Source organism: Granulicella sp. L60 (assembly GCF_009765825.1).
GTDB lineage: Bacteria > Acidobacteriota > Terriglobia > Terriglobales > Acidobacteriaceae > Edaphobacter.
The window spans coordinates 1,019,375-1,077,045 of record NZ_LMUR01000018.1 but is presented as its reverse complement, the minus strand read 5'-3'; the positions used below and the strand labels follow the sequence as shown (position 1 = coordinate 1,077,045).

44 protein-coding genes and 1 tRNA gene (2 of these 45 running past the window's edge) are annotated in these 57,671 nt (G+C 59.9%); 21 read left to right on the top strand and 24 right to left on the bottom strand.

Annotated features, from left to right (window positions below; translation table 11 throughout):
• A protein-coding gene (locus GSQ82_RS14770; protein ID WP_158792991.1) for a LysM peptidoglycan-binding domain-containing protein crosses the window boundary here: on the bottom strand, positions 1 to 277 show its 5' portion. Its footprint begins 116 nt before the window's first position; only the first 277 of its 393 coding nucleotides appear in the window; its start codon is at positions 275 to 277; its stop codon lies beyond the left edge, outside the window.
• A gap of 116 nt (positions 278 to 393) precedes the next feature.
• A complete protein-coding gene (locus GSQ82_RS14765; RefSeq protein WP_158792990.1) occupies positions 394 to 801 on the bottom strand; it encodes a YidB family protein in 408 nt (135 codons plus the stop codon).
• Positions 802 to 1,008: 207 nt separating this feature from the next.
• On the opposite strand from GSQ82_RS14765, the gene nhaA reads away from it, so the two are divergent.
• On the top strand, positions 1,009 to 2,397 hold the full coding sequence (gene nhaA, locus GSQ82_RS14760; RefSeq protein ID WP_158792989.1) for a Na+/H+ antiporter NhaA: 1,389 nt from the start codon (positions 1,009 to 1,011) through the stop codon (positions 2,395 to 2,397).
• On the opposite strand, the gene GSQ82_RS14755 is transcribed toward nhaA, so the two are convergent.
• The gene (locus tag GSQ82_RS14755) at positions 2,394 to 2,906 is read right to left on the bottom strand and encodes a hypothetical protein (RefSeq protein ID WP_158792988.1); all 513 of its coding nucleotides are present in this window, start codon (positions 2,904 to 2,906) and stop codon (positions 2,394 to 2,396) included. The genes nhaA and GSQ82_RS14755 overlap by 4 nt on opposite strands.
• Before the next feature lie 126 nt (positions 2,907 to 3,032).
• Between GSQ82_RS14755 and GSQ82_RS14750 the strand changes: the two genes are divergently transcribed.
• Positions 3,033 to 3,443 carry a RidA family protein gene (locus GSQ82_RS14750; RefSeq protein WP_158792987.1) on the top strand — a complete coding sequence of 137 codons (411 nt, stop codon included), beginning with the start codon at positions 3,033 to 3,035 and terminating at the stop codon, positions 3,441 to 3,443.
• A gap of 65 nt (positions 3,444 to 3,508) precedes the next feature.
• Positions 3,509 to 3,919: a peptide-methionine (R)-S-oxide reductase MsrB gene (gene msrB, locus GSQ82_RS14745; protein ID WP_158792986.1), complete on the top strand. Its 411-nt coding sequence runs from the start codon at positions 3,509 to 3,511 to the stop codon at positions 3,917 to 3,919.
• Positions 3,920 to 4,140: 221 nt separating this feature from the next.
• Here the strand turns inward: msrB and rpmB are convergent, their stop codons facing one another.
• Positions 4,141 to 4,329 (bottom strand): 50S ribosomal protein L28, encoded by a 189-nt coding sequence (rpmB, locus tag GSQ82_RS14740; protein WP_158792985.1) that lies wholly within the window; start codon positions 4,327 to 4,329, stop codon positions 4,141 to 4,143.
• Positions 4,330 to 4,710: 381 nt separating this feature from the next.
• Here rpmB and GSQ82_RS14735 point away from each other — a divergent pair, with 381 nt between their 5' ends.
• Genes GSQ82_RS14735 through GSQ82_RS14720 form a run of 4 tightly spaced genes read left to right on the top strand, consistent with a single transcriptional unit; the run spans position 4,711 to position 13,932 of the window.
• Positions 4,711 to 5,955, top strand: a complete 1,245-nt coding sequence (locus tag GSQ82_RS14735) for an efflux RND transporter periplasmic adaptor subunit (protein ID WP_158792984.1) — start codon at positions 4,711 to 4,713, stop codon at positions 5,953 to 5,955.
• Positions 5,952 to 9,275, top strand: coding sequence for an efflux RND transporter permease subunit (locus GSQ82_RS14730; RefSeq protein ID WP_158792983.1), 3,324 nt, complete (start codon positions 5,952 to 5,954; stop codon positions 9,273 to 9,275). Before GSQ82_RS14735 ends, GSQ82_RS14730 begins: the two co-directional genes overlap by 4 nt.
• The gene (locus GSQ82_RS14725) at positions 9,272 to 12,403 is read left to right on the top strand and encodes an efflux RND transporter permease subunit (protein ID WP_158792982.1); all 3,132 of its coding nucleotides are present in this window, start codon (positions 9,272 to 9,274) and stop codon (positions 12,401 to 12,403) included. Before GSQ82_RS14730 ends, GSQ82_RS14725 begins: the two co-directional genes overlap by 4 nt.
• Before the next feature lie 5 nt (positions 12,404 to 12,408).
• A complete protein-coding gene (locus tag GSQ82_RS14720; protein ID WP_254061658.1) occupies positions 12,409 to 13,932 on the top strand; it encodes an efflux transporter outer membrane subunit in 1,524 nt (507 codons plus the stop codon).
• A 43-nt stretch (positions 13,933 to 13,975) separates the two neighbouring features.
• Here the strand turns inward: GSQ82_RS14720 and GSQ82_RS14715 are convergent, their stop codons facing one another.
• From GSQ82_RS14715 to GSQ82_RS14695, 5 genes are all read right to left on the bottom strand, one after another.
• On the bottom strand, positions 13,976 to 14,698 hold the full coding sequence (locus GSQ82_RS14715) for a CbtA family protein (RefSeq protein WP_158792981.1): 723 nt from the start codon (positions 14,696 to 14,698) through the stop codon (positions 13,976 to 13,978).
• A gap of 75 nt (positions 14,699 to 14,773) precedes the next feature.
• On the bottom strand, positions 14,774 to 14,992 hold the full coding sequence (locus GSQ82_RS14710; protein ID WP_158792980.1) for a CbtB-domain containing protein: 219 nt from the start codon (positions 14,990 to 14,992) through the stop codon (positions 14,774 to 14,776).
• Between the two features lie 186 nt (positions 14,993 to 15,178).
• Positions 15,179 to 17,734: a TIM-barrel domain-containing protein gene (locus tag GSQ82_RS14705; protein WP_158792979.1), complete on the bottom strand. Its 2,556-nt coding sequence runs from the start codon at positions 17,732 to 17,734 to the stop codon at positions 15,179 to 15,181.
• Between the two features lie 125 nt (positions 17,735 to 17,859).
• Positions 17,860 to 19,773: a tetratricopeptide repeat protein gene (locus GSQ82_RS14700; RefSeq protein ID WP_158792978.1), complete on the bottom strand. Its 1,914-nt coding sequence runs from the start codon at positions 19,771 to 19,773 to the stop codon at positions 17,860 to 17,862.
• 7 nt (positions 19,774 to 19,780) lie between these two features.
• Positions 19,781 to 23,413, bottom strand: a complete 3,633-nt coding sequence (locus GSQ82_RS14695) for a carboxypeptidase-like regulatory domain-containing protein (protein WP_158792977.1) — start codon at positions 23,411 to 23,413, stop codon at positions 19,781 to 19,783.
• Between the two features lie 271 nt (positions 23,414 to 23,684).
• On the opposite strand from GSQ82_RS14695, the gene GSQ82_RS14690 reads away from it, so the two are divergent.
• Entirely contained in the window at positions 23,685 to 24,950 is a 1,266-nt protein-coding gene (locus GSQ82_RS14690; protein ID WP_158792976.1) for a hypothetical protein, read from the top strand.
• Between the two features lie 133 nt (positions 24,951 to 25,083).
• Here the strand turns inward: GSQ82_RS14690 and GSQ82_RS14685 are convergent, their stop codons facing one another.
• The 5 genes from GSQ82_RS14685 to GSQ82_RS14665 form a co-directional block, all read right to left on the bottom strand.
• Entirely contained in the window at positions 25,084 to 25,509 is a 426-nt protein-coding gene (locus tag GSQ82_RS14685) for a cytochrome c (RefSeq protein ID WP_158792975.1), read from the bottom strand.
• A gap of 107 nt (positions 25,510 to 25,616) precedes the next feature.
• On the bottom strand, positions 25,617 to 27,899 hold the full coding sequence (locus GSQ82_RS14680) for a tetratricopeptide repeat protein (protein WP_254061657.1): 2,283 nt from the start codon (positions 27,897 to 27,899) through the stop codon (positions 25,617 to 25,619).
• Between the two features lie 582 nt (positions 27,900 to 28,481).
• Positions 28,482 to 30,359: a CRTAC1 family protein gene (locus GSQ82_RS14675; RefSeq protein ID WP_158792974.1), complete on the bottom strand. Its 1,878-nt coding sequence runs from the start codon at positions 30,357 to 30,359 to the stop codon at positions 28,482 to 28,484.
• Positions 30,360 to 30,523: 164 nt separating this feature from the next.
• Entirely contained in the window at positions 30,524 to 32,596 is a 2,073-nt protein-coding gene (locus tag GSQ82_RS14670; protein WP_216847091.1) for a hypothetical protein, read from the bottom strand.
• Between the two features lie 353 nt (positions 32,597 to 32,949).
• A tRNA-Val gene (locus GSQ82_RS14665) sits at positions 32,950 to 33,026 on the bottom strand.
• Positions 33,027 to 33,107: 81 nt separating this feature from the next.
• Between GSQ82_RS14665 and GSQ82_RS14660 the strand changes: the two genes are divergently transcribed.
• From GSQ82_RS14660 to GSQ82_RS14610, 11 genes are all read left to right on the top strand, one after another.
• A complete protein-coding gene (locus tag GSQ82_RS14660; RefSeq protein WP_158792972.1) occupies positions 33,108 to 33,683 on the top strand; it encodes a CDP-alcohol phosphatidyltransferase family protein in 576 nt (191 codons plus the stop codon).
• Between the two features lie 375 nt (positions 33,684 to 34,058).
• The gene (locus tag GSQ82_RS14655) at positions 34,059 to 34,526 is read left to right on the top strand and encodes an Rrf2 family transcriptional regulator (protein WP_158792971.1); all 468 of its coding nucleotides are present in this window, start codon (positions 34,059 to 34,061) and stop codon (positions 34,524 to 34,526) included.
• Between the two features lie 84 nt (positions 34,527 to 34,610).
• Positions 34,611 to 35,879: an IscS subfamily cysteine desulfurase gene (locus tag GSQ82_RS14650; RefSeq protein ID WP_158793705.1), complete on the top strand. Its 1,269-nt coding sequence runs from the start codon at positions 34,611 to 34,613 to the stop codon at positions 35,877 to 35,879.
• 81 nt (positions 35,880 to 35,960) lie between these two features.
• A complete protein-coding gene (iscU, locus tag GSQ82_RS14645; protein WP_158792970.1) occupies positions 35,961 to 36,377 on the top strand; it encodes a Fe-S cluster assembly scaffold IscU in 417 nt (138 codons plus the stop codon).
• Positions 36,378 to 36,484: 107 nt separating this feature from the next.
• The gene (locus GSQ82_RS14640) at positions 36,485 to 36,985 is read left to right on the top strand and encodes an iron-sulfur cluster assembly accessory protein (protein ID WP_158792969.1); all 501 of its coding nucleotides are present in this window, start codon (positions 36,485 to 36,487) and stop codon (positions 36,983 to 36,985) included.
• Between the two features lie 36 nt (positions 36,986 to 37,021).
• The gene (locus tag GSQ82_RS14635) at positions 37,022 to 37,360 is read left to right on the top strand and encodes a lysozyme inhibitor LprI family protein (RefSeq protein WP_158792968.1); all 339 of its coding nucleotides are present in this window, start codon (positions 37,022 to 37,024) and stop codon (positions 37,358 to 37,360) included.
• Between the two features lie 26 nt (positions 37,361 to 37,386).
• The gene (gene hscB / locus GSQ82_RS14630; RefSeq protein WP_174243080.1) at positions 37,387 to 37,998 is read left to right on the top strand and encodes a Fe-S protein assembly co-chaperone HscB; all 612 of its coding nucleotides are present in this window, start codon (positions 37,387 to 37,389) and stop codon (positions 37,996 to 37,998) included.
• Between the two features lie 41 nt (positions 37,999 to 38,039).
• On the top strand, positions 38,040 to 38,666 hold the full coding sequence (gene nadD / locus GSQ82_RS14625; protein ID WP_158792967.1) for a nicotinate-nucleotide adenylyltransferase: 627 nt from the start codon (positions 38,040 to 38,042) through the stop codon (positions 38,664 to 38,666).
• Between the two features lie 132 nt (positions 38,667 to 38,798).
• On the top strand, positions 38,799 to 40,187 hold the full coding sequence (locus tag GSQ82_RS14620) for a class I SAM-dependent methyltransferase (protein WP_158792966.1): 1,389 nt from the start codon (positions 38,799 to 38,801) through the stop codon (positions 40,185 to 40,187).
• A 99-nt stretch (positions 40,188 to 40,286) separates the two neighbouring features.
• The gene (gene rsfS, locus GSQ82_RS14615; protein ID WP_158792965.1) at positions 40,287 to 40,910 is read left to right on the top strand and encodes a ribosome silencing factor; all 624 of its coding nucleotides are present in this window, start codon (positions 40,287 to 40,289) and stop codon (positions 40,908 to 40,910) included.
• Positions 40,911 to 41,221: 311 nt separating this feature from the next.
• The gene (locus tag GSQ82_RS14610) at positions 41,222 to 41,677 is read left to right on the top strand and encodes a 23S rRNA (pseudouridine(1915)-N(3))-methyltransferase RlmH (RefSeq protein WP_158792964.1); all 456 of its coding nucleotides are present in this window, start codon (positions 41,222 to 41,224) and stop codon (positions 41,675 to 41,677) included.
• Between the two features lie 170 nt (positions 41,678 to 41,847).
• Here the strand turns inward: GSQ82_RS14610 and GSQ82_RS14605 are convergent, their stop codons facing one another.
• Positions 41,848 to 45,345, bottom strand: a complete 3,498-nt coding sequence (locus tag GSQ82_RS14605; RefSeq protein WP_158792963.1) for a TonB-dependent receptor — start codon at positions 45,343 to 45,345, stop codon at positions 41,848 to 41,850.
• A gap of 551 nt (positions 45,346 to 45,896) precedes the next feature.
• Between GSQ82_RS14605 and fusA the strand changes: the two genes are divergently transcribed.
• A complete protein-coding gene (gene fusA / locus GSQ82_RS14600; RefSeq protein ID WP_254061656.1) occupies positions 45,897 to 48,038 on the top strand; it encodes an elongation factor G in 2,142 nt (713 codons plus the stop codon).
• A 169-nt stretch (positions 48,039 to 48,207) separates the two neighbouring features.
• Here the strand turns inward: fusA and GSQ82_RS14595 are convergent, their stop codons facing one another.
• The 8 genes from GSQ82_RS14595 to cobG form a co-directional block, all read right to left on the bottom strand.
• Complete coding sequence (locus GSQ82_RS14595; protein ID WP_158792962.1) at positions 48,208 to 48,948, bottom strand: cobalt-precorrin-6A reductase; 741 nt, start codon at positions 48,946 to 48,948, stop codon at positions 48,208 to 48,210.
• An 85-nt stretch (positions 48,949 to 49,033) separates the two neighbouring features.
• Positions 49,034 to 49,789, bottom strand: a complete 756-nt coding sequence (gene cobM, locus GSQ82_RS14590) for a precorrin-4 C(11)-methyltransferase (protein WP_254061655.1) — start codon at positions 49,787 to 49,789, stop codon at positions 49,034 to 49,036.
• Positions 49,786 to 50,187, bottom strand: coding sequence for a cobalamin biosynthesis protein (locus GSQ82_RS14585; RefSeq protein WP_158792961.1), 402 nt, complete (start codon positions 50,185 to 50,187; stop codon positions 49,786 to 49,788). The genes cobM and GSQ82_RS14585 overlap by 4 nt, the downstream gene beginning before the upstream one ends.
• Positions 50,184 to 51,434, bottom strand: a complete 1,251-nt coding sequence (cbiE, locus tag GSQ82_RS14580; protein WP_174243079.1) for a precorrin-6y C5,15-methyltransferase (decarboxylating) subunit CbiE — start codon at positions 51,432 to 51,434, stop codon at positions 50,184 to 50,186. Before cbiE ends, GSQ82_RS14585 begins: the two co-directional genes overlap by 4 nt.
• A gap of 86 nt (positions 51,435 to 51,520) precedes the next feature.
• Positions 51,521 to 52,609, bottom strand: coding sequence for a cobalt-precorrin-5B (C(1))-methyltransferase (locus GSQ82_RS14575; protein WP_158792960.1), 1,089 nt, complete (start codon positions 52,607 to 52,609; stop codon positions 51,521 to 51,523).
• On the bottom strand, positions 52,606 to 54,252 hold the full coding sequence (locus tag GSQ82_RS14570; protein WP_158792959.1) for a precorrin-2 C(20)-methyltransferase: 1,647 nt from the start codon (positions 54,250 to 54,252) through the stop codon (positions 52,606 to 52,608). Before GSQ82_RS14570 ends, GSQ82_RS14575 begins: the two co-directional genes overlap by 4 nt.
• On the bottom strand, positions 54,249 to 54,878 hold the full coding sequence (locus GSQ82_RS14565; protein WP_158792958.1) for a precorrin-8X methylmutase: 630 nt from the start codon (positions 54,876 to 54,878) through the stop codon (positions 54,249 to 54,251). The genes GSQ82_RS14570 and GSQ82_RS14565 overlap by 4 nt, the downstream gene beginning before the upstream one ends.
• Entirely contained in the window at positions 54,875 to 56,158 is a 1,284-nt protein-coding gene (gene cobG, locus GSQ82_RS14560; RefSeq protein ID WP_158792957.1) for a precorrin-3B synthase, read from the bottom strand. The genes GSQ82_RS14565 and cobG overlap by 4 nt, the downstream gene beginning before the upstream one ends.
• A gap of 275 nt (positions 56,159 to 56,433) precedes the next feature.
• Here cobG and GSQ82_RS14555 point away from each other — a divergent pair, with 275 nt between their 5' ends.
• On the top strand, positions 56,434 to 56,850 hold the full coding sequence (locus GSQ82_RS14555) for a hypothetical protein (protein WP_158792956.1): 417 nt from the start codon (positions 56,434 to 56,436) through the stop codon (positions 56,848 to 56,850).
• Between the two features lie 179 nt (positions 56,851 to 57,029).
• Here GSQ82_RS14555 and GSQ82_RS14550 read toward each other — a convergent pair whose 3' ends face one another.
• Positions 57,030 to 57,671, bottom strand: the final stretch of a protein-coding gene (locus GSQ82_RS14550; protein WP_158792955.1) for a glycoside hydrolase family 3 C-terminal domain-containing protein. Its footprint extends 1,944 nt past the window's final position; the window shows 642 of its 2,586 coding nt (coding positions 1,945-2,586); the start codon falls outside the window, past its right edge; its stop codon occupies positions 57,030 to 57,032.

Sequence of the window (57,671 nt, the reverse complement as noted above, 5' to 3'; positions counted from 1 at the left end):
TGATCGCCGAGAGCGTATCGCCCGACTTGATGGTATAGGGCTGGGTCTCGCCGCCGGTGGTGCCAATCTCATGATGAAGATCGGAGTAGGTGGGGTCGCACTTCTTGATGTAGCCCCAGATGCGGTTGGCAACGACGGTGGAGGGAACGGTGCCTCGAATGTGGAGCTGCTCACCGGTCAGGTCGACCGTCTCCAGGGTGGCTCCGTACGGAATAAACTTTTCGATGCCTTCAATGACCGGGGCGTACTTCTGTTTCAACTGATCAAGATCTGCCATCTCTAAACCTCTTTCGTCTCAGTGCGACCGATTTTGTAAGGTTCTTCGTGTCAATTTAGACGCATAAAACCGCACGCCCGTCCGGTATGGAGGGCCAGCGGAGCAAAATGCTTCGATTAGACGAACTTGCTGAGGAGTTGCTGCGCCATGCTGCCCATCGAGCTTGTAGGCGCTGCCTGTCCATTCGGCGCGAAGTGCTGGATCACCATCGGCAGAACCGTTGCAAGCGCCACCTGGACCACCTGTGGCGAGACGCCCGCCTTCTCCGCAGTCTTTTCAATCAGGCCCGTGCCACCAAGACCCTGCTGAACCTGGTCCGGAGTAGCCGTCGCCGTCTGGCCCGAGGCCCACGAGCCGACGTGCTCCGCCATACCGTTGTTCTTGAATGCATCGAGGACGCCCTGAATGCCCTCAGGATGCTGGGTGAGTGCTTCAATGAAGCCGCCGGCAACCTTCGCCTGGTCGGTCCCTGCCGCCGCGCCAGTCTGCCCGGCCAGCGATTGGATCATATCCATGATTCCCATAGTTTTGCACCTCGCGACCAATATATGTCCGATCCCCGCACAATGCCGCCGGTTTCCAGAAATATTTATCGACTTGTCATTGGATCAATGTTGAAGCCAGCCTGTGGCTCCGCAGATTTCGCTGTACTCTAGCGGCTAAGGTAAGAACGTCTGACCTGTAGTATCTCCCTGACGTGCCTAGCGTAACGTTCCGGAAGGAGTCTCTCCATGGAAGAGTTGCTGCCCACAGGACCGAGAGAGCCTCTTCCGAGGACGACCTCGACCCGTACTCCCATCGATGTTTTGACCAGCCCCTTCACGCGCTTTGCCCAGATAGAAGCATCTGGCGGAGTCGTGCTGCTGGCCGCAACCATCCTCGCCCTACTCTGGGCCAACTCACCGTGGGAGCACAGTTACCACGCCATCTGGGAGCAGGAGTTCACCGCAAGGGTAGGACAGACCGTGCTCACCTGGAGCCGCCATCTATGGGTCAACGACGGCCTGATGTCCATCTTCTTCTTCCTCGTCGGCCTGGAGATCAAACGTGAACTGTTGATCGGCGAGCTGTCATCCTTCAGGCAGGCAGCCTTTCCGTTTATAGCGGCAGTGGGAGGGTGCGTATTGCCTGCCGCACTCTATCTCACGCTGAATCACGGCGGGGCAGAAGCGCGTGCATGGGGCATTCCAATGGCGACAGACATCGCGTTTGCGCTTGGCATCCTCGCGCTGCTGGGCGACCGCGTACCCGTATCGCTGAAGCTCTTCGTCGCCGCACTGGCCATCGCAGACGACATCGTCGCCGTACTTGTGATTGCAGTCTTCTACACGGCTCACCTCAGCTTCGGCTATTTGGCATTCGGTGTCGTAGGACTTGGCATCTCCTATGCCGCAAACAAGATTGGCATACGAAACCCCTGGATCTACGCCATGATCGGCATCGTCGTGTGGTTTGCGGTGATGCAGTCGGGCGTACACGCAACCATCGCGGGTGTCCTTATGGCACTGACCATCCCCTGTCGTCAATCGAACGACGAGCCGCGTTTCCGGGCGAAGATGCAACGCCTGCTGGATCGCTTTTCAGCGGCGGCACCTGACTCCAGCGAAGCGCAGGCGGCGCTGCACTCCATGGAACAGCAGTGCATCCTCATGGAGTCGCCTCTGCACCGGATCGAACACGCGCTTCAGCCCTGGGTCAGCTTCGCCATCATGCCTCTCTTCGCATTTTCGAACGCGGGCGTTCACGTCCTCGGACACTTCATCGCCTCCGCAAAGCATTCAGTCACTCTGGGTGTCGCCTTCGGACTGCTTCTTGGAAAGCCCTTCGGAATCACCACCTTCGCATGGGCGGCCGAAAAGGTGAAGATAGCCACACGGCCTGCAGGCATCGACTGGATGCAGATCTTCGCGGCGAGCTGGATCTGCGGCATCGGCTTTACGATGTCCTTGTTTATTGCGGCACTGGCGCTGCCGGAGGGCGGCCCGCAAGACTTTGCGAAGATTGGAACCCTCGCCGGATCCATCGCGGCAGGCGCCATAGGCTGTTTTCTACTTCTAAGATCCAAAGATCGAACCCACCAAAACGACCTTCAGACATCCGAAGCTTCGGATGTTCTTTAGCGGCGCGAGTCCCACGTGACGCAGTTCTGTGTCGGATCGGTGGTGTTCAGCGCCTGGCAGCTTGCGACGCTGGTCACCTGCGGAACCTTGCCGCCAAAGGGCGTCAGCTTCGGAGGACCCAGCGGCCCGAGCGTGGTCCCATCCCAGGATGTCGCGGTGAGAGTACCGTGCTTGAACGTAAACACGAGTGCCTCAGGAAGCGGCTTGTCGCTGGAAGCAGTAGCAGGTCCTTCGCCATGGGCAGCATCGTAGGTAAGGGTAACGTTCTTGCCGTCACGCTTCCAGTGGCCGTGCCAGGTCTCTGCATCCTTGCCGTGCCATTTCTGCTGGAGAATAGCGGTGCCGTCGGTAGCGAACTCGATGACAACAACGCGATGAACCTCAGAGGAGATGCCGCCGCTGCCGGAGTAAAACGTCTTGAGCTTCTCCGCCGCGTGGGCCGAGGTGGAGAGAGTCACGAAGGCCAAGACAAGAGCAGCCAGTAAGCAGAGACGGATGGAGGCGCGCATGAGAGCCATCCTATCGAAAGTCAAAGCCAGTGTAAGAATTTTTCCAGAAACGTACACATCGGCGAAGATCCACGAGAGAATAGCCGTTGATTTTCAGCCGGCGAAGAACAAGATAGACTTAGCGGCATGAGCGATCAAAGCAAGACTCAAGGCAAGACTGCAATCTCCACTAAAGAAGCCCCAGCGGCGATTGGACCGTACTCCCAGGCAGTGCGTGTTGGCGACATGTTGTTTGCATCCGGGCAGGTCGGTCTGGACCCCGCCACCGGCCAGATGGTCACCGGCGGCGTCACCGAACAGACGGTGCGCGTGCTCGAAAATGTAAAAGCCGTTCTTGCCGCGGCTGGCCTTGGCTTTCAGAACGTTTTGAAGACCACCGTTTATCTGAAGTCGATGGGTGACTTCGCGGCCATGAATGAGGTCTACGCACGCTATCTTGCCCCCGAAGGCGTCGTTCCTCCAGCCCGATCGACCGTAGCCGTAGCAGGTCTACCGAAGGATGCGCTGGTCGAGATTGAGGTCATCGCAAAGGGCTAGACCAGCCGACCGGATGAAGCAAAACGTACAGCCAGGCATCTAATCTTCAGACGGCAGGAGGAAAAATGGCAGAGACAACAAAGATCGAGAAGGTACACAAGACCGACGCCGAGTGGCGCGAGATTCTAACTCCGGAGCAGTTCCACGTCATGCGCGAGGGCGGAACTGAGCGTCCCTTCACCGGCGCGCTCGTGAACAACCACGAGGATGGAATCTACCACTGCGGAGCCTGCAACGCACCGCTCTTCACCTCGGACAAGAAGTTCGAGTCGGGAAGCGGATGGCCAAGCTTCTGGAACCCGGTCTCTCCCGATGCGATCCAGAGCATCGAAGATAAGTCATTTGGCATGCGCCGGGTCGAGGTACAGTGCGCCACCTGCGGAGCGCATCTGGGACACGTATTTCCCGACGGCCCCAAGCCGACCGGACTACGCTACTGCATCAATAGCGCGTCGCTAGGCTTCAGCAAACAATAAACCAACCACCACCAGTCTGCCCGATTGGTGGTGGCAAAATGTCCCAAGCGACCAACGGGAGCCCCACCCGAAGGGGTATACAAATCACGAAGTGATCGCCGCCCGCGCAGGGCGACCGGTCGTCAGTGGGTATCCTTCACACAAAACTAGAAAAACAGGAAAAGCCCCAGCCGTCTATTAAACGGCTGGGGCGTCGTATCTCTGAAAGTCTTGGGTGTAGCTTAGCCTTTGATGATTTTGCCGGTCTTGATGCAGCTGGTGCACACACGCATGCGCTTGCTGGCGCCGTTGACCTGTGCCTTTACCGGCCGCAGATTTACATTCCAGCGGCGACGGGTGGTGTTGTGGGCGTGAGAGATGTTGTTGCCGAACTGCGGGCCTTTGCCGCAAAGATCACATTTTTGTGCCATGACGAAGTTGCTCCAATCCTGAATCGCAGAAGATCTCCGGGCGATGAAGCCTGAGTGAAAGAAAAACTCAAACAATGCCGGGGGAAGACCTCAGGTACAAGGAGAGCGAGCTCCAGACCTCTACCGAGTGAACGGTAGTCTGCCGATTGGGTAATCATACCATGAAGAGCAGGGCAAGCTCAATCGAACAGAGGCAGGAAACATCAGAGCGGTCAGCGGGTTGCGGATTTGAAGCCCTGAAAGCTGATTTCACAAATCTTTTGACAGCGGAAGTCGCGAAGCTGAGTCTTTTAATACATGTGCATCCGTCGATAGACTAGCTGTAGGTAGCAACAGACTGCGCGTTCAGTCCGAAACTTCAACTGTGGCAAGGGAGACGTATTGCCAGCCGATCCAAATAAATACCCCATCATTGGGGCCGACCATCAACTGCCGGCTCCTGCTCCTGCTCCGACCCATAAAGTTTCCCGGGTCATCGTGTGGATTGCTCTTCTTCTTGTCTTTGGTGCAGCATTTTTTCTGGTCCTGAGACATCACGAGGATACAAGTAAGCAAGCCTCGTCTCCGCGGCATGGAGCTGCCGGAGGCCCCGTCGCCGTCACCACCGCCACCGCGACCCAAGGCAACATCGGCGTCTACCTGGACTCGATCGGCACGGTCACACCCGTGTACACCTCCTCGATCACTAGCCAGGCCACCGGCCCGGTCATCGCCGTACACTTCACCGAAGGCCAGATCGTCCGCAAAGGCGATCCGCTGGTCGATATCGATCCGCGTCCCTACCAGGCGACGCTGCTGCAGGCGCAGGGATCGCTCGAGCGCGATGAAGCCGTTCTGGCTCAGGCCAAGATGGACGTCGAACGCTACCGCGATGCCTGGTCCAGAAACGCCATTCCAAAGCAGACCCTCGATGACCAGGAGAAGGTGGTGCTGCAGGATGAGGGCACCGTCAGGAATGATCAGGGCACCGTCCAGCTCGATCAGGTCCAGCTCAGCTACTGCCACATCACAGCGCCCATCTCGGGTCGCGTCGGCCTGCGTCTGGTCGATCCCGGCAACGTCGTCCAGTCCACCGGAACCACGACCCTCGCCGTCATCACTCAGCTTCAGCCCATTACCGTCATCTTCACCATTCCCGAAGATAACCTTAGCCAGGTGCAGCCGCGTCTGCGCCAACACGCGAAGCTTCCCGTCGACGCATACGACCGCGCCGCACTCAAGCAGATCGCGACCGGAACCCTGTTGACGTTGGATAATCAGATCGACACCACCACCGGCACCGTGAAGGCTCGAGCCCAGTTCGACAACAAGGACTCCATGCTCTTCCCGAACGAGTTTGTGAATGCGCGCCTGCTCGTCAACACCTTGCAGAACGCGACCCTGATTCCAACCTCCGCGGTCCAGCACAACGGCACAGCGTCATTCGTCTACGTTATTCAGGACAACGTCGCCCACATGCGGTCGGTGAAGACAAGCGTGACCGAAGGCGACAACTCGGCCGTCACCGGAGTCAATCCCGGCGATGTCCTTGCCGACAGCAGCTTCGACCGGCTGCAGGACAAATCCAAGATCACCGTCTCCAAGACCCCCATCCCAGCCAACCCAAGTGGGAGTAATGCTCCTTGAGTCCTTCGCGTCCGTTTATTCTTCGCCCCGTTGCGACGTCGTTGCTCATGGCTGCCATCCTGCTCGTCGGCATTGTCAGCTACACCCAGCTGCCTGTCTCCGCGCTTCCTGAGGTCGACTACCCGACCATCCAGGTCCTGACGTTCTACCCCGGCGCAAGCCCGCAGGTCATGGCGACTACGGTCACAGCCCCGCTCGAGCGTCAGTTCGGCGAGCTGCAGGGTCTGAATCAGATGACCTCGACCAGCTCCGGCGGCACCTCCGTCGTTGTGCTCCAGTTCAATCTCGCCCTCAACATCGACATCGCGGAAGAAGAAGTTCAGTCGGCGATCAACGCATCGCAGAGCTTCCTCCCCGCCAACCTCCCCGCGCCGCCGATCTACAGCAAGACCAACCCAGCCGACGCGCCCGTGCTCACCCTCGCCATCACCTCAACCACCGTCCCGTTGTCGCAGGTGGAAGACCTCGTAGACACGCGCCTCGCCCCCAAGATCTCGCAGCTAAGCGGCGTTGGACTGGTCAGCATCAGCGGAGGCCAGAAGCCCGCGGTGCGCATCCAGGCGAACCCAACCGCACTCTCCTCCTACGGCATCAATCTCGAAGACCTGCGCACGGCGGTCTCCGAAGCCAGCGTGAACCAGGCGAAGGGAAACTTCGACGGCCCGCGCCAGGACTATCAGATCGACGCGAACGACCAGCTGGTCACAAGTCAGGACTACCGAAGCGTCGTCGTCGCCTACCGCAACGGCGCACCCGTCATGCTCACTGACGTCGCTCACATCGTCGATGGCGTCGAAAACAGTACCCAGGCCGCGTGGATGAACATGACGCCGGCGGTGATCCTCAACGTCCAGCGCCAGCCCGGCGGAAATACCATCACCGTCGTCAAGAGCATCAAGCAACTGCTCCCGCAGCTTGAGGCCAACCTTCCCAAAGGCATCGAGATCACCACCCTCACCGACCTCACCACGCCAATTCAGGCCTCGGTCAGCGACGTCGAGTTCGAGCTCCTCCTCACCATCGGCCTCGTGGTCATGGTCATCTTCCTCTTCCTGCGAAACCTCTACGCGACTATCATCCCCAGCGTTGCGGTTCCACTGTCCTTGGTCGGCACCTTTGCGGCCATGTACGCGCTCGGCTACAGTCTGGACAATCTCTCGCTCATGGCGCTGACCATCTCGACCGGCTTCGTGGTCGATGACGCCATCGTGATGGTCGAGAACATCTCGCGTTACCTCGAAGAGGGCGAGCCCCCCATGCAGGCGGCCCTCAAAGGCGCAGAGCAGATCGGTTTCACCATCCTCTCGCTCACCGTCTCGCTCATCGCCGTGCTGATTCCCCTACTCTTCATGGGCGACGTCGTTGGCCGCCTCTTCCGCGAGTTTGCCGTAACCCTCGCCGTAACCATCGTGGTATCGGCGGTCGTCTCGCTCACTCTTACCCCGATGATGGCGTCGCGCATCCTGAAGCACAATCCCGAAGCCCAGCAGGGACGCTTCTACCAGGCGTCCGAACGCGTCTTCGAAGGAATGATCGCCTTCTACGGTCGCACGCTCAAGGTCGTGCTCCGCTACCAGACCATCACCCTCCTCGTCGCCCTTGCCACCCTGATGCTCACGGTCTACCTCTACGTCATCATCCCCAAGGGATTCTTCCCCGTGCAGGATACGGGCGTCATTCAAGGTATCTCGCAAGCCTCGCAGACCATCGGCTCCAAGGCCATGGCAGAGAAGCAGCAGGAGCTCGCAAAGGTCATCCTTCAGGACCCCGCAGTGGAAAGTCTCTCGTCGTTCATCGGCGCAGACGGAACCAATGTCACCACCAACAGCGGAAGAATGTCGATCAACCTGAAGCCTCTCGATCAGCGCGACCTCAGCGCCTCCGACGTGGTGCGCAGGCTTCAATCCAAATTGAAAGACATCAAAGACATCCAGCTCTTCATGCAGCCGGTGCAGAACATCACCGTCGACGACCGCGTGAGCCGGACGCAATACCAGTACACCCTCGAAGATCCTGACCAGAACGAACTCAACGAATGGACCGGCCGCTTCGTCACCCGCCTGAAGCAGCTGCCTGGCCTCGAAGACGTAGCCACCGATCAACAGGTCGGCGGTCTCGCAGTCTCTCTCGTCATCGACCGCGCCACCGCATCCCGCCTCGGCATCACGCCCACCACCATCGACAACACCCTCTACGATGCCTTCGGCCAGCGCCAGATCAACACGATGTACACGCAGCTCAACCAGTACCACGTCATCCTCGAAGCCCAGCCGCAGTTTCAGATCGATCCCGACAAGCTGAACCACCTCTACGTGCAGTCGAACTCCTCCGCCGGCACGACCGGTGCCGGTGCGGCAACCTCTTCTGCCTCTCAGGGATCGAGCTCGGCCGGATCGAACGCCCTCACCACCTCACCGCTCTTCAATCCATCGGCGAACACCCTCTCTCCTCCAGTCAACGCGCTGACCTCCAGCACCTCGAACGCGACCTCGAGCAAAGGCGCGACGTCGGCAGGAACCACCAGTTCGGCCTACAGCAGCGCCGTTCCACTCAGCGCCTTCTCACACTTCGAGACGACCACTGAAGCACTCTCCATCACCCACCAGGGACAGTTTCCCGCCATCACCGTCTCCTTCAACCTGGGCCCGAACGCCGCTCTCGGTGGTGCCATCACCGATATCACCAAGGTTCAGAAAGACATGAACATGCCTGCGAGTCTGCAGGCTGACTTCCAGGGAACAGCGGCATCGTTCCGTAACTCGCTCTCCAACATGCCGCTTCTCATTCTCGCCGCGCTCGTCACCGTCTACATCGTGCTCGGCGTCCTCTACGAGAGCTTCATCCACCCCATCACCATTCTCTCCACCCTCCCATCCGCCGGAGTAGGCGCGTTCCTCTCGCTCATCCTCTTCCACCAAGATCTAAGCGTGGTCGCCATCATCGGACTCGTCCTATTGATCGGTATCGTGAAGAAGAACGGCATCATGATGGTGGACTTCGCCCTGGAGGCGGAGCGCCATCACGGCAAGACCGCCGCCGAAGCCATCTACGAGGCCTGTCTGCTCCGCTTCCGTCCCATCATGATGACCACGATGGCCGCGCTCCTCGGCGGTCTTCCACTCGCCTTCGGACACGGCATCGGCTCCGAGCTGCGCAGGCCGCTCGGCATCGCCATGGTCGGCGGTCTTCTCCTCAGCCAGATCCTTACCCTCTACACCACCCCCGTCATCTATATCTTCTTCGACAACCTCGGACACCGGTTTTCAAAAAAGAAGGACGCACACGAGGAAGCTGAAGGGGAACCGGCAGGGCAGTCATGAATATCTCCGCACCATTTATTCATCGCCCCGTAGCGACGACGCTGCTCACCATCGCCATCGCCATCGCCGGCGGCATCGCGTTTACGGTTCTGCCCGTCTCTCCGCTTCCGCAGGTTGATTTTCCCACCATCTCCGTTGGCGCCAGTCTCCCCGGAGGCAGCGCCGAGATCATGGCCTCCTCCGTTGCCACGCCACTCGAACGCCAGTTCGGCCACATCGCCGGCGTCACCGAGATGACGTCGACAAGCAGTCTCGGCACCACCTCTGTCACCATCCAGTTCGACCTCAGCCGCAACATCGATGCCGCAGCGCGCGACGTCGAAGCCGCCATCAACGCCGCCCGCACCTATCTCCCGGCCAATCTTCCCGGAAACCCGACCTACAGAAAGGTGAACCCCGCCGACGCGCCCGTCATGATCATCGGCCTCACCTCCGACAAGTACGGCCCCGACAAGCTGTACGACGAAGCGTCCACCATCGTCCAGCAGAAGCTCTCTCAGATTCAGGGCGTAGGCCAGGTGAACCCCGGCGGCGGCGCTCTGCCTTCCGTCCGTGTCGAGGTCAACCCAACCAAGCTCGCAGGCTACGGCCTCGCCATGTCGAACGTGCAGTCCGTCCTGAGCCTGCAGAACTCCAACCTCGCCAAGGGCCAGATCACCAACGGCGATATCTCCGCAGACATCATCGATAACGCGCAGATATCCCACGCCGAAGAGTACAAGCCGATCATCATCGGCTATAACAACGGTTCGGCCGTTCGTCTCTCAGACGTCGCAGACGTCGTCGACTCCACGCAAAACGTTCGCACCTCCGGATATCTCAACGGCAAGCGCGCCGTCATGTTGATCGTCTTTCGACAACCCGGCGCCAACATCATCGACACCAACAATCGCATCCGTGCGCAGCTGCCCTCCATCAAGGCATCCATCCCGCAGGGAATCGACATGACCGTCGTCCTCGATCGCACCACGACCATCAAGGCGTCAGTGAGCGATGTAGAGCGAACCCTCATCATCTCCATCATCCTCGTCATCATCGTCGTCTTCGTCTTCCTCGGGAGCGGCCGTGCCACGCTGATTCCCGCCGTCGCAGTCCCCGTCTCGCTCATCGGCACCTTCGCCGTCATGTACCTCATGGGCTACAGCCTCGACAACCTGTCGCTCATGGCCCTCACCATCTCCACCGGCTTCGTCGTCGACGACGCCATCGTCGTCATGGAGAACATCACCCGCCATCTGGAAGACGGGATGAAGCCCTTTCCCGCCGCCCTCCGAGGCGCAAAGGAGATCGGCTTTACCGTCATCTCCATCAGCATCTCGCTCATCGCCGTCTTCATCCCGCTTCTTCTCATGGGTGGAATCGTCGGCCGCCTCTTCCGCGAGTTTGCCATCACCCTTTCCACCGCCATTCTCGTCTCCATGGTCATCTCGCTCACCACGACGCCGATGATGTGCGCCTACCTTCTTCGCAGCGAGCACGGCAAGAAGCAAGGCCCCTTCCGCCGTATCACCGATGGCTTCTTCGAGTGGATCCTCTCCGTTTATCGACGCAGTCTGCACTGGGTCCTGCAGCACCCCGGCCTCACCCTCACGGTCCTCTTCCTCACTATCCTGCTCAACGTCGCCATCGTCATCAAGATTCCTAAAGGCTTCTTTCCGCAGCAGGACACCGGTTCGCTCGCTGGCGCTGTCCGCGGACCGCAGGACGCCTCGTACTACAAGATGAACAGCGACCTCCAGGTCATCGCCAACATCGTCAAGAAGGATCCAGCGGTAGAAAATGTAATTGACTTCACCGGCGGTCAGGGTGCCACCAATACCGGCAATATGTATGTGACCTTGAAGCCGCTGGACGTGCGCAAGATCGGAGCGGCCGACGTGATCAACCGCCTTCGGCCACAGTTCAACCGCCTCCCGCTCGCATCCACCTTCCTCCAGGCCTCGCAGGACCTCCGCATCGGCGGCCGCTCCAGCAACGCGCTCTATCAGTACACGATTCAGGCCGACAACGTCACCGACCTCTCCCTGTGGGGACCGCGCCTGCTCGCCGAGATGATGCGTCTTCCCGGTTTCCAGGACGTCAGCTCCGACCAGCAGAACGGCGGCCTCGACGAGCGCCTCACCTACGACCGCGTCACAGCGGCAAAGCTGGGCCAGACCTCACAGTCGCTCGACTCCGCACTCTACAGCGCCTTCGGCCAGTCTTTAGTCTCGATCATCTACACCCAACTTAATCAGTACTACGTCGTACTCGAGGTCGCTCCCCCCTACTGGCAAACTCCCGAGGGCCTCAAGGACATCTACTTCCACTCCACCAGCGCCAGCAGCACCACGGCAAGCGGAAACACGCCGCTCTTCACCATGGCGAAGGCCCAGACCAGCACCACCCCTCTCGCGCTCAACCACACCGGCCTCTTTCCCTCGGTCACCGTCTCCTTCAACCTCGCGCCCGGCGTCTCGCTCAGCGATGCAACGCTTGAGATCGCCGAGATGCAGCAGCGCCTTGGCACCCCCAAGTCCGTCCACGGCTTCTTTGCCGGAACGCTCCTCGCCTACCAGCAGTCCTTAGGCACCGAGCCCGTCCTCATCCTCACCGCACTGCTCGCGGTCTACATCGTCCTCGGCGTCCTGTATGAGAGCCTCATTCACCCGCTTACAATCCTCTCCACGCTTCCCTCCGCCAGCGTAGGCGCCATGCTCGCGCTCATGCTCTTCAAAGAAGACCTCAACATCATCTCCATCATCGGTATCGTGCTCCTCATCGGTATCGTGAAGAAGAACGCCATCATGATGATCGACTTCGCCCTCCAGGCAGAGCGCGAAGGAGGCCTCAGCACAGAGGACGCCATCTTCCAGGCCTGCCTCCTGCGCTTCCGTCCCATCCTGATGACCACCATGGCAGCCCTCTTCGGCGCGCTTCCGCTGGCGTTCGGCACCGGCACCGGCTCTGAGCTTCGCCGTCCGCTCGGCATCACCATCGTCGGAGGACTCATCGTCAGCCAGCTCCTCACCCTCTACACCACCCCCGTCGTCTATCTCACGCTCGACCGCCTGCGCCTGCGCGCGATGGGACAGACCCGCGACACCTTTCATCCCACGGACGGCACCGTAGCCGCCGGAGCGGAGTAAATAAAATGTCTAAAACTATGACTCATCTTCGTCACACCGTTGCACTCACCTCCATCGCCACCGTCTTCCTGACGGGCTGCATGGTCGGGCCGAAATACCACCAGCCCGCAGCCACCCTCACCGCGCCGCCGGCTACCTACAAAGAGTCGCCGACGCAGTTCAAAGACACCGAGGGCTGGAAGGTCGCGCAGCCGCAGGACGCCATGCTTCGCGGCAAGTGGTGGGAGATCTACAACGACCCCGAACTCAACGCGCTCGAAGAACAGCTCAACATCAATAACCAGAACATCAAGCAGTTCTTCGAGAACTTCATGGAGGCCCGCACCCTCATCGCGCAGGCCCGTTCGCAGCTCTACCCAACCCTCGGAACAGCGCCCGCCTACCAGCGCTCCAAGAGCTCCTCCAACCTCGGAAACTCCAGCATCGCGAACGTCGGCCAGCAAAGCTCCGTCGGCACGCTTCCCCTCACGGCATCGTGGGAGCCTGATCTCTGGGGCAAGATCCGCAACACCATCCGTGAAGCCCAGTACAACGCGCAGCTCAGCCAGGCCGACCTCGAAAACGAGCGCCTCACCGAACAGGCCACCCTCGCGGTCACCTTCTACGAGATCCACGGCCAGGACGCCCTGCAAAAGATCCTCGACACCACCGTCGAAGCAGACAAAAAAGCTCTCGCCCTCACCCAGTCTCTCTACGACACCGGCGTAGGCGATCAGATCTCCGTCGTCGAAGCCAGAACCACCCTGCAGACCGCACAGTCTCAGGCCATCAACCTCGGTGTCGCCCGCGCGCAGTTCGAACACGCTATCGCCGTCCTCGTCGGAGCCAACGCCTCCAGCTTCTCCATCCCCGTAAGGCCGCTCAGCATAAATCCGCCACCCATTCCAGTCGGTCTGCCCACGCAGCTCCTGGAGCGCCGCCCCGACATCGCCGCCGCAGAACGCAACATGGCCGCCGCCAACGCCGAGATCGGTATCGCCTACGCAGCCTTCTATCCCGACCTCACCCTCAGCGCCGAGGGCGGCTTCGAAAGCTCCACCTTCAAGCATCTCGTCGACTGGCCCAGCCGCTTCTGGTCCATCGGCCCCACCGTCAACGAGACCATCTTCGACGCCGGCCTCCGCCGCGCCACCGTCAACCAGTTCGTCGCCACCTACAACGCCGACCTCGCCAGCTATCGCCAGACCGTCCTCACCGCCTTCCAGCAGGTAGAAGACAACCTCGCCTCAGTCCGCATCCTGTCACAGCAGATCCTGCGCCAGCAGGAGGCCGTCGCCTCCTCGCAGGAGTTCGTCACACTCGAGACAGCCCGCTACGAGACCGGCATCGATCCCTACGTCGACGTCGTCACCGCCCAGACAACGCTCCTCTCCAACCAGCAGTCGCTTGCATCGCTCTACACCACGCAGATGACAGCCTCGGTTCAGTTGATCGAAGCACTCGGCGGAGGCTGGGACAGGACGCAGCTATCCACCCCATCCCAGGTCTCGCAGAAGCTAACAAAGGCCGACACGACCATTCAGAAGTAGAGACTCTCCCGCACCACCCGGCAGCCTGATCACCGCATGAAGATCAGGCTGCTGTGCGTGACGAATTCAGATCACGCTCCGTCAACCACCCAAAGAGAAGTCCAAGCGCCGCCCACAACACCACCTGAATCTCCAACGACGCCACGCGAAACTTCCACATCAGCGTCACCGGAAATCCCGCCGGAACCTCATCGATCTCCGGCATCCAGCGAGACACCGCGCTCACAATCACCACATATAAAGCCGCCGCCAGCAGATATCCGTTCCAGGCCCCATAGCGCCTGCTCAGATAACGCCCCGCCTTCATCGACAGCACCATAGCCGCAAGCGAAGAAGCAATCAGTAAAAAATAAGCACCCGTACGAACGCCAATCGTCTCTGCATTGCCGACCGCGGGCGGATTCGCGGGATACTTCAACGTAGGCACAAGCACGATCGTGACGAATCCAATCGCCGCCAGCAGAGCTGCTAGCGCCCGTGGATCTGTAACCGGAGAGCGTCCATACGCATACGCGAAGACAAGTCCGAAGAGACCGCCAATCGCCGCGCCATACACCAGTGTGCCAGTCAGCAACCCAAAGCCTCGCTGCAGCTTGCGGCTGACCATCTCAGGCTCCGGCGCCTCACCCCTCGCCTGATCCATACCAGCTTCAAACGCAATCGCTCTCTCGACCTGCGGCTCGCCAACCACCCGAGCAAACGCAAAGACAATGAGGCCCGCGACGATGCCCACAAGCATCCCGCGAAGGAGAAAAGTTCGAGTCATAAAGTTGCCTTGCGCGCGAAAGAGCCCTGCCGAGCAGCCGGAAGGCCTACTAGCAGGGAGTGACCAGCAAAGACCTTAATGGCAGGGAAAGCCGAGCAGATGGCGTCCATCATGCACAAACTCGTGAACCATCCGTCCATGAATCAGCGACGTGGCGCCCTGCTCCGCGCCGACGAAGTAGATCGCCAGCAGCATCAGGAGACCGCCAAACAGCGCGTAAGGCATCAGTTCACGAACCGGAATAACAGGAATCGCAACCGGGTGCGAGATAGAAGTAGAAGCGAATTGAGCCATATTGAAACCTCCAGGGATCATGCGTCCCGATGTAAAGCTCACTTGATGTGCGAGAGAAGGTCTGGCTCTCAACAATGCTCTGTCGATTCACAGTGGCGCGACCGCTCCGGGGTCTCACCGGCTTCTTCGTCCGACTTCAAGAACTACTCTAACCCTATGTTCCGCCGGGTGCGATGTCAAGGCAGCCTAGCGAAGCTGCACATCCTCACCCTTTCCATCGTCGGCAAACGTCACGCTGAACCCCTCCGGCAACGCAGTAGCCGCGCCGCCAGCCGCCTCTCTTCCGTTCACCAGCACACGCCCCTGCGGCGCACCCCATCCATACGCCTCCACGCGAATCTCACTCCACCAAGCCGGAAAGGATCCCTCATGCGCCGACACATGCAGCCAAAGACCATCCCCCTCCGTGCTGCAGCTAAACTGCATACGCAAAAAATCGCCCTTCCGAAACGCATACGTCTTGCCATCATCCAGATACAGACTGCCCGCGCAATCGTCACCCTCACCGCCGCGATACACCCGAAGCGTAAGCGGCCCCTGCGGCCTCTCATTCGTACTTTGCACCAGCGGTTCGACCGGCAGAATCGCCCCTCCACGAACAAACACCGGAAGCGTCGCCAGCTCAGGGTGCAGCTTCACCGCCACCGTCCGCTTCATCAACAGGCTCTCAGGCTGCGCAAGATTCACCGGCCCCGACGAAGCTTCAACCCTCTTGCCCGTCCAGTAGTCATACCACTCCCTCGAAGGCAGCTCCGCAAAGTAATCATCCAGCTGCTCCGGCCACGGCGAAGGCGCGATCAACAAATTACGCCCAAGCAAAAACTCCGCCGACGAAGCCATATCCACATCCAGCGGATGGCGATCCGGCGCAGCATCGGGAAACTCCAGAAACAAAGGCCGCACCATCGGCATCCCCGTCCTGCTCGTCTCCTCCGCCAGCGTATACAAATAGGGCATCAGCCGATAGCGCTCTTCGATAAACCGCCGCCGAATCCCCTCCTGCTCCGCACCGCCAACCCACGGCTCCTGATCGCCCGTTCCTAACTCGCTATGATCGCGATCGATCGGCTGAAATGCCGCAACCTCCAGCCACTTCGTCAGCAGCTCGGGCGTTGGCGTCCCCGCATATCCCCCCACATCCGCGCCCGCATACGAGAAGCCGCTGAGCCCAAGATTCTCCAGCATAGGCGTCGTCATCCGCAGATGATTCCACGTACTGCTGTTGTCCCCCGTCCACGTAGCGGCGTACCGCTGTCCGCCCGCATACGTCGCACGCGTCAGCACAAACGGCCGCGTATCCGGCTCCAACGCCAGCAACCCATCAAACGTAGCCCTCGAGTTCTCCATCCCATACACATCATGAATCTCCGCATGCGTCGCCGTGCGCTTCGCAAACCCAGGCTCATCGATCCTGTGGACCACATCCAGCGGCATCGTCTTGGTCGGCGAGCTGAACACCGACGGCTCATTCATATCGTTCCAGAACCCATCAATACCAATATGCTGAAAGTCGCGATACAACGTCCCCCACCACACCCGTGTCTGCTGCTGCGTAAAGTCCGGAAACACACTCGGCCCCGGCCACACCCGCCCGCTGTACACACTTCCATCAGCACTCTTCACAAAGTGATCGCCCGCCATCCCACTGTCATACGGCTGATATCCCTCACCCTGCGCCTTCGCAATATGCAGATCCGTAATCGCAACCACATGAAAGTTCTCTTCCTTCAAATGCGCGACCATCCCCGCAAAGTCCGGAAACAACTTCCGGTCCACACTGAACGGCCGATTCCTATCCTGAAATCCAATATCGAGATAGATCGCATCCGCCGGAATACGATCCGTCCTGAACCGTTGCGCCACCTCCAGCACCCGCGACTCCGGCGTGTAGGTATATCGCGACTGCTGAAAGCCCAGCGTCCACATCGGCGGCATCGGAGGCTTCCCCGTCAGCCACGCATAGTCCTCAACCACCTGCTTCGGCGCCGGCCCATACATCACGTAGTAGTTCAGCGGCCCATCCACCGCGCCAAACGAATAGACATCCGGCAACTCTCTTCCAAAGTCGAAGCTCGTCCGCCACGTATTATCCAGCAGCACACCCAGCGCAACCCCAGCTTTGTACGTCATAAAAAAAGGAATGGCCTTATAGATCGGATCCGTAGACTCTTGAAACCGATAAGAGTCCGTATTCCAAAGAGAGAAAGCCTGGTCGCGCCGATCCAGCGGCCCCGTCTTATCGCCCAGCCCGAAGTAGTGCTCATCCAGCGGCATCGCCTTCGACACACGAAACGCCGCCCCATCGAAGTGCACAGGCAGCGCATCCTGTTGCAGAACATTCCCGGCAATATCGCGAATGGTCAGACGCAGCGTCTTCTTCTCAATCTCCACCCGCAGCATCTTCGTGCGAAAGCCAAAGTGTTCCGACGTCACATCCTGCGTCACCGCAACCGAACTACGCCGAGCCTCCGCCAGCACCGCCCACGACGCGTCCTCCGGCATCGCCTTCCCGCGCGCCACCCGAACACGAAGCACATCGTCCCGCAGCGCAGTAATCTCCTCACTCGCATCCCCATCCCTCACCACCACGCCATTCGGCAGCGCCGAAGACCCAGTCGCACGATCGAACGCAAACAGAGCCGGCGCAGAAGCCCCCTGTCCATACAGAACGGAAGACGGTTGAACCGCAAAGAAAACAGCCGCCGTAAGCCCGGCAAAAAAAGAAGGAAAGCGTCGCATCATTCGTCCTGAGTAAAACCTAATAGCCGAAAAGTTAGGAATCGTAGAAAGTTAAAAATCACAGCTTGTGAGGAAGAAGGACCCCGCAGATAGGCAGCACTGCGAAGCGGCACGCCATCAACGCAGAGCTAAGGTCCGTCCTCCAGTGTAGATGAGTGCGCATCCCGCGTCGCCGTCACCGCTCTCTCCCTGCGCTGCTGCTCAATCCTCTTCATCTGTTCAATCGCCGCAGCCGCAGCCTTGTTGTCTCCGCTCTTCCGATAGAGCCGCGCCAGCTGATAGTGCAGACTCCCATCCCGATCCGTCTCGATGCCAAGCAAAAGTTCATCGATCGCCGGCTGCGTCTTACCCGCATCCGCATAGACCTGTCCCAGCAGTGCATGAACATGCGGCAGCATCTGCGGTTTTGCATGCAGCGCAATCTGTAGGTACGGCTCCGCAGCAGCAAACTGACGACCCGACACCAGCACCTCAGCCATCAGCAGATTCAACTCCGGATCACTCGGCGTCTGGTCCAGCGCCCTCTGCGCCGTCTTCTTCGCCATCTCCATATTCCCATTGCCGAAGTACGCCGACGCCAATCCCATCAGCGCCGCCGGATCGTTCGGCGTCATCGCCAGCGCCTTCTCATACTCACCCAGCGCATCCTCAAACCTCGTCCGTTGCCTATAGATATCGCCCAGCAACAGATGACTCTGCGAAGAGTTCGGCTCCAACTGTTGATACCGCTCCAACGCACGAAACGCCAGCCGCTCATTCGCCTTGATCGACCAGTACAGCGCCACCACCGACCGCGGCGCAACAGCACCCAGCACCTCCGCCGCAGTCGAAGCAAGATCATAGTCGCCGGTAAAGTACGCACACGTCGCCAGCAACTGCAAACTCGCCACACTCTTCGTCTTCAAACCCTCTCTCGCCCGAATAGCACACTGCCCATATCGCCCAGACCAATAATCCACCTGTGCAGTTCGCGCCACAGCATCCGCCCTCACCTCAGCAACACCCGGCGACACCACCAACTCACCCCGCAACACACCCGAAAGAAAACTCGAAAGCTCCGACGCAATCTCGCCACTCTTCTGCGCAATCTCCCCCTGAAAACCCGCAGTCCGCGCAGCATCTAACCCATCCACCAGCGCCGACGCATTCGCCATCAGAAACCCGCGATCCCTCTTCCACAACTCATCCAGAATCTTCAGCGCATCCTCACCAGCCCCCGCATCCAACCGCATCCGCGCCTCTCCCAGCATCGCCAGCGAGCATCCCGCATCCGCCCTCCGCTCCGCATCGAACGCCGCCTCCGCACCCGCCGCATCCTTCTGCTTCAACAATAAAAATCCCAGCTCCGCCTGCACACACGGTGGCCGAGGCTCCATCGCAAGCACCCCCTTATACACATCTACCGCCTCGTTATACCGCGCCTGCTTCACCAGCGACTCCGCATACAGCGCCTTCACATAAGCCGAACTCTGATCCCCCTCTGAAGCCTTGCGCGCATCCTCTTCCACCTCGTCCAACCGCGCAATCCCCAACCCAAACCACGCCGAACTCTTCCCCGAGTCCAGATGAATCGCCCGCTCATACGCCTTCGCCGCGAGCACATATCTCCCCTCCGCAGCATACGCACGTCCCAGCGTCAGCGGAGGCAAACCATCCGTGCCGTTCATCATCTCAGCCCTTAGCAGATACGGAATCGCCGCCTTCGCATCACCCATCCGCATAAAGTCGACTCCAAGAAAAAGTTGAGGCACATACAACGAAGGCTTCAGCCGCACTGCCTGCTGAAAACTCTGCACCGCTCCCGAATAGTCCTGCGACTCATGCTGCATCAATCCAAGATTCGCCCATAGCTCCGGAATATCCCTCCGAAGCTCCACTGCCCGTTTGTAACTCGCCACCGCCCCCGCATAGTCGTTGCTGCCCTGCGCCCTCTGCGCCGCAGCCACCACCGATGCGAACGCCGCATCCTGATCCTGCTGACCCAGCCCAGGTTTTGGCGTGGTCAGCAGAACCAGAAGTAAGAGTACGTAGCAAACATTCAAGAGCGCATCACCAATAGAACTTCCCTGCGAACTGCACCGTTCTCGCGGGGAATGCATTGGTAATCTGTCCCAATCCTGACTGGCATGTAGACTCTGCATTCGGGTCGCAGCCAGTATAGGACGCGCCTCCTCCCTGCGGAGCGTAGAACTGCGGATGGTTGAACGTGTTGTACATCTCCGCGCGGAACTGCAGACGCATCGACTCCGTGAAGCGCCAGTTCTTCATAATCGACGTATCCCAGTTCTGATACCCCGGACCACGTAGTGTCGAGAAGAAACGCGGAGCCGTCCCGAACGTTCCATACGGCGCGTACGCAAACGCCCCCGTATTGAACCACTCCTCCACACTCGGATGCGCGACATGAAGATCCCCAACCACATCCGGCCTCGGATTACCGCCATACGAGTTATAGTTCGAGCCGCTGATACTCAACGGAATGCCCGTCTTGAACGTAGCAATCTGCGAGACCTCCCATCCGCCGACCACCGCGTTCGCAGCACGATTCATGTTTCCGCCAACAGCCCGCCCACGTCCAATCGGCAGCTCGTAGATGTAGTTCGCCACCAGGCTGTGCGGCGTATCCGATCCATCCACGCTCTTCTCCGCCGCCAGATTGTAGTTGTTCGCCGGCCCCGGATTACCCGAGTAAGACCACGAGTTATTTCCCTCCACGTTGTCGAGAAACTTCGAGTAGGTATACGACACCAGCGCCGTCAACCCCTTGCTGAAGCGATGATTGTAAGAAACCTGCAGCGCGTTGTAGTTCGAGAATCCCGCCGGCGGATCGTTCTCCGTCACATTGCAATACTGCGGATACGGCGACAGCAGATGCGACCGAACGATCGTCGGCTGATCCAGCGCGCAACTGCTCGTACCCGCAGGAATCGCGCCGAAAAAAGGATTCGGCACCTGCGCATTCAAAGCATCCGGCCCCAGTCCAAGAAACTGCGGATTCAGCTGAGCCCTGTTCAGATTCGAGTTGATGATATGCAGTCCATGATTGCCGACGTAGTCCGCCTCAAGAGAATCGTTCGGCGAAATCCCCCACTGCCAGCCAAACATATACTGCTGCACATAGCTGGACTTGCGATTGATGAAGGCGCTCGTCACCGCATTGCCCACCTGTTGCAACCCTCCAAGTGAACTCCCCGTAATCGGAATAAAACCATTCGGGAACGGATTCGCTATGGTCACCGCAGGATTCGGACTAATCGAATCAAGCGTCACCGGAGAGATCGTCGAACTCGCAAACCCCGCGCTCTCACCAGGGAAGCAACACGTAATCGATGGCGGATAAAAAATTCCATACCCACCATGAATAATCAGATTCCCCGGAGCCTGGTAACTAAAGCCGATACGCGGAGCGAAGTTTTCGAAGTTCGTGTTGTACACGCTGCGCTGGCTGTCCGAGAGAAACTGCAACTCGCCCGGCACCGTCGTTCCCAGCGCCTGCCCAATCGGATTCGGCGCAGTCGGGTTGAACGTCGACGCAACGTTATGCCGATACGTCGGCGCCGTCTGAACCTCATACCGGAAGCCAAGATTCAACGTCAGCCTCGGCCTTATATTCCAGTCATCCTGCACATACCCGCCGAAGTAATGCGTCGCAACCGCAGGATTATAAGTAGTCCCCGTCGACGTCGCAGTGTTCGTCGGACTACCCGAGTTATCAAGCACTCCAAGCAACAACTGCGCCAGCCCATTTCCAGTAGTAAAAGGAACTGCATTATTCGGATCCGGTCCAGACGTAAACGTCCCACCCGAGTCCAGCGTCGATTGAAAGAAGTTAGCCTGATCGTCTTCAAGCTCGGCAAACATAAACCCGAAGTTGATCGTGTGATGTCCACGCGTCTTGATCAGATCCAGCGCAACGCTTCCCACCGGCCCATGGTTCGTCACCGTCTCATTCGTCAGCGGACCCAGAGGCGACTGCCCACCGACGTTCACAATCGGAAACTCAGGACTATTCGCATCCAGATAACTCGGAAGCCCAAGCGTCGAAGGCAGAAAACCCCTCGACTGATTCGTCGAAGTCTCATGCCACAACGACACACCCGCCGTCAGGTTCATCGTAAAGGTCGGACTAAATATCTGGCTGTAACCAGCCGTAAGGTTGTACCGATTGTTCGGCCTCGCATTTCCAGGCCCTGCCTCGTTACTCGTTCCCCAGTAGTCCGGCGTACCCGTCTTGAACTCCTGCTTATACGAGTAGCGAAAGTAAACTCTCGCCGAGTCGTTGATGTTGTGGTCCACGCGAATCAAATACTCGTTCGACCGCGCAGGTGCCGTCCCCGTAGCTGCAAAGTTATTCGTAAGCGCGGACGTTGCAGCCGTCGGATAGTAGCTCACCAGCTTCGCGCCAATCGGGTCAATGCTCCCCACCGACGTAATCACGTTGTTCGGTATCGGATCGCGAATAAATCCCGTGCGCGTCGCAACCAGTCCCGTCGTAGGATCCACCTGTCCAGCCGTAATAGCGCGTGTACTCCGCGGGTTATAGATCTGCCCCACCAGCACCGGACGTCCAAGCGCATCCACCACAGGATTCCCTGCGCTGTCCTTACCCTGTCCGCCCAGCAGCGCACTGAAGTTGCCAGCGCGAAAGTCTCCGTTCGGCACTGTGAACGTGCTATTCGTCGGAGTCGCCAGCGTCAACCGCTCATACAGCCCGAAGATAAACGTCTTCTCCTTCTGCGGGTAGAACTTCGGAATATACAACGGCCCGCCCGCCGACACGCCATACTGATTCCGGTTGAAGCTCTCGCGCGGCAACCCGTTATGGTTGCTGAACCAGAGATTCGCATCCAGCGCATCGTTGCGATAAAACTCGTACGCGCTTCCATGAAAACGGTTCGTGCCCGACTTCGACACCACGTTCACCACGTTTCCCGTGCTCCATCCATACTGCGCCGTAAACGAGTTGTTCTGTACCTTGAACTCCGACACCGCATCCACCGACGGAACGTAGATCACCGCGCCCCACTCCGGGTCCGTGTCCCAAACCCCATCCAGCAGAAACGCCGAGGTCCCAAAGAACCCTCCCGCAAAGTTCAGGAACGAAATATCCTGGTCCGCGTTATCCGTGCTCGGCCCACCGCCGCCCAGAAGCATCTGCCCCTCAGACGTATTGTTCACCGACGAGTTCAGCGTCGCCAGCCCATACACGTTGCGCAGATTCAGCGGCAGCTCCACCACCTGCTTCGCATCGATCGACGCTGCGATATTCGCATTCTCCGTATTCAGCAGCGACGCCTGCGACGTCACCACCACCTCCTGCGTCTCCGACCCCACCGTCAGCGCCACATTCTGGCTCGCGCTCACCGACGCATCCAGCACAATCCCGTTCTGCCTGTACTCCTTGAAGCCCTTCCCCTGAACCGTCAGGCTGTACGTCGAAGGCGGAAGCTGCGTAAACGAGTAGCGCCCGCTCGCGTCCGTCACCACCCCCCGCTTGATCCCGTTCTCCCCGCTCACCAGTTGCACCGACGCCTGCGGCACCAACGCCCCCGAAGGATCTGTCACCGTACCGCTCAACGTCGCCGTCGTCACCGCCAGTTGCCCCAGCGCCCATGGAACGCCGCACACCAGCACCGCGAGCAGAATCAAAATTCCGCGCCTATAAAATCCATCTCGTCTCAAAGTAGCCTCCAAAAAGCCGAACCCCAGCCACTCCGCCAAGCCTCGCGCAACATCACGACACCAACAGAGCAACCAGAAAGTTCAGGAATGTCGAACGGCCGATTTATAGGTATCCCTCACCGCCCTCCGTAAGGTCCTTGCGGCAAGCACTCCTTCTCTTTACATGTAAATTCTCCCGCAACCCCTTTATCATCTGCACTTACACAAGACATCCTTCCATACCAGTAACACTGTATTTACGCTATAATCCCTCATCTGCGGATGGCCACCCATGCTGGTTGACTCGATAACAAACACTCCCGGAGGCTTCACCGAAGAACAAAAGAGCGCCATCCATCTCCAGATGGAGCGCCTCCTCGCCAACCCCCACTTCAGCCACAGCCGCCGCTTCCCCTCCTTCCTCCGCTTCGTCATCGACCACACCCTCTCCGGCCAAACCGACGACCTCAAAGAGCGAACCCTCGGCATCGAGATCTTCGGCAAGCCCGCCGACTACGACACCTCCTCCGACCCCATCGTCCGCGTCACCGCCGCCGAGATCCGCAAGCGCATCGCCCAGTACTATCAAGACCCCGGCCACGAGCAAGAACTCCGCATCTCCCTCCTACCCGGCTCCTACATCCCGCAGTTCCACTGGCCCTCAACCACCCCACGCACAGCGCAGACCACAAACCCCGCAGACCGCCCCACAGACCTAACCCAAGCCCCAGACCCACCCGCAATCCCCCACCACCACGAACCCGTCCCCACACCCCCCACCAATCCCTGGCGCACCGCCTTCCTCTCCCTCTGCGTCCTCTTAGTCATCGCCGCCGCCACCGGAGCCCTTCTCTGGAACGCCCACCACCGCACCCCATTCGATTTCTTCTGGGGCCCCATCCTCAGCAGTAACGACCCCGTCCTCTTCTGCATCGCCGACCAAAGCAAGTACGCCGCCATCACCCTCCGCGACGCCGCCGACCCCACCCACCAGCTCACCCTCACCGACAACCTCACCGCCGTCGTCATCGACGACCTCAGCCCCATCGTCCACATGGCCGGAATCCTCCACGCCGACGGCAAGGCCTTCACCCTCCGCGGCGAAGACGTCACCACCCTCACCGACCTCCGCGCCGGCCCCACCATCTTCATCGGCGCATTCGACAACGCATGGACCCTCCGCCTCACCAAGGGCCTCCGCTATCACTTCGCCAACAACCCCGACATGAGCCAGTTCCGCATCGTCGACAGCGCCAGCCAAACCCGTTGGACCGTCGACCGCACCCAGCAGATGGCCACCAATATCTATAGTGACTACGCCATCCTCGCCCGCTTCACCGACACCGTCACCGGTCGCATCGCCATCGTCACCGCGGGCATCGGACGCGGAGGCACCATCGCCGCCGGCGAGTTCCTCACCAACCCCAACGACCTCGCCCAGCTCGAGCGCCTCACCCGCGCCGCCGGCAACAAGAAGAATATGGAGATCGTCCTCAGTACCCAGATCATCAACGGCGAACCCGGCACACCAAAGATCGAAGCCTCCTACTTCTGGTAGCCAGCCCTCGAGCAGTCGCCTGTCTCACATAACCACCCCAGAATGGCGCCGAAGGCGCGTCAGCCTCGATGGCAGATCGCGCCGTGCGCGCAGCACGCCGTGCCTGTCTTAAAAGAAAAGAAGCAGAACAAACCTACGGAGTACCACCCTTCACCATCCCACCACGCGGAGCCTTCCGCTTCGCATGCAGAAAATCCACCAGATCCGTAATCTCATCCTGCTGCAGCACATCCCCGAACGCAGGCATCGACGCGCCGCCATCATGAATCTGGTGCGCAATCTGCTCCTTCTTCAACCGCTTTCCCACCGTACTCAGATCCGGTGCTTGATCGGTCCCCCTTGCATCCGCGCCATGGCAGTGCTCACACCCCTTCTCATGAAACAGCACCGCTCCCGCCCGCTCACTATCCTTCGAAGCATGAACCACACCAACACTCCCATGCGGCAGCCCACCCAAAAATCCAGCGCCACCCAGCGTCAACCCGCACGACCCCACAACCACCGCAGCCGCTCTCAAAGCCCCAGCCAGAGAGCAAAAGTTTTTTCGACCATCACGCATGAGCAACAAGATCCAGACTCTTCCCAACTACGCGAACATCTACCGCGCGAATAAATTTAAAAAATGGAAAACAAAATAGCAGAGAAATAAAAGTACCGTCCGTCTTCCTAAAAACTCCCGCCACTCATCGAAGACGACATCGGCGCAACGATCTGCGGAGCCGTACCATCCGGCCTCGCTGGCAAATCCATCTCATGCGTGTGCCACACCACGCTCTCGTTCGCAATCTCCTTATGCGCACGCAGATACTCCAGCGCATACGTGCTCGCCGTTGGATCATCCTTCTGGTCCGCGAAGTAAGCCGCCTGCACCTTCGCCTTATCGTTCAACCCAAGCCGCCGATACAGAATCGCAAGGTTGTAGTGCGCCGCCAGGTCATCCGGATCGATCGTCTGCACCGTCTCATACTCCGCTCGCGCCAGATCGTACTTGTGCTGCTGATAGTAAGAGAAGCCAAGCTCACGATGCGCATCGCGAGAGCGCGGAAAGCTCGCCGCAACCTTCTGCAGATCCGCAATCGCCTCATCCATCTTCCCCATATTGCGCTCCACCAACGCACGATAGTACAGCGCCCGAGCCCTGGTCGGCGCATTATTCGGTGCATTGTCCGGCGCAAGGCTCAACGCCTTCTCCAGATTAGGCCGCGCATCGTCGTACCGCTCCCACTGAATCTCCACGATGGCCATGTTCGTATACACATCCGCATAGTCCGGCCGCAGCGCCGCCACCCGCTCAAACGCATGCGTAGAAGCCGCGTACTGCTGCGCATCCAGCAGCGCCACGCCATAGTTGTTCCACCGCATCCACTCTTTATTCTCCGCAGGCCCCGCAGCCACAGGCTTGTTCTCTCCCACCTGGATCGTCCGCGTCTGCGACACCATATCCACAATCGGCTGCTCGTACTGCCGCTTGTTCATGCCGAAGTCCACAAAGTGCTGATCGAACCGGCGATACTTCACCGTAGCCGTCAACGTAATCGGTCCCACCGTCGCCTCCGGCATCACAAACGAGTAACGCACAATCTGCGACCGCCCCGACTGAATCGTGTTGTTGTACGCCACCACCCGGTTCGTCCACACCTGGTGCAGATCGTTCAACTCGCCCTTCACGTTGATCAGCCGATTCGTAAAGCTGTGCGCCGTCTCATCCAGGTCGCCGTTCGGTTTGATGAAGCCGCTCTGGTGCAGCACCTTCCCCGTCGCATCCTTCACTGTAAACGCCACCCACGACTCGAACATGTCCCGCTGCTCCGGAACATGGCTATGCGCAATCCCCTTGTTCTGGATCACCACATCCGCCGTCAGCACCTCGCCCGCCGCCACGTTGAACTTCGTCAACCCCAGCGGAGCGTCCAGGTTCTTCCACGTAGCCCCGTTCAACATCTCGCCATGCTCTATGCCGAAGATATCCACGTTGAAGACGCTGTTCTCAAGAAACTGCGTCACCCGCGCACCCTGCTCGTCGTACCCGTAGATCTTCGGGATCAGCGTATTCGCCCCCAGCCATCGGTGCGACGCCAGCTCCCCCTTCTTCGCACCGGAGTCGGTCGACACGAGCTTCTCCCGCTGCATATGGCACGTCTGGCACGTCGAAACCGAGTCCTTCACATAGAACGGCAGCGGCGACTGCTTCGCAAACGAGGAGTTCTGCCACTCGTCATACAGCGAGATCGCACGCTGCCACTTGTAGTCGTTCAGCGTACGCGGCAGCGCAGCCTTGTGGCAGCCCGAGCAGAACTCCGGCGTCCGATACAAATCCCGCATCACCGCCTTGCTGTGACGATCCAGGTGCGCCAGAATCTCCCCATCCGAAACCTTGCGCGTAATCGGCTTGCCATCGTCATCCACCAGCACCGCCGGAGTCCCCATCACGTAACTTCCCGTGCCCCGCGTATCCACACTCTGTATCGAGTGGCACACCGTACACGTCACTCCATCCTGGTCGTAAGGCCGCTTCTTCGGAGCACCCTCGGTCAACGCACCCGACACCAGCGCAATCGGATCGTGGCACCCCTCGCAGTGACGCGAAAACTCAATCCCCTTCGAGTCGTTCAGCAGCGCAACGTTCCTCAGGTAGTAAGGAACCCTATTCGCATTCGAGTGCGCCGACTCCCTCCACTGCGTATGGCTCTCCTTGTGGCAGTGCCCGCAATAATCCGCCGTCAGAAACTGCTTCGGATCGATGAACTGCCCCGTGTCCGTGTTCGCATTCGAAGGCAGAAACGGGAACTCCTTGCCGTAGCGAAAGTTGTACTTCTCCGCAATCTTCTGGTTGTAAGCCAGCCGCGCAGCCGCAGCATCGTCCGTCTCGCTCCCCGCCTTCACCCCCGGCAGCCCCACCACAAGACCAGCCACTGCCGTCGCGAGCACAAGACCAAGAAGGCACACCACCCTCAAGCTCCTGCGATCTAGCCGACCTGACAAACTCGTCTTCACCGGGAAACTCGCCTTCACTGGCACGACAACCTGACCTCACTGCATCTCCGCCGCATCAGCCTGTCTTCCTCAGCCTCAACCGGACGTACTTCCAAACTTCTCTCAACTCTGTATCCAATTCCAACATTCCCCCCAACCACTGCAACCAACCTGAAGCCAAACCGCGAACCAGCAGAAGGAGTAGGGGAAAGAAGCCGACGCCACAGGATCATAGTCTCCACAAACCAAGGGTGAACAGATCCCCAGGGTGGACGAAAAACTCAATCAAAAGGTGGAGACCAAACAGCGATCCCGCAAACCAGTCCAACCCCGAAAAATAAACTGCAAAAACCTGTCGTACTTTCCACCTTCCAAAAACCAGCAGCTAACCAACCATCTTCACCACGCTAATTACCAAAACTCACCAGCAAACTACCACACCAAAACACACCAATTTGCAAAACCCCCTCCAAAAAGCCCAACAAACTCCACACTTCTCCGCTCCACCACCACGCAGAAAAAAGTGCACAAAGAAATCAAAAACCGAAGCCGAAAAAGTTAAGGCTTCTTCCCCGCCGGAGCACTCTGAATCCCCTTACCCTCCACCACCGTAAAGATCCGATCCACCCCCGAAGGCACAACCTCCTCCTTCGCCCCGCTGGGCCAATGAATCTCAACCTTCTCAACCGAAGTCGCACTTCCAATCCCAAAGTGCGGCCTAGGATCCGACGAAGAAGCAAAGCTGCCGCCGCTATACACATCCTCGCGCTGCCGCATCCCATTCGCCGTCAGGTAAACCGTGGCCCCAATCGCATCCCGCGGACTCTTCGCCCCGCCCACCAGCTTGAAACCGATCCAGTGATTCTGCTCCTCCGTCACATTCCGCAACAGCGCCGGCGCCGAATCCATATTGTTTACAACAGCATCCACCTTCCCATCGTTGAACAGATCCCCATACGCCATGCCCCGCGAAGGCATCACCTCCGCCAAACCCGTCCCCTCCACCGCAGGAACCACCTCGAACTTCGTCCCCTTGATGTTGTGAAACATCAACGGCCGCTGCGCCCACGTCGTACCCCACGCCGTGCGATCCACCGCTGGATACACATGCCCATTCACGGTAAAAAGATCCTTCCATCCATCGTTGTCATAGTCGAAAAATGCAGTCCCCCAACCCAGAAAAGGGATCGTAATCTCCGCTATATTCGCCTCATAACTGATGTCCGTAAAGTTTGTATCGCCATCGTTCCGATACAGCGGTTTGTAGTCGTCCGAGAACGTCGTGTGATACAGATCCAGCAGACCGTTATTGCGATAATCCCCAATCGCAATGCCCATCGACGCGGTCTCGCGCCCATCCTTGTTCAGCGCATATCCCGAGATATAACTGACATCCTCAAAGGTCCCATCCCCTTTATTCAGGTAGAGATAGTTCGGCGTAGAGTCGTCCGCAACCAGAAGATCAGGCCGTCCATCGTTGTTGATATCCACAAAAGCCGCGGCCAGACCGTAGTATCCCGCCGTATCGGCGACCCCGGCCTTAACGCTCACATCCGTAAACGTGCCGTCCCCATTGTTATGAAACAGATGGTCGCTCTCACCCTTCAGCCCGCGCGGCCCGCACATCACCCGCTCCCCACGAAACTCGCAGAAGTTGAACGCCTTACCGCCCGACTCCGGTTGCGCGCTCAGATCGTAGTGCACATACCCCGCAACAAACAGATCCAGCCGCCCATCACCGTCATAGTCCCCCCACGTCACCCCAGTCGACCAGTTGCCAAGCGTAACCCCCGCCTTCTCCGCAACATCGGTAAAGGTGCCGTCGTGGTTGTTGTGATAAAGCCTGTTCTTGCCGAAGTTCGAGACATAGATATCCGGCCAGCCATCATTGTCATAGTCCCCAATGGCTACGCCGAATCCCCACCGGTCGTTCTGCACCCCCGCCTTCGCCGCAACATCCGTGAACGTACCGTCATGGTTGTTGTGAAAGAGCGCAGCATGCGGCGCAGGCTTCTTCCCACTCATCGCATCGTCAGTCGATCCGTTCACCATGTATATATCGAGCCAGCCGTCGTTGTCGTAATCAATCAACCCAACCCCAGAACCGATCGTATCCAGGATGTAGTTCTTCTCCGGCGTCCCCATCTCATGCTTCCATCCCGCAAGCCCGGCCTTCGCCGCGATGTCCTGAAAGATAATCGGCCCAGTCTTCACGAAGCCTCCCGCCGTAATCGGACGCTTCTCCGCATCCAACACCGCGGCGTGCGCCCCCCCCGTACTCGAGCCGCCAGCGGCAGGGGATTGGGCTCCTTCCTGCTGTTTACGGTCCTGCGTCTCCAACGGCAGCTGCGCCACCGCCGCAGCCGTAAACACACAAATCGCAGCAAGCGAGATCGCTCCAACAACAAACTGCCTGACATCCTTACCTCTAAACATGAGCTCTCCTGGACGTTCACTTGAAAGTTCCCGAAACACCTGCGATGGATTCAGCAGAGTGTATCTTGCGAATTTTGCAGCGAGCAACATCATAGCTCCTGCCACGCAACTTCCCATCCAACTCGACAAATCAGTTTTGTGTTGTCACCACGGGCGGCGAGTATTCATGAAGGTTTTGTCGGTAACGTGGACGGGGGTGGAGTGGCTGAAGTGTTGCCGGATGTGGGCATGGGGTAGAGGAAGATTCTTCCGTCGGTGAGAACGGCGAGGCGGTCACCAGATGGTGAGAGCGCATAGGACTGGTCGGCGAGGGAGGCGTTGACGGAGATGCCGAAGAGACGCTTGCCATCAAGGACGCGGAAGACGGAGATCTGCTGGCTGACCAGATCTTCCTTGTGGAAGTAGTCTCCGTTGGCCTTGGTGTGGTCGGTGTGCACGACACGGACTGCGAGCTGGCTGTTGTCGTCGCTGGATGCGGCCTGTTCGATCTCGCGCGAAGACCCTGGGTCGAGCAGGATGGGGTGGCCGTCAGAGCGAAGGACGCGATACCAGTTTCTGAGGGGCGAGGTGTTGCAGCCAACGAGGAAGAGCGACTGCGGAAGCGGGGTGGAGATCTCGGGGCGGCAGGCGGAGAGGAGATCGGCGATGACGCGAGTGTTGCGGTCCCAGGTGTATTCGAGGATGCGCCAGTGATTGGGCTTGGTGGAGATGACACGGATCTGTCCGACGTTGGAGAGGACGGGCGGCGGATGGGTGGTGGTCTGGTATGAGGTGAGGAGGAGTTTGAAGTTGTCGTCGAAGACTTGAACATCGACGTCCTCTTCAGGCTCGCTGTGGATGATCTCGGCGAGCTGGTCGTGCATCTCGCGGTTGTGACGCTCGTGCAGCGTACCAATGGCTATGTGAATTCCGTCGGGAGAGAGAGAGACGAAGGTGAGCTGGCCGGAGACGGGGATAGAGCGGATGGACTCGAGGTGCGCGTCCATGAGGTTGAGAGTGTGGCCGAGGTGGACGAGGAGCCTGCCGTGACCGAGAGGCCAGAGGTATTGACCGTTGCCCTGAACCTGCCAGTCTGTGGCGCGTTTGGTCTGGTGGGTGACAGGGTCGACGATGACGGCGCGGATGATGCGGATGGTCTCGGTGCGGACGCCGTCGCTGTAGCGGTGACGGATTCTGTGCAGATCGAAGGTAAAGAGGAGGTTGTGGTCGTCCAAAAAGGTAAGGGCGGCTTCGTGATTGAGGGCGTTGTACTCCGCCCTTTCGTGGGGGATGTAGCCGAAGGGGGCAGTGGGCAGAATTGAGGCGGTTCCGGCCGAGGCAGGGTTGTTGTCTGTTGAGGACGAGAGGACGGTGCATGGGGAGGTGCAGATGTCGGTCTCGTCGACTTCGGGCTTTGGCGGTGGTGGTAGAGGCTGGGTGTCGCTGGCTTTGGATTCGGCGGTCTCGGTGGAGGAGGACGAGGTTTTTGCTGAGGCAACGACGGCGGTTTCGGCTGCGGGGGAGACAACGGGCTTTCGCATGAGTACGAGCTGGGAGCCGGACTCGAGGCGGAAATTGCCGCGGGGTGAGGATAGGGTGGAGCCGCCGTCTGTGCCTGTTCCTACGGCGAGAAGGAGGTTTTTCTGGCCGAAGACCTGGCCGGGTTCGATAACTGCAGGAAGGGTGAGAGGCTTGCCGGAGGCGGTGACGGCAATGTCCTGATTGCGATCCATGGGAACTGCGGCGTGGCCTCCTCCGCCACCACCTCCGCCGCCCATGTGTGGTCCTGTGCTGGCTGCGCCGAAGCTGCCGTAGTCGGCGAGGGGAATGTCCTGTGAGGGCTGAACGGCGGCGATAATGGCGAAGACGTTGAGGGGAATGTGAGCAGGATGGCCTTCGCAGTCGACGGTGTCGAAGAGGACGGTGAGGCTTGCGCCTTTGCTGTCCTTGGAGTGCCGGACGACTTCAATGACGTGGCCGGAGACTGTAGCTCCTGCACGCATGTGACAGGTCGATGTACTCCACTCGATACGGGCTTTGGCGAAGATGCGGCTTCCAGAGTTTAGCTTTCCTACGTCGAGCGGCGCGAGAAGGTCTACCTGCAGCGGCTGCTGCGAGTCGATTGCGCGCTCCTGCTTCTGCTGAGCTAGAGACGAGAGGGAGAGAATTAAAACTAAAAAGACACACAGAAGGAAGTCTATTTTCTTGAATACTGCGTCCATCATGTCCCAGATACCCGGTGTTTGAAGGGAGCCCATTCTGAACAGCTAAACCGACAAGCAGTGGAGCACCTGGGAAGAGCTATTCATTATTCTTTGTATTTAGCGATAGGCTACACCGAACGGCCCAGTTGCAGTAAAAAATGAACCATCCACCAGAAGTATGCAGATCTCTTATCTAATCGCCCTCTGCAGTTGAATGCGGAGCTTTTATAAGACCCTTTGCACGATGGAAGGTTGATGACTTATACGCGAAGCCAAGCGATTGTGTTTTCTGGTCTGAGTAGTACCGAAGCCATATTGAACAGGCTTGGCAAAACCTGCGCCTGGGGCGACTGTGAAGACGACAGAGAAACTAATGCGTCTTTTACCCATAAGCTATGAAAAGGATATGGTAGGCACGAGCGGATTCGAACCGCTGACCTCTACCGTGTCAAGGTAGCGCTCTAACCAACTGAGCTACGCGCCTGTGCGTCCTATCAGTGTAAATGCAACGTACATGCATGAGCAACCTGCGACTGACTTGATTTACGATTGAGTGACCCTGGACGTGCCCTTTCTAAGCCAATTTCGCGCCGCGCCGAATCTACTTACGCTCATGCGGCTGTTCATCATCCCCTTTCTTGTAATCGAGATCCTGGACGGGCACTACACTGCATCTTTCGCGCTCTTTATGCTCGCCGGTATCAGCGACGCGCTCGACGGACTCTTGGCACGATGGCTCAGTCAAAAGACGACGCTCGGACAGTATCTCGACCCTATCGCCGACAAGCTCCTCCTCAGCACTCTCTTTGTGGTCCTGACCCACGTTGGCCTGATCCCGCGCTATGTCACGGTACTTGTCTTTAGCCGCGACGTAGGAATTCTGCTGATCTCCACGCTGCTCTTCGCCACAGGGAGCCTGCGCGACTTCCGCCCCAGCCTCTTCGGCAAACTCAACACACTCATGCAGATCATTGCCCTGATCGCGGTGCTCTGTCAGAAGATCTTCGCCGCAACGCAGCTCTCGACACTGCGCGACGTTCTGCTGCGCGCCATCGCGGTGCTAGCTCCCTTATCTGCCGCCCAGTATGCTTTTATTGTGATTCAGAGGATGAGCTCCCCTCACGAACAGACAGCCGCTTAATCTTCAGCCGGCGTCTTGGTCAGTGACTCTTCCTCTTCTATGGCGATATCGCTAAACTCTGCGGAATCAAATACTTCTCCACAGCTTTGGCATTCAACGAACTCCGCGTCTTCCTCGCGGGCGACGATCTTAACGATGGGATGTTTGCAAGTAGCTGTCATTTGGGGGGAGGAAGGTATGAATGGTATGGATTTTGCCCGTCCACGCCTTCCTTGTCAACACCGATTTGGCTGGATTTCGCCTTGCAAATACGTGGTGAATTTATGGCAAGTGCGTGACAAAGCATGGTTGCATGCCGGACGCTCCGGACGTACACTATCTAGGACTGGAATTGTCTGAGTTGTAACAATTTTCCGGTGCGGGAGCGAATCCTATATGCTGCGTCTGACCAAAAAAGCGGATTACGGTCTGATGGCTCTGAAGTATCTTGCAGAGCAGACCGACGGCAGCGCGCATAGCGCGAAGGACATCGCCGAGGCCTACCATATTCCTCCGCAGCTCCTCGCAAAGATTCTGCAGACACTGGCGAAGGCCGGTCTTCTCGTCTCCCACGCCGGTACCAACGGCGGATACGCACTCGCCCGGCGGTCAAATGAGATCACAGCGTTCGAGGTCATTCGTGCCATCGACGGGCCGCTCTTCATCACAAGCTGCATTACGATCCACGGAACTTGCGACCTTGCGGGTCACTGCACCATCAAAGAACCACTGCGTAAAGTAAACGACAGCATCAAGGATCTGCTGAATGGCATCCGCATCGCAGACCTGATCGAATCTGGAGACGGAGAGCATGCCGGGACAGGCGCCCCGGTGGGCGGTGGTCTGGTAAGCATCGCAATCTAGCATTCAACCGGCGCGATCATCGGCTGGCAACGGAATAGTTTTTAACGATCACACAAAAGTTCAGGAGTAACGATGAGCAACGATATGAGCAACAACGGCGTAGTGATCAGTGAGTCCACCAAACCATTGCCGGCCGGCGTCACGCTGCCGATCTATATGGATAACCACGCAACGACGCAGATGGATCCACGCGTGCTGGATGCCATGATGCCGTACTTCGGCAAGGTCTTCGGTAACGCTGCCAGCCGCAACCACTCCTTTGGCTGGGAGGCGGAACAGGCCGTCGAAAAGGCACGCGAACAGATCGCCAAACTGATCGGCGCGACCGCAAAAGAGATCATCTTCACCAGCGGCGCCACCGAGTCCAACAACCTCGCCATCAAGGGCATCGCAGAGATGTACCGCGAGCGCGGCAACCACATCATCACCCAGGTTACCGAGCATAAGGCTGTGCTCGACACCTGCAAGAAGCTCGAGAAGCAGGGCTATCGCGTCACCTACCTGCCGGTACAGGCAGACGGCCTCGTCGACATCGAAGACCTGAAGCACGCCATCGACGACAAGACCATCCTCGTCAGCCTGATGTATGCGAACAACGAGATTGGCGTAATCCAACCGATCGCCGAGATCGGCAAGCTCTGCCACGAAAAGGGCGTTATCTTCCACACCGATGGCGTGCAGGCAGTCGGCAAGATCCCTGTCGATGTGCAGAAAGACAATATCGACGTGCTTTCACTCTCCGGGCATAAGATCTACGGACCCAAGGGTGTAGGAGCGCTCTACGTTCGTCGCCGCAATCCGCGCGTGCAGATCTCCGAACAGATCAACGGCGGAGGCCACGAGCGCGGCATGCGCTCCGGCACACTGAATGTCCCGGGTATCGTCGGCCTCGGCAAGGCTTGCGAGATCGCGGGCGAGGAGATGGAGGCCGAGAGCAAGCGCCTCATCGAGCTTCGCGACTACCTCAAAGCCAAGTTTGAGAAGGCGTTGGACTACGTGCACGTCAACGGCAACATGGACCATCACCTGCCCGGCAACCTCAACATGAGCTTCGTCTACGTCGAGGGAGAGAGTCTGCTGATGGGAATCAACGACATCGCGGTCTCCTCCGGTTCGGCCTGCACCTCGGCCACACTCGAGCCATCATATGTATTGAAGGCTTTGGGCCTGGGCGACGACGTGGCGCACAGCTCCATCCGGTTCGGACTTGGCCGCTTCAACACTAAGGCCGAAGTGGACTACGTCTCTGATAAGTTGATCGACGTCGTCTCCAAACTGCGTGAGCTCTCGCCCCTGTACGAGATGGTCAAGGAAGGCATCGACCTCACAAAGATTGAGTGGGCAGCGCACTAATCTGGTGGCTGTCGTAAAGCGCGCACCATAACGATAAGAGTTATCATCTAAAGAAGTGAGACCCGATGGAGGGCAGTAATCATGGCATATAGCGACAAGGTAATTGACCACTACAATAATCCCCGGAACGTCGGTCAGATGGACAAGGCTTCGAGCGAAGTTGGCACCGGCCTGGTGGGCGCACCCGAGTGCGGCGACGTGATGCGGCTTCAGATTCGTGTCAACCCCGAGACCAATGTGATTGAAGATGCCAAGTTCAAGACCTTCGGCTGCGGCTCGGCCATTGCCTCTTCCTCGCTCGCAACCGAGTGGGTGAAGGGCAAGACCATCGACGAGGCGCTCGCAATCTCGAACACCGATATCGTGAAGGAGCTTGCGCTTCCTCCGGTTAAGATTCACTGCTCGGTCCTCGCAGAAGACGCGATCCGTGCGGCGATCGGCGACTGGAAGAAGAAGAACAGCGTCGCCGAACCGGCGGCAGTTGCGGTTGCTCACTAAGCTTCAGAGCGGCAGCATGAGTTAGAGACAACGGTAGCGGCGCATGAATCAGTCGCGTCGCTACCGTATTGTATTGATGACGTTGTATTGAAGGTAAGGACGGCGATATGGCGATGGTCACCCTACAAACCGCGGCAGAGATGGAGGCAGCCCACGCTGCTGCTGTCTCCGGTGAGAAGAAAGACCCGCTTGCCGGAATGAATGTGCTCACCGCCGAAGATCAGGAGCCAGGAAAGAAGGGAATTCAGATCACCGACAAGGCGCTCAAGCGGATACGCATCGCTATGGCGAAGGAGAACGTCTCGCCTGATCAGGGCGGCCTCCGTGTTGGCATTCAGGGAGGCGGCTGCTCCGGACTGAGCTACAACATCCGCTTCGACACCCAGCCACGCGAGCGTGATCGCGTCTACTCCTTCGGCTCCGGAATGACGACCGTAGGCGATCCCACAAACGGTGCGCCCATCCGCCTGTTCGTCGATCCTAAAAGCTTCATCTATCTACATGGAATGGTGCTGGACTTCGAAGAGACGCTGATGCGCCAGGGCTTCAACTTCATCAATCCCAACTCCACCAAGAGCTGCGGATGTGGGTCCAGCTTCACCGCATAACTCCATCCGGCGACCGAGGCGGCTCATGCAAGCGTGATGAAAGTTCACCTGACATCGGCGTTGGCTGTAGCCTCTCTCACTGCGCACGCGGCCTCACCGATCGACTGCGCGAAAGCAGCCAATCCCACCGAAAAAACCATCTGCCGTACTCCCACGCTTCTGCAAGCCGACGCACGCATGACCGCTTACTTCGAGATTGCGATCCAGTTTGTCGGTATGGGCCAGCGAGGCGACCTCGGCGACTCGCAGCAGTCCTTCCCTGCAGTCCGCAATCGCTGCGGAACCGACAAGACCTGCATTCTGGCCGCATATAAAAAACAGACCGCGCCCCTCGAGGCCGTGATTGCACACGTCGCGACGAATGGTCCCTTCTAGACGCATGAAAGCCTAGAATAAAACCGATGGATTACTTTTCTTTTTTCAATCTCCCACGCAAACTGACGCTGGATGTTGTGGCGTTGGAGAAGCAGTTCTACACGATGAGCCGCAAGCTCCATCCGGACCGCTTCGCATCCAAGCCGATGGCGGAGCAGGAGGCCGCTCTCGCTCAAAGCTCACTGCTCAACGACGCCTATCGCACTCTGAAAGATGCGATCTCGCGAACCCAATATCTCCTTACACTCGAAGGCGTAGAGCTCGAGGAGCAGTCAAAGTCCGCGACCGATGCGGCCCGCGCCTCAGGAGAGCAGAAAAAACAGATCGTCCCCCCCGAGCTGCTTGAGGAGGTTTTTGAGTTGAACATGCAGCTGCAGGAGATGCGCGCAGCCAAGCAGATGGGCGAGGATGAGCCCGAGCTGAGGCGCGACCTCATGACCGCCAAGGACGCCTTCGACGCAAAGATGGTCGAAACGCAGGCACAGCTCGAAGTACTCTGGTCCGCCTGGGACGCCGGCGTCGATGCAGACGACGAGGCCGCAAAGACCAGGGCGAAGGAGGCAATGGTGACGCTGCTGAACAAGCGAAGCTATCTGCGTAATCTCGTCCGCGACGTGAACGAGGCGCTGGGCCTGTAGATGCACGCTATCGCATCGGAAGCCATGCGAGACAATATCCCATGCGCGTAACCCTCTTTGGCGGCACCTTCGACCCTCCCCACCTCGGGCACATCGCCATCGCCACCGCGGCCGCGAACGCCTTTCATCTGGACACCGTGCTATTCACTCCCGCAGGCCGTCAGCCGCTGAAGCCCGACGGCGCAATGGCCCCATTCGCCGACCGCCTCGCCATGGTGCAACTCGCCTGCGCTTCCGACGCTCGCTTCACCGTCTCCACGCTCGACGCGCCACACCCCGACGGCACCCCGAACTACACCGTCGACACCCTTGCCGCGTTGCGCCAGCAGATGCCCGAAGCCAGGCTCTTCAATCTCGTCGGCGCGGACAGCTTCCTCGGCATGCCCCGCTGGCATCAGTCCGAACGCCTGCTCGAACTCGCGGAGTGGATCGTCGTCAGCCGTCCCGGTTTCTCACTCGACAGCCTCGACGACTTGCACCTCACCCCCTCACAGCTCAGCCGCGTCCGTATGCTCGAGACCATTCACGAAGATGTGGCATCAACCGATCTCCGACAGCGTCTCGAAGCGGGCGACCCCTGCGACGATCTGCTGCCGGCCGCCATATCGCAGTACATCCACATACACAGGCTGTACCGTCCGCCTTCACATCCTGAGAGATCTGAGTGAGAAATCTGGGTCTGATATGAAACTTTTCAATCCGCGCCGTGGTCTATATGACTTGCTAATAGTTCAGATCTTCCTCCTGCATCGCCGAGACACCGGTGGTGTGGCAACCTTTCCTCCACCGCAACTCTCTCTATGGCCGAGCTCCTGACCTTCCCGCCTCTCACCACCTTTCGCGACCCCGCGGGCAGTGTCGAACTTCGCTCTGACGGCGCCTATCGCAGCATTCATGCGCCCTTCGATCAGGACATCCTCGCTTTCCTCGCAACTCCTCTGGCCAACGAGCTCGTCGCACAAGGCCGCCTCGTAGCCAGCGAGATCGTATCCCCCGCCGGAGCAGAGACGCTCGTCCTGCGCCACCCTCGCATCTCCTTTCAATCCTTCCCTTGGGAGTGGTCGCCCGCACTCTGGCTCGCCGCCGCCGAACTCACGCTGAATCTCTGCAGCGAGCTCCTCCAGCAAGGCTGGATCCTGAAAGACGCCACCCCGCTGAACGTCCTCTTTCAAGGTGCGCGGCCAATCTTCGTCGACGTTCTCTCCATCGAACGAGCCGACCCCAACCGGCCCATCTGGATCGCCTACGGCCAGTTTGTCCGGACGTTTCTCCTGCCCATGCTCGCCCACTCGCGACTCGGTTGGCCCCTGCAGGCAGCCATCATCCGCCGCGACGGCTACGAGCCCGAAGACATCTACGCCGCGCTTCCCCTGGTCGCTAGGCTGCAGCAACCTGCTCTCTCCGCAGTCACCCTCCCGTCCGTGCTCGCAGGCAGCAAAAAGCTCAAGGGCGGCACCATTGCCACTCGTTCCGTGGAACCCGAACTCGCCAGGCACATCCTCCAGAAGACGTTCAAAAATCTCCTGTTGCAGATGCGCAAGGTGACCCCCGCCCAACGCTCCTCTACATGGTCGGACTATGCCCACACCGCAACTCATTACGACGAAGACGACCACAAACGCAAACGAGGTTTCGTCACTCGCGCGCTGCTGAACGCCCGGCCCACCCACGTCCTCGATGTAGGCTCCAATACAGGCGTCTACTCCAACCTCGCCGCCGATGCAGGAGCCGAAGTCGTCTCCATCGACACCGATCTGCAGGCCATCGACCGTCTCTGCTCCTCTGCAAAAGAGACCGGCAAAAATATCCTCCCGCTGTGCGTCGATCTCTCCCATCCCACCCCCGCAGCTGGATGGGAGAACCGCGAGAACGCCTCGTTCCTCAGCCGATGCACCGGTCACTTCGATACCGTCCTGATGCTCGCGGTCTTGCATCATCTGCTACTACGCAGCCAGATCCCCATGGGCCGCATCGCCAGCCTGTGCAGCACCCTGACGACGCGCCACCTCATCCTCGAGTGGGTTCCCCCCACCGACACCATGTTTCAGGAGCTCGTCCGCGGCCGCGACGCCATCTACGCTCACATCACCGAAGACCTGTTCCGCGAGTCTTTCAGCCGCTACTTCGTCATCGTCGACGAACTTAGACTGGCAAATCACCGCATCATGCTCCACCTCGAAAAAAAGTAGCCGAGCGCGCCAGTATTTTCCAGATTGCGTCCTACCTGCGCCACACATAAGCTGGCTTCCAGCCGCACAACCCGCTACCATGGAACTCCAAGGAGTCTCATGCCCACAATTGAAACGAACCAGCTGCTGCTCGCCGCCGCCGCCGCCTGCGAAGACAAGAAGGCTGAAGACATCCGCATCCTCGCGCTCGATCCTGCCGAGAGCGGCCTCACCGACTACTTCCTCATCTGCAACGGAACCAACGACCGCCAGAACGTCGCCATCACGGACGAGATCGAGATCCGCCTCAAGCGCGAGTTCGGCGTTTATCCCAACTCCGTTGAAGGTCGCCGCCAGGGCGAGTGGATCCTCATGGACTACGTCGACTTCATCGTCCACGTCTTCTCCGCCGAAAAGCGCGCCTTCTACGGCCTCGAGCGTCTGCGCAAATCCGCAACCACCATCAGCGTAGAAGAGTTGAACGCCGACCTGAAGGCACGCATCACCAGCACCCGCGCCAAGGCTCCAAAGGCCGACGCTCTAAAGGCCACAACTGCCAAGAAGGCCGTCAGCAAAAAGGTCGTCCCCATCAAAGCCGCGGCGTCGAAGAAGGCTGCACGCGCAAAGCCCACCGCGAAGAAAGCAGCCGCAACCAAGCCAGCTGCAAAGGCCCCAGCGAAAAAGACCGCTGCCAAAAAAAATCCTGCCAAAACTACAAAAAAGGCCGTTGCCAAAAAGAAGTAGATCTTCTCAAATCGCACCGGTAGCCTCAAGCTTTAAGGCTTCTAGAGAATTTTAGCTGTTGTTCTAAAGTAGAAATTATCGTCATTCTGAGCAAAGCGAAGAACCCCTGTGTTTTTCTCAAAGCGCCTCGCTCTACATTATTGAGGAAGATACTCTAGCTTCAAGGACCCATGGCTTTAGCCTTGGGTCTCTCTCGCCAGATCTGGGCTTTGGCCCCTGGGGGCCTTCTCGTCCGCTGCCGACGCACGAAGCGTGAGCAAATCGATTTCCCATAGCGAAACTAAGCGTCGACGAGCCAAACTACAGAGCCGATGAAGATCACCCTCACCTCTATTCTCCCTCGCCGCTCCCGCAGCAAGTCTGAGCCGACCGACCGCCTCCTCGCCGACTACATCGACCGCATCGGCCACTACGCCCCCTGCGACTCCCAGCTCTTCGAGACCGAAGTCGCTCTGCTCGACTGGCTCGACCGCAGTCCCGGTCGCATCCCCGCTTACTCTGTCCTGCTCGACAGCCGAGGCCAGCAGTACTCCTCCGAAGAGTTCGCTGCTCACATAGGCCGCATACGCGACGGCGGCGCGCAGCGTCTCGTCCTCGCCATCGGCCCTGCGGACGGCTGGTCCCCCACCGCCCGCCAGCGCGCCAGCCTTCTGTTCTCCCTTGGCCGCATCACGCTGCCGCACCAGTTAGCCCGCGTCGTCCTGGCCGAGCAGGTCTACCGCACCCTCACCATCCTGGCCAACCATCCCTACCACTCTGGACACTAAACCCAACCAATGGGAGGTTGACAGCGCGTCTTAGAAGTATTGTTCTCCCATGGTGGAGAGCAAAGCACTTCGAGAAAAAGTATAGGGTTCTTCGCTTCGCTCAGAATGAAGGCAGTTTTTCTGCCTTGTGCACAGGAAAGGTGATCTATTTCAGAAAAGTATTGATGCCCCTAGAAACTGAAGCGGGCTTGGAGGTTGATGACGCGGCCGCCTAGGGCGCTTTGGGCCTGGCCGAAGTTAGTGGAGGAGACGTCGTTGGCGATGCTGGTGGGATTGAAGTTAAGAAGGTTGAAGAGGTTGAAGGCGTCGGCGCGGATTTCGAATTTGGCGTCTTCGCCAAGTATGGGCAGCTTCGGAAGACCGAAGGCCTTGGTGATGGTGGCGTCGACGTCGCGGTAGCCGGGTCCGTCTAAGGAGTTTCGGGCTACGCCTGGGGCCTGGGGAATGCCTGAGCCGATGGTGTAGGCCGGGAGGGTAAAGTAGGGCTGGTTGGGGCCGGCGAGGGGGAAGTTCTTGTTCTGGCCGCTACCTACGCCGGGGCCGGATTTGAAGGCGTCGTTGCTGGTGTCGTGGCCTGCGCCGCCGTTATAGGAGGCGGGACGGAGCTGGGTGTAGCCGCTGTTGGGATAGTAAAGGTTGCCGCCTGTCACATTGACGACGGGATACCAAGGGAAGCCAGAGTGAAGGTTGAAGATGCCGCTGACGGACCAGCCTCCGACGACCTTCTCGACCCAGCCGTGGCTTCCGTGGAAGATGACGGGCTGCCAGAGGCCGAAGATTTTAAGGGCCTTGCCTACGTTATAGTCCGAACGTCCGCGGGCGTACTGCGGGGCGTAGGGGTAGGGGTCTTCGTAGAAGGGAGAAGAGGCGTCGTCCATGGACTTGGCCCATTGGAACTGCGCTTCGGCCTGGAAGTGATGGGACATGTCGTGCTTTAGCCCGACCAAAAAGGCGTTGTTGTTCGCGCCACCGTTGTTGCCGTAGAAGTCTACCTGGTTGATGAGCGGGTTGAGGGGCAGCCCCTGGGCCACGGCGGTGACGTAGGCGTTGGACTGGATGATGGTGTGATGGGTGACGCTGCCTTGATAACCGACGTTCGCGACGAACTGATGGCCGAGGTCGTACTGGGTATCGAGCGTGAAGTGCTGGGTGTAGGCGGTGGGAAGATTTGCCGGGAATGCAGTGACGCCGATGCCTCCGGAGACGGGCAGATTTGCGCTGTTGAAGGCAGTGATGGCGTTCTGGTTGGCGGGGTAGCCGAGGAGCGAGTGCGGATCGGACGCGATGGCGTAGACGATGGCGGGGTTGATGCTGGTAGGGCTTCCACTGCTGAAGCTGGCGTTGACGATGGCGGGAGGATTATTGGTTCCGCTGGAGGCGATCGCGATCTCCTCCTGGTTGTAGTTGAGTCCGTAGCCGCCACGGATGACGACGCGGTTATTGAGGTGCGGCGGGCTGTAGTTGAAGCCGAACTGGGGGCCGAAGTTACCCTTCTGCGGACTCCAGACGCTACCGCCGCGACGCATGGTGAGGCCGGTGAAGGCACTGGCGCCTGAGCCGAGGACGACGGTGCTGAGGTTGTTCTGCTTGGAGGTGAGAGAACCAAAGTAGGAGTAGCGGAGACCGAAGTTAAAGGTCAGGTTGGGAAGAGCCTTCCAGTCGTCCTGGGCGAAGAAGCCGTAGATGTTCTCGCGGTTGTCCTGGCGGTTGGTGGTGGGGGTGCCGGTGAGGGGGTTGAAGGTGCCAGCCTCGGTGTGCGGGGCGTCGTTGAGGAAGTCCCAGATGTTGTAGAAGTTGTAGCTGGGCCGGGCTGAGGCAGTTTGGTTGTTGAGGTAGTAGAGCCGGGTGACCTCGCCGCCGAACTTGATGGTGTGATTGCCGGAGATTTTGGTGGCGACGTCCTTGTAGCTATAGGTCCACTGGTTGAGGTTGCTGGGGCCGGGTGCTCCGAAGGCGTAGTACGTGGAGGCCGGTGAACCGCCGTTGAGGGTGCCGAAGGTATCGACGGTGGCTGTGGGCAGGCCGAAGGGCTCCTGCGGATTGCTGAGGACTTCATTCCAACGATAGCCGGCGGCGTTGGCGCGAGCCTCGTTTAGGAGAGTGGGGGAGAAGATGTGATTCCAGATGACGGAGAAGGCGTCGTTGATCCCGATGTGGTGGTAGAGATTGTAGGGACGCACGGCGCCGTTGTAGTCGGTGGTACTGACCGGCACCCAATAGATGGCGAAGGCTGCGTGGTCCTTTTTGGTGACATCGGAGTCCAGGCGTCCGTTGTACTGGGCTTCGGTGATCGAAGTTGGATTGACGGTGGTGTAGTTGGCGATGTCGGCTACGTTCGCGAGACCGCCCCCTACGCCGGGGTTGGTGGCGCTCTTCCAGGTGAGGTCCTGTTTACCGAGGCCGGTGGTGATGGGCGAGCCGAGGTTGAGGCCCTGACCTGCGATGGCGTGGCAGTTGACGTCCTCCTGGAGACCGATGCTGGCGCAGTTCTGATTGATGAGACCGGCAGAGGCGACGCCTGCGCCAGGGAAGGTGAGGTAGGTGGATGCGATGCTGTTAGCGGGCGCGAGGGCGTCGAAGGCGGGGGTGTCGTACCAGCCGGTGGCGGTGATGGAGGAGTTGTTACGAATGGTCTCGTAGGCGAAGAAGGCAAAGACCTTGTTCTTCCAGATGGGACCGCCGACGCTGCCGCCGTACTGGTTGAACTGCTGGGTGTCGCGGGTGAGACCACGCTCAGCGGGTGTGCCGGTGTTGAAGAAACCGCTGCTGTTGTAGCGCTGGTAGGCGTTGAGGCCAGGGCGGTTGGCGCGGAAGAAGAGGCTGCCGTGCCAGTCGTTGGTGCCGCTCTTGGATGTGACTTGAATTTGAGAGCCGGTGAAGCGGCCGTCCTCTGCGTCGTAGGAGTTGGAGACGATCTTGACGCTGCCGACGGAGTCTTCCGTAGGCGTGATGACGGAGGTTCCGCCCCATACGGCGCTGACGGTGCTGATGCCGTCGATACTAATGCCGTTGGTCGAGTTCTGCGAGCCGTTGGAGACGACCTGGGGACCGTTTTCTGTCTGGAAGATTCCAGAGCTGTTGGTGCTGCCTCCAGGGCCGCTGGTGCCGGGGAGGTTCTGCGTACCACCGGCGGCGCCCTGCGAGCCGTCGCCGAAGACGCCGGGTGCAAGTTGCGCGAGCTGGAAGACGTCACGACCGGCGGAGGGGAGGTGCTGGATCTGGTTGCTGTCGACGACGCCGCTGGTGGTGGCGGTCTCGGTTTCGAGCGCGGAGACCTGGTCACCGTTGACGGTGACGGTGGTGGAGGTGTCGCCGATCTCAAGCTGGATGTTGACGGCGTTGGGCTGGTCGGGGATGATGCGGACGCCTTGAATCTTGTTGGACTTGAAGCCCTTGGCATCGGCGGTGAGGGTGAAGTGGTCGGTGGGGAGGGCGTTGAAGTTATAGACGCCGCTGGTGTTGGAGGTTGCGGTAATGACGTGGTTGGTGTCGGTGTCGGTGAGCGTGAGGGTGGCACCGGGGATGACGGCACCGGTGGGGTCGGTGACGGTGCCCTGGATGGAGGCGCGGAACTGGGCGAAGGCGGAGGCGGAGCAGAGGGTGTAGGCGAGGGCGATTTTGAGTAGATGGGCGGGGCGGGGAGAGGGAGCCTTGGGGAGGGGCATCATGCTGGGAGGATCCTTTCGAAGCAGGGACGATGAGGGCTTTGCGTTTGATCGTTCGTACACTTGTGGATCGGCCTGTGGGGAGATCGTCGGGCGACGAATTTGATTCAGGCGGTTTTGCAGCGCGGACTTGGCAGTGCGCGTATTGGTGATGCTCGCAGCATCCCGGATTCTCGTGACCTCCGCGAGAGATAGCTCTATTGCTCTAATACACTTTGATGCCTCGGGGCGTGAACGTGATGCCCTGGGGGATTTGGTTATGTGCGGGTGGGACTGCGGTTGCGTGTCGATGCGGGGTTCGGTTTGTGCAAGATGGCCGGGAGAGTGGGGCGAAAAGTCTGGGTTGTTTGTGGTAGCATCCGTGCTTTCCCGGGCGAGCGCCTTTGATGCGCTTCGAATGTGGATGCCTCCGTCGCTGCGATGCGCGAGGGTATGGCAGAGGAATGGGGCGGTCGGATGACGCACTGCATTCCCACGGATTTCTATTCGTAACAGCTATAGGCACTAATAGTTCGCTGTCATCTCGGTACGTGCCGAGGTGGAAAGAGGAGCTGATGATGAAGACCTATATGGGAAGCGATGTCCGCAATGTTGCGGTGGTGGGTCAGGCGCATAGCGGGAAGACGACATTGATTTCGGCGCTGCTGCACGCGGCGAAGATGACGCCTGCGCGAGGGCGGGTGGAGGATGGTTCGGCAGTGACCGCTTATGACGAGGAGGAGGTGGCGCGCAGGACAACGATGTGTAACGCGGTGGCGTTTGCGGAGTGGAGCGGGGTGAAGATCAACCTAGTGGATACGCCGGGGTTTCATATGTTTCTGCATGAGGCGAGGGCGGCGATGCTGCCGGTGGAGGCGGCGCTGGTGGTGGTGAATGCGCAGATTGGCGCTGAGGCGGTGACGGACAGGGTGTGGAACTATGCGGCTGAGGTGGGGTTGCCGCGGGTGTTGGTGGTGAACCAGGTAGATCATGCGAAGGCGGATAGCAGGCTGGGTCGGAGGAGGATGATCGAGCTGATGCAGGAGCGGTGGGGGCGGCAGGTAGTGCCGGTGCAGCTTCCGATTGTGGATGAGCTTGGGTTTCATGGGGTGGTGGATCTGGTGACGATGAACGCGTTTTTATATAAGCCGGATGGGGATGGGCATGGGGAGGTGGGGAAGATTCCGGCGACGGTGATGGCGGATGCGAAGGAGGCGCACGAGGCTTTGGTGGAGCTGGTGGCGGAGGGGAAGGATGAGTTGATGGAGGAGTTCTTCCGGGACGGAACAATTCCCGAGGCTCATCTGGTGACGGCGCTGCATGAGGCGATTCGGGAGGATCGGATCTTTCCGGTGCTGTATGCGAGCGGACTGAAGAATGTGGGGACGGATCATCTGCTGGACTTTCTGAAAGTGTATGCGCCTGCTCCGACGGAGCGAGAGCCTTTGGCGGCGCGAGCGATGATGCAAGGAAATGGTGTTCTTCATGATGTGGGGCAGGAGGAGATTGTGATGCGGCGGGTGGAGGATGGCGAGCCGCTGGCGCTGTATGTGTACAAGACGATGACGGATCCGTTTACAGGGAAGATCTCGTTCTTCAAGGTGGTGGGAGGGTCCATGAAGACGGATACGGTGGTGCAGAACTTTACGCGTCATGAGCCGGAGCGGCTGGCGCATCTGTGCATCATGCAGGGGCGAAAAGCGGTGGAGGTGCAGGAGTTGCATGCGGGCGATCTGGGGGCGGTGGCGAAGCTGCGGGTGACGCTGACTGGGGACACGCTGGGGGACAAGGCGCATGAGATCTTTCTGGAGCCGGCGGTGATGCCGGAGCCGGCGATGACGTATGCGATTGAACCGAGGTCGAGAGCGGATGAGGATAAGCTTGCGCCTGCGCTGCACAAATTGATGGAAGACGATCCGATGCTGCGCTTCTTTCGCGATCCGCAGACGAGCGAGTTTCTGGTGGCGGGGGCGGGGCAATTGCATATTGAATCGACGGTGTCGAAGTTGAAGCGGCGGTATCACACGGATGTGATCCTGCGAGCGCCGAAGGTTCCGTATCGGGAGACGATTCGGGCGCGAGCGGAGGCGCAGGGGAAACATAAGAAGCAGACCGGGGGGCATGGGCAGTTCGGCGATTGCAGGCTGCGCATTGAGCCGCTGCCGCGCGGGAGTGGGGTGGTGTTTGCCAACGATATCTTTGGCGGTGCGATTCCGCGGCAGTATGTGCCTGCAGTGGAGAAGGGTGTGCATGAGTGTGCGGCGCGTGGATTTCTGGCAGGTTTTCCGGTGGTCGATATCAAGGTGACGGTGTTCGACGGCAGTTTTCACGAGGTGGACTCGAGTGAGATGTCGTTCAAGATGGCGGCGCGGCTGGCATTTCGGAAGTGCATGGAGCAGGCGAGGCCCGCGTTATTGGAGCCGGTAATGCGCGTTGATGTGGAGGCTCCGGATGAGTTTGCGGGGGCGCTGATTGGGGACCTCACGGGACGGCGTGGGAGGGTGCTGGGGATGGAGAGCGGAGGCGCGGGGACGATGGTGCGTGCGGAGGTGCCGATGGCTGAGATGTTGAGCTACAGCACGACCCTGACGTCGATGACGCAGGGGCGGGGGAGCTTCAGGATGGAGATGGGGCACTATGATTTGGTGCCGCCGATGTTGACGGAGAAGATTTTGGCTTCGGCGAAGCAGCCGGTGCATGATTTGGATGAGGAATAGAGATAGGGCCTGACGGCCGGTCGCCCTGCGCGGGCGGGCGATCACTTCGTGATTTATATACGCCTTCGGGTGCGGCTCCCGTTGGTCGCTTCTATCTTTGTGCTGACCAACGGGAGGACTACGCGACGCGGCATGTAAATCACGAAGTGATCGCTCGCCGCGCAGGCGTTTAGCTTTTAAGCCACTCTTCTACGGCGGGGATCGTGGTGACAGGCCGGGCGGAGGTCGCGGGTGGGCGCTGCACCATGATGACGGGGATCTGCATCTCTCTGGCGGCTTCTACTTTGGGATAGGTGGCGGGGCCTCCGCTGTTCTTTGTGACGATCACATCGATGGCGTGGTCGCGAAGAAGGGTGAGTTCGTCGTCAAGATAGAAGGGGCCGCGGGCGAGAAGGATGTTGGCGTCGGGGGGTAGAGGGCCGGTGGGTGGTTCGATGGAGCGAATGAGGAAGTGTGCATCCGTGCAGTAAGCAAAGACGGAGACCTCCTGTCGGCCTATGGCGAGGAAGACTCGTCTGCCCAGGGATGGGATGAGGGCGGCGGCGTGTTGGAGGTTGGGTACTTCGTGCCATCGGTCCTGCGGGAGAGAGGTCCATGGTGGTCTTGCGTAGATAAGGAGGGGGATGCCGGTGGTTTGCGAGGCGACTTCGGCGTGGCGGGTGATCTGTGCGGCGAAGGGGTGGGTTGCGTCGATGATGGCTTGGATGCGATGGGTGGTGAGATAGGAGGCGAGGCCGTCGATGCCGCCGAATCCTCCTTTTCTGATCTCGCAACTCTGATTGGGTACGCGTGGGTGTTCGACTCGACCGGCGAGGGAGTAGATCAGGCGGAAGCGCTCGTTCGTGGAGAGGTGGTTGGCTAGTTCGAGAGCGTCGCTTGTGCCTCCGAGGATGAGGATGCGTTTGGTCATGGTTTTATAGAAAGATATGCCCTGCCCGGACGGCGATCACTTCGTGATTTATATACCCTTCGGGTGCGGCTCCCGTTGGTCGCTGTTACTCTGTGCGGTCTCGGGCTTTGGAGTAGAGGTAACTTTCGCCGAAGGCGGTTTGGCCCAGCGATCTGCCGACGAAGATGAGGGCGTTGCGCTCGATGCCCGATTGAGCGATGACCTCTTTGATTTCGGCGAGGGTGCTACGGAGAATCTTTTCGTCGGGCCAACTGGCGCGGTAGACCACCGCGACGGGGCAGTCGGGGCCGTAGAGCGGTGAGAGCTGAGAGACGATCTGGTCGAGGTTCTGGATGGAGAGATGGATGGCCATGGTAGCGCCGGTGCGGCCGAGGGTGATGAGGTCTTCGCCGAGAGGCATCTTGGTGGAGCGGGTTGCGGTGCGGGTGAGGATGAGGGTCTGGGCGACCTCGGGGAGGGTGAGCTCCTGGCCGAGAGCGGCGGCAGAGGCGGCGAAGGATGGCACTCCGGGGGTGATGTCGTAGGGGATGCCGAGAGCGGTGAGGCGGCGGGTCTGTTCGGCGAGCGCGCTCCATATGGAAAGGTCGCCGGAGTGGAGGCGGGCTACGTCGAGGTTGCGCTTATATGCGTCGACGATCTCTTCGATGATCTGGTCGAGGGTGAGTTCGGAGGTGTCGACGATGCGGGCTCCGGGTGGCGCGTGGGCGAGGATGCCCTGGGGTATGAGCGAGCCGGCGTAGAGACAGACGGGCGAGGATTGGATGAGGTCGCGGCCGCGGAGGGTGAGGAGGTCGCTGGCTCCGGGGCCGGCTCCGATGAAGTGAACTGTCATGTTTGTCATGGAAGAACCGCCATTGCGCAGGTGCATTGATTGCCGGTTTGACGCTCGAGGAGGAGATGGGCGCGGTCTCCCAGGGCGGCGAGGGCGGCGGCCTCAGCGATGCTGGGGCTGCCAGTGGTGCGGGCGGCGATGGAGGATATGGTTTTGACGCCGCGGACTTCGGCGAGGACAGTTGCGGGAAAAAGAACGAGGCGGAGACCAAGCGTGGAGGCTACGACGGAGGCGATGTCGGCGCGGCGGTCGAGGGTGGCGAGGATTGTTGGGATGGTTGGGTGTTGGGTTGTGCTTGCGGTTGTGGCGGCATCGACTTTGAGGATGCAGCTTTGAATGAGAGTAAGGATGTCTTGAGCGACTGCTTTGGACGAGGCTCCGATGCCGATGGCTATCTGTTGGGTCATGACTTGGTTGCCGCCAGTTGGGTGATGGGGCTGAGGGGACGCCATGCGAGCATGCCGCCGATGGGGGCTGCGCGGGAGACGGCGATGCGGATGAGGTCGCCGCCGTGGGTGGCCTGCCAGGCGGCGAGAGCGGCTTCGCCGGCGACGGTGACGGTGTTGGCGACGAGGCGGCCGCCGATGGGAAGACGACTCCAGCAGGCTTCGATGAGGCCGGGTACGGTGATGCCTCCGCCGAGGAAGATTGCGTCGGGCGGGGGGGTATCTCTTGCGTCGTATCCCCTGAGACCTGCACCTTCGAAGATGGCTGGGGCGGAGCCTAAGACGACTTGCAGGCCGGGTACGCCGAGGCGGCGGGCGTTGACGGCGATGCGGTCGGCGCGGTCCTGACGCTGCTCGAAGGCGATGCAGCGGCAGGAGGGATGGACGCGCATCCACTCGATGCCGACGGTGCCGGTGCCTGCGCCGACGTCCCACAGGGTTTGGCCGGGGAGAGGTGCGAGGCGGGCGAGGGTGGCGGCGCGGACCTCTCGTTTGGTGAACTGGCCGTCGGTGTCGAAGGCGTCATCGTGGAGGCCCGGGATGGGTGAGAGGGGATGGGCTGTGGGATCGGCTACGCAGAGGACGGCGATGACGTTGAGGTCGGCGAACTCGTTGGCGGGCAAGGAGGAGGCGATGGTGTCGTGCCGGGTTTCGGCGGGGCCTCCGATGCGGTCGAAGACGGTGACCTGGCTGCGGCTGTAGCCGTGGCGTTGCAGAAGATCGATTGCGGCGGCGGGGGTGGTGCGGTCGCGGGAGTAGATGACGAGGCGCTGGCCGGGGTAGAGATGGCGGACGATGGACTCGGCGGGGCTGTTGACGAGGGAGACGAGGGGGGTGTCGGAGCTGGGCCAGCCGAGGCGGGCGCAGGCGAGGGTAAAGGCGGAGAGCTGCGGGAGGACTTGGTACTCGGAGGGGTCGAGGCGGCGGGTGATGAGGGTGCCGATGCCATGAAACATGGGATCGCCGCTGGCCAGGACACAGACTTTAGTGTGGCCTCTGTAGTGGGTGAGGAGGTCATCTACACTTTGAGAGATCTGGGATTGCCAGATGTGTCTGGTCGCTGAGTTGGGTGGTATGAGGGCGAGGTGGCGTGCGCCTCCGAAGAGGACCTCAGCGGATGCGACGGCTTGGCGTGCGGTGGAGGTGAGACCGTCCCAACCATCTTCACCAACTCCTACGATCGATAGCCATGGGCTGATGGGGGACATAGTTCCTGTGCGATTCCGAGGGTGTGTAATGAGAGGTTTGGCTTCTTCTAATTTATCAAGTGGTGGCATGTGAGATGGACTGTCTCTCAGGCTGGGCCGGGAGCGGAGGCGATGGGGGTGCCTTCGCGGTCGATGATGACGACGTCGAGGGTGATGGGGGTTCCTTCGAGGACGCGCTCTGCGACGGCGCGGGCTTGGAGAGCGACCGCCTGGGCGAGGGGGACGCCTTGTCTGGTGGCGAGCTGAAGGGTCTCGAGGCCGGTGTTGGAGTGAAGGATCTGCTGTTGGAGTTCGGGCGAGGCTCCGAGAGTTGCGGCGAGTTGGGAGAGCTCGGCGAGGTTGAGCTGACTGCGGGCTGAGTGAAGATCGAGGCGGCCCTGGGCAAGCTTGGAGATCTTGGCGAAGCCTCCGGCGATGGTGACGCGCGGCACGGGATGGGTGCGGATGTATTTGAGCATGCCGCCGACGAAGTCGCCCATGTCGATGAGGGCGCTCTCGCTGAGTTGATAGAGGTGGGCGACGGCGGCCTCTGAGGTGGAACCGGTGGCTCCAGCGATGTGGGGAAGGTTGAGGGCGCGGGCGACGTCAATACCTTCGTGGATAGAGGCGATCCAGGCGGCGCAGGAGTAGGGGATGACGATACCGGTGGTGCCGAGGATGGATAAGCCGCCGAGGATTCCCAGGCGGGGGTTCATGGTCTTGAGGGCGATGGCTTCGCCGTTGGGGATGGAGATCTCGATGATGACGTCGGTGGTGTCGGAGAGCTGATGAGCGACCTCGGCGATGGCGGTTCGCATCATCTCCCTGGGCATAGGGTTGATGGCTGGTTCTCCGATGGCAAGGGGGAGACCGGGCTTGGTGACGGTGCCTACGCCGGGACCGGCGCGGAAGCTGACTCCGGTGTTGAGCTGGGCGCGGCGCACGGTGGCGAGGATGAGGGCACCGTGAGTGACGTCGGGATCGTCGCCTGCATCTTTTACGATGCCGGCGGTGGCGTAATCGTCGCCGTGGGTTTGTTGAGCGAGGACGAAGGAGACCTGGCGGCCGGCGGGGAGGGTGATCTGGATGGGGTCCGGAAAGCTGCCGGTGAGGAGGGCGGTGTAGGCTGCCTTGGCCGCGGCCGTCGCGCAGGCGCCGGTGGTCCATCCGCGACGGAGGGCAGTGGGGAGGGTCACGGGGTTGCGGCTCCGGTTGCGATCTCCATGCCTATCTCTTTTGTTCCTTCTTTTGTCGCTGCTGAAGTGAGGGCGTCAGTTTTTAAGTCGGCAGTGCCGTAGGTTCGGGGGGTGTAGACGAGCTTGCGGCCATCGGCGAGGGCGAACATCTTTGTGGTCGAGGAGCCGATGAGGAGGATGGTCTGCATATCTACGGTTGCAGGGTCGAGGCTGCCGAGATCGGTGATGACGACGCGCTCGTTGGGCTTGCCGAGATTGTAGCCGAGGACGACGGGTGTCTGCGGAAGACGATATTGGAGCATGATCTCGCGGGCTTCGCCGAGCTGCCATCTGCGCTCGGAGGAGACCGGGTTGTAGAGGGCGAGGCCGAGATCGGCGCTCATGGCGGCTCGGATGCGCTGAGTGATGATCTCCCATGGCTTGAGGCGATTGGAGAGGGAGAGGACGCAGAAGTCGTGGCCGAGGGGAGCTCCGGCGCGCGCGGCTGCGGCCTGCATGGCGGAGACGCCGGGGAGAACGCGGAGTTGGATGGAGCGCCAGGCTTCTGGGCCTTCTTCGATGGCCTGCACGACTGCGGTGGCCATGGCGAAGATACCGGGATCGCCGGAGGAGACGACGCAGACGCGACGGCCCGATGCAGCGAGAGCGAGTGCATCGCGTGCGCGCTCGGCTTCGACCTTGTTGTCGGAGCCGTGGTGGCGCTGGCCGGGATGGTGTGGGACGCGGTCGAGGTAGGGTTGATAGCCGACGAGGTCAGTGGCTTCGTGGAGAGCTTGCTGGACCTCGGGTGTTATCCAGTCAGGATCGCCGGGGCCGAGGCCGAGGACTACGATCTCTGGCTGGTTCGAGGCGTTCGTGGTGTGCGCGGTTTCGTTCGCTGCAGGATCTGAGATAGCGTTTGGGACCGCGTTTGGAATGACGATGAGGGAGAAGTATGGGACGGACTCGGGATCTACATCTTGCACGCGGAGGACGCGTTCGGCGGCCATGGTGGCGCGCTCGATGTAGTAGGCGCGGTCTTCTATGCGGGCGCGGCGGAGGGCATTTTTTACCTTGGCGAAGTTGCGGCCGATTTTGATGATGACGAATGCGCCGGGCTGTCTGAGTTTCTGTTCGAGCTGATCTTCGGAGAGCGTTGCGGGCAGCACGGTCATGACAGAATCGCGGCGCACGAGCGCGATGCCGAGGCGCGAGGAGGCTGCGGTGACGGAGGATATTCCGGGCACGACCTCGGTGAGGAAACGATGGGCGAGGCGGTCGTGCAAGTACATGTACGAGCCGTAGAAGAAGGGGTCGCCTTCGCAGAGGACGGCGACGTCGCGGCCCTGCTGGAGGTGGACGCTGATCTCTTCGGCGGTGCGGTCGTAGAAGTCTTCGATTGCAGCGTCGTAGCCACCGGGGTCGCTGGGAGCTTCTGTGGTGAGGGGATAGACCATGGGAAGTTCGATCTGTCCGTGGGTGAGCTCGGAGGCGACGATGGAGCGGGCTATGCTGCGACCGTGCTTTGCGGTGGGGAAGGCGATGACGTGCGCCTCGCGGATGATGCGCAGGGCCTTAAGGGTAACGAGTTCGGGATCGCCTGGGCCGAGGCCTACTCCGAAGAGACGTCCAGGCTGCGTTGGCGGATGCGTTGGAAGGGTCATTCTGCCTCGCTCGCCAGCGCGTTGACGGCGGCGGCAGCCATTGCACTTCCGCCGCGACGGCCAAGGACGGTGATGTAAGGGAGGCCGAGTTGGTTGCGGGCGAGGGCGTCCTTCGACTCTGCCGCGCCTACGAAGCCGACGGGGATGCCGAGGATGAGTGCAGGCTTGGGTGCGCCTGTTTCGAGAAGCTCAAGCAGGCGAAAGAGAGCGGTGGGCGCGTTGCCGATGACAACGACGGAGCCGCCGAGGCGGTCGCTCCACAGGTCGAGTGCAGCGGCACTGCGCGTGGTTCCAAGCTGTGCGGCGAGTGCTAGGGTGCGGGGATCAGCGAGGGTACAGACGACTTCGTTTTGGCTGGGAAGCCTGGAGCGGGTGATGCCTTTGGCCGACATCTCGGAGTCGCAGAGAAGCGGCGCGCCGGAGAGCAGGGCCTTTCGTCCGGCCTCGGCTGCTCCTTGCGAGGCGGAGATGTACTTCGGAAGATCGGTCATGCCGCAAGCATGGATCATGCGGACGACGACGCGGCTCAGCTCCGGCGAGAAGCGGGAGAGATCGGCTTCGGCTCGGATGATTGCAAAGGATTCGCGATAGATCGCTGCACCGTCTTTGACGTACGTAAGACTCATAGTTCGCTTTCTGGTCGTGGCTCGCCGGATAGCGAAGAGACAGCCAAGTCAATCGCAGCTTCAGACGAACATCCGGGACGGAGAGGGGCTCCGTCCAGCTTTAGGTTATACCCGGATGGGGTTGCGACCAACTCCACGGTGGCGCCGTTGCGCATGGCACAGCGCTTGTCGCAGCCGGAGAGGTTGATGGTCCAGCCTTGATAGATTTTGCTTCCGGCTAAACGTTGTGCCAGCAGGGCTGCATCGTGGCGGACGTCGGCGAGTGAGGAGGCGCATCCGCTGATGCCTGCGCAGGCGGCGATGCCGGCGAATCCATCGCTGGCGTCAGAGGGAAGGCCGAGGTTCTGTAGCTCGGCGAGGATGGTGTCGATTGCTTGTGCGGGAAGTGATGCAAGGACGACTCCGCGCCAGGGGGCGAGCCGGAGATCGGCTTCGTAGCGGAGTGCAATCTCTGCGACGCCTTGTGCCTGTGTCGAGGTCATGCGTCCGAGGGGGATGGACGGGATGATGTGGATTTGGCCTCGTTGTGTGGAGGGGATGATGCCGATGGGAGCGGGTGAGATCTGCGGGGAGTGCGCTGGAGTTGGGCATGGGAGAAGCATGGGTGAGAGGCGGGCGATGAGTTGAGCGAGTGCACCGTCTGTGGAGGCGATTTTTTTTGCGCGGCAGGGGATTGCGTGTTCGGCGGAGAGAGCGAGGCATGTGTGTGCGGCTTCGACCATGCACTCGACGGCGTGTTCGACAGCTACGGCGAGGCCGGATGCGACGCCTCCGATGGTGAGGTGCAAACGTATGCTACCGGAAAGATCGATGGCGCTGAGGGCGATGTCGGCTGCGTCGGTGTCGAAGCGTCGTCCTCCTCCGTCGATCAGAAAGTTGAACTTGGGTGGGAGCGATGCGAGGGATGGGTCGTTGATGAGCGCGTGATCGAGGCTTCGTACCAGCGGGCGAGCGTCCAGTAGCTCTTCGGGGTCGAGGCCAGCGAGGGGGCTGGCGGCGATGTTGCGAATGCGGTCGTGCGGGACGGAGGGGATGAGGTCGACGGAGGCGAGGGCTTCGACGAGCGAGGCGAGATCCTGCTGGCGGATGCCGCGCAGCTGGATGTTAGCGCGGGCGGTGATGTCGACGATGGGCTGGCCGAAGGCTTCGGCGGCGTGGGCGATTGCCTTGAGCTGGTTGCCGTCGATCAGGCCGCCGGGAGTTCTTATGCGAACCAGCAAGCCATCTTTCGCCGGAACCGCGTGAAGTATCCCGGGGCAAAGATTATCTGCTGTCTGCATCACAACTCCCGTGAGGATATTTTACGGGATGGGAGCTTCAAACCCTTTTGGACAGAGGCTATCTGACAAACAGATGACAAAGATCCGTAAGACTCTGCGGGCGTCCGAAAGCGAACAGGATTTGCGAAAGTGGACATATGTGGAGGTGGAGGTTTCGTTGCGGTCTGTGGCTATTTCTTCTGTGATGAGCGCTTTGCGGGATCAGACGATGCGTTTTGCTTTGGCTGGCTAATTGCGGTTAGACCACGTGGAAAGACGATGTGCGGAGGCTTGCCATGGCGTACTTTGAACGGATTCGCGATGTGATCTCCGGGCCGTTTAGTCCCGATGTGATGGAGCAGCGTACCAAGGCTGGATGGCAGATGGTGTCGATCGAGTGGCGGCGGGAGCTGCCTGATTCGGAGGCACCGAGGGAGGGAGTCGCTAGCGAGGAGATACCTTATGGCCTGCGCATCTCGGATGACTGCATGCGGCTGGAGGTTGATCCGACGGAGAACCGGGCGCTGATGCTGATGATGGATCTACTGGGGCAGGACTTTTCTTACTCGCACATCGTCAGCGATCTGAACGAGAAGGGGTTTCGTACACGGAGCGGTGAGCCCTGGAGCCAGGTGTCGGTCTTCAACATGATGCCGCGGCTGATCGAGGTGGGGCCGGGTCTGTTTGCGTCGGTGAGGGGTAAGACGCGGTAGTAGAGATATGTCCTGCCGGACGAGCGCCCTGCGCGGGCGGCGATCACTTCGGGTGATTTTGATATCCCTTCGGGTGCGGCTCCCGTTGGTCGCTTCGATCTTTGTGCCGACCAGCGGGAGGACCGCGCAACGCGGTATAGAAATCACGAAGTGATCGCTCGCCGCGCAGGCGCTTGGCTTTACTCGCTTACAGAGGTTGTGAGCGACTTGGGTAGTTGAATCGTGATCTTCTGCTGGATGTTCTGGGACGAGTCTCCCAGCATCAGATTGTACGATCCCGCATCGGCGTGCCATGAGGACGACTTGACGTCGAAATAGCTGAAGCTTCGCGGTGTGAGATCGACGACGACGTGCCTGGTCTCGCCGGGCCGCATGAGGACGCGCTGGAACGCCTTCAGTTCTTTAGCGGGCCGTTCGACTTTAGGAGAGGCTTCGCCCACATAGAGCTGCGCTACCGTGGCGCCGGGGAGTTGTCCAGTATTTGTAACGTCGAAGGTTACATTGAAACGGCCGTCGCCGGAGGGTGCGCTCTTAAGGTTGCTGAAGGAGAAGGTGGTGTAGGAGAGGCCGTAGCCGAAGGGGTACTGCGGCTCGACGTGGTTGTGCTCGTAGCCGCGATAGCCCATGAAGATGCCTTCGCGATAGACGATCTTGTCGGTGCCGGGATCGGGATAGTAGCTTTTAAAGCTGGGGTTGTCGGTGATCTGCTTCTCCCAGCTAATGGGCAGGTGGCCGGAGGGATTGGCATCGCCGAAGAGCAGGCGGGCCGCGGCGACACCGCCCTCTTCGCCTGAGTACCAGGTCTCGAAGATGCCCTGGAC

Bases quoted from the DNA above. Each gene is read 5' to 3' on its own strand.
- GSQ82_RS14765 (WP_158792990.1), bottom strand. From the start codon at position 801: ATGGGAATCATGGATATGATCCAATCGCTGGCCGGGCAGACTGGCGCG.
- nhaA (WP_158792989.1), top strand. From the start codon at position 1,009: ATGGAAGAGTTGCTGCCCACAGGACCGAGAGAGCCTCTTCCGAGGACG.
- GSQ82_RS14755 (WP_158792988.1), bottom strand. From the start codon at position 2,906: ATGCGCGCCTCCATCCGTCTCTGCTTACTGGCTGCTCTTGTCTTGGCC.
- GSQ82_RS14750 (WP_158792987.1), top strand. From the start codon at position 3,033: ATGAGCGATCAAAGCAAGACTCAAGGCAAGACTGCAATCTCCACTAAA.
- msrB (WP_158792986.1), top strand. From the start codon at position 3,509: ATGGCAGAGACAACAAAGATCGAGAAGGTACACAAGACCGACGCCGAG.
- rpmB (WP_158792985.1), bottom strand. From the start codon at position 4,329: ATGGCACAAAAATGTGATCTTTGCGGCAAAGGCCCGCAGTTCGGCAAC.
- GSQ82_RS14725 (WP_158792982.1), top strand. From the start codon at position 9,272: ATGAATATCTCCGCACCATTTATTCATCGCCCCGTAGCGACGACGCTG.
- GSQ82_RS14720 (WP_254061658.1), top strand. From the start codon at position 12,409: ATGTCTAAAACTATGACTCATCTTCGTCACACCGTTGCACTCACCTCC.
- GSQ82_RS14715 (WP_158792981.1), bottom strand. From the start codon at position 14,698: ATGACTCGAACTTTTCTCCTTCGCGGGATGCTTGTGGGCATCGTCGCG.
- GSQ82_RS14710 (WP_158792980.1), bottom strand. From the start codon at position 14,992: ATGGCTCAATTCGCTTCTACTTCTATCTCGCACCCGGTTGCGATTCCT.
- GSQ82_RS14705 (WP_158792979.1), bottom strand. From the start codon at position 17,734: ATGATGCGACGCTTTCCTTCTTTTTTTGCCGGGCTTACGGCGGCTGTT.
- GSQ82_RS14690 (WP_158792976.1), top strand. From the start codon at position 23,685: ATGCTGGTTGACTCGATAACAAACACTCCCGGAGGCTTCACCGAAGAA.
- GSQ82_RS14685 (WP_158792975.1), bottom strand. From the start codon at position 25,509: ATGCGTGATGGTCGAAAAAACTTTTGCTCTCTGGCTGGGGCTTTGAGA.
- GSQ82_RS14675 (WP_158792974.1), bottom strand. From the start codon at position 30,359: ATGTTTAGAGGTAAGGATGTCAGGCAGTTTGTTGTTGGAGCGATCTCG.
- GSQ82_RS14670 (WP_216847091.1), bottom strand. From the start codon at position 32,596: ATGGGCTCCCTTCAAACACCGGGTATCTGGGACATGATGGACGCAGTA.
- GSQ82_RS14655 (WP_158792971.1), top strand. From the start codon at position 34,059: ATGCTGCGTCTGACCAAAAAAGCGGATTACGGTCTGATGGCTCTGAAG.
- GSQ82_RS14650 (WP_158793705.1), top strand. From the start codon at position 34,611: ATGAGCAACAACGGCGTAGTGATCAGTGAGTCCACCAAACCATTGCCG.
- iscU (WP_158792970.1), top strand. From the start codon at position 35,961: ATGGCATATAGCGACAAGGTAATTGACCACTACAATAATCCCCGGAAC.
- GSQ82_RS14640 (WP_158792969.1), top strand. From the start codon at position 36,485: ATGGCGATGGTCACCCTACAAACCGCGGCAGAGATGGAGGCAGCCCAC.
- GSQ82_RS14635 (WP_158792968.1), top strand. From the start codon at position 37,022: ATGAAAGTTCACCTGACATCGGCGTTGGCTGTAGCCTCTCTCACTGCG.
- hscB (WP_174243080.1), top strand. From the start codon at position 37,387: ATGGATTACTTTTCTTTTTTCAATCTCCCACGCAAACTGACGCTGGAT.
- nadD (WP_158792967.1), top strand. From the start codon at position 38,040: ATGCGCGTAACCCTCTTTGGCGGCACCTTCGACCCTCCCCACCTCGGG.
- GSQ82_RS14620 (WP_158792966.1), top strand. From the start codon at position 38,799: ATGGCCGAGCTCCTGACCTTCCCGCCTCTCACCACCTTTCGCGACCCC.
- rsfS (WP_158792965.1), top strand. From the start codon at position 40,287: ATGCCCACAATTGAAACGAACCAGCTGCTGCTCGCCGCCGCCGCCGCC.
- GSQ82_RS14610 (WP_158792964.1), top strand. From the start codon at position 41,222: ATGAAGATCACCCTCACCTCTATTCTCCCTCGCCGCTCCCGCAGCAAG.
- GSQ82_RS14605 (WP_158792963.1), bottom strand. From the start codon at position 45,345: ATGATGCCCCTCCCCAAGGCTCCCTCTCCCCGCCCCGCCCATCTACTC.
- fusA (WP_254061656.1), top strand. From the start codon at position 45,897: ATGATGAAGACCTATATGGGAAGCGATGTCCGCAATGTTGCGGTGGTG.
- GSQ82_RS14595 (WP_158792962.1), bottom strand. From the start codon at position 48,948: ATGACCAAACGCATCCTCATCCTCGGAGGCACAAGCGACGCTCTCGAA.
- cobM (WP_254061655.1), bottom strand. From the start codon at position 49,789: ATGACAAACATGACAGTTCACTTCATCGGAGCCGGCCCCGGAGCCAGC.
- GSQ82_RS14585 (WP_158792961.1), bottom strand. From the start codon at position 50,187: ATGACCCAACAGATAGCCATCGGCATCGGAGCCTCGTCCAAAGCAGTC.
- cbiE (WP_174243079.1), bottom strand. From the start codon at position 51,434: ATGTCCCCCATCAGCCCATGGCTATCGATCGTAGGAGTTGGTGAAGAT.
- GSQ82_RS14570 (WP_158792959.1), bottom strand. From the start codon at position 54,252: ATGACCCTTCCAACGCATCCGCCAACGCAGCCTGGACGTCTCTTCGGA.
- GSQ82_RS14565 (WP_158792958.1), bottom strand. From the start codon at position 54,878: ATGAGTCTTACGTACGTCAAAGACGGTGCAGCGATCTATCGCGAATCC.
- cobG (WP_158792957.1), bottom strand. From the start codon at position 56,158: ATGCAGACAGCAGATAATCTTTGCCCCGGGATACTTCACGCGGTTCCG.
- GSQ82_RS14555 (WP_158792956.1), top strand. From the start codon at position 56,434: ATGGCGTACTTTGAACGGATTCGCGATGTGATCTCCGGGCCGTTTAGT.